Source organism: Taishania pollutisoli (genome assembly GCF_014518315.1).
Classification (GTDB): Bacteria; Bacteroidota; Bacteroidia; order Flavobacteriales_D; family Crocinitomicaceae; genus Taishania; species Taishania pollutisoli.
Window position 1 is genome coordinate 57,672 of sequence record NZ_JACVEL010000010.1, and the last position, 57,671, is coordinate 115,342.

General features: G+C 42.2%; 46 protein-coding genes (2 of these 46 cut by a window edge). 30 read left to right on the top strand and 16 right to left on the bottom strand.

Features of this window, described 5'->3' with window-relative positions:
• The 5 genes in view from H9Y05_RS13210 to H9Y05_RS13230 are tightly spaced (at most 16 nt apart) and all read left to right on the top strand, a layout consistent with a single transcriptional unit that may run on beyond the window.
• Positions 1-257: the final stretch of a beta-ketoacyl synthase N-terminal-like domain-containing protein gene (locus tag H9Y05_RS13210; RefSeq protein WP_216714554.1), read on the top strand. Its footprint begins 823 nt before the window's first position; only the last 257 of its 1,080 coding nucleotides appear in the window; its start codon lies off the left edge, out of view; the stop codon is at positions 255-257.
• A 1-nt stretch (position 258) separates the two neighbouring features.
• On the top strand, positions 259-903 hold the full coding sequence (locus H9Y05_RS13215) for a hypothetical protein (RefSeq protein ID WP_163492147.1): 645 nt from the start codon (positions 259-261) through the stop codon (positions 901-903).
• Positions 904-919: 16 nt separating this feature from the next.
• A complete protein-coding gene (locus H9Y05_RS13220; RefSeq protein ID WP_163492146.1) occupies positions 920-1,174 on the top strand; it encodes a phosphopantetheine-binding protein in 255 nt (84 codons plus the stop codon).
• On the top strand, positions 1,174-2,349 hold the full coding sequence (locus tag H9Y05_RS13225; RefSeq protein WP_163492145.1) for a beta-ketoacyl-[acyl-carrier-protein] synthase family protein: 1,176 nt from the start codon (positions 1,174-1,176) through the stop codon (positions 2,347-2,349). Before H9Y05_RS13220 ends, H9Y05_RS13225 begins: the two co-directional genes overlap by 1 nt.
• Positions 2,346-3,251, top strand: coding sequence for a beta-ketoacyl synthase chain length factor (locus H9Y05_RS13230; RefSeq protein WP_216714555.1), 906 nt, complete (start codon positions 2,346-2,348; stop codon positions 3,249-3,251). Before H9Y05_RS13225 ends, H9Y05_RS13230 begins: the two co-directional genes overlap by 4 nt.
• Positions 3,252-3,261: 10 nt before the next feature.
• Here H9Y05_RS13230 and H9Y05_RS13235 read toward each other — a convergent pair whose 3' ends face one another.
• Complete coding sequence (locus H9Y05_RS13235; protein ID WP_163492143.1) at positions 3,262-3,795, bottom strand: hypothetical protein; 534 nt, start codon at positions 3,793-3,795, stop codon at positions 3,262-3,264.
• 113 nt (positions 3,796-3,908) lie between these two features.
• On the opposite strand from H9Y05_RS13235, the gene H9Y05_RS13240 reads away from it, so the two are divergent.
• From H9Y05_RS13240 to H9Y05_RS13250, 3 genes are read left to right on the top strand one after another with little or no spacing between them, the layout of a single operon-like run.
• A complete protein-coding gene (locus H9Y05_RS13240; protein ID WP_163492142.1) occupies positions 3,909-4,670 on the top strand; it encodes a polysaccharide deacetylase family protein in 762 nt (253 codons plus the stop codon).
• On the top strand, positions 4,667-5,290 hold the full coding sequence (locus H9Y05_RS13245) for a LolA family protein (protein WP_216714556.1): 624 nt from the start codon (positions 4,667-4,669) through the stop codon (positions 5,288-5,290). The genes H9Y05_RS13240 and H9Y05_RS13245 overlap by 4 nt, the downstream gene beginning before the upstream one ends.
• Positions 5,290-5,652 (top strand): hotdog family protein, encoded by a 363-nt coding sequence (locus H9Y05_RS13250; RefSeq protein ID WP_163492140.1) that lies wholly within the window; start codon positions 5,290-5,292, stop codon positions 5,650-5,652. The genes H9Y05_RS13245 and H9Y05_RS13250 overlap by 1 nt, the downstream gene beginning before the upstream one ends.
• Positions 5,653-5,662: 10 nt before the next feature.
• Here H9Y05_RS13250 and H9Y05_RS13255 read toward each other — a convergent pair whose 3' ends face one another.
• On the bottom strand, positions 5,663-6,541 hold the full coding sequence (locus H9Y05_RS13255; protein ID WP_163492139.1) for a hypothetical protein: 879 nt from the start codon (positions 6,539-6,541) through the stop codon (positions 5,663-5,665).
• Between the two features lie 326 nt (positions 6,542-6,867).
• On the opposite strand from H9Y05_RS13255, the gene H9Y05_RS13260 reads away from it, so the two are divergent.
• The 6 genes from H9Y05_RS13260 to H9Y05_RS13285 all read left to right on the top strand — a co-directional run bounded on the left by H9Y05_RS13260 (position 6,868) and on the right by H9Y05_RS13285 (position 14,809).
• A complete protein-coding gene (locus H9Y05_RS13260; protein ID WP_216714557.1) occupies positions 6,868-9,009 on the top strand; it encodes a S46 family peptidase in 2,142 nt (713 codons plus the stop codon).
• A gap of 169 nt (positions 9,010-9,178) precedes the next feature.
• A complete protein-coding gene (locus H9Y05_RS13265; RefSeq protein ID WP_235992211.1) occupies positions 9,179-10,258 on the top strand; it encodes a sensor histidine kinase in 1,080 nt (359 codons plus the stop codon).
• Positions 10,251-10,928 carry a response regulator gene (locus H9Y05_RS13270; protein WP_163492137.1) on the top strand — a complete coding sequence of 226 codons (678 nt, stop codon included), beginning with the start codon at positions 10,251-10,253 and terminating at the stop codon, positions 10,926-10,928. The genes H9Y05_RS13265 and H9Y05_RS13270 overlap by 8 nt, the downstream gene beginning before the upstream one ends.
• Before the next feature lie 105 nt (positions 10,929-11,033).
• Positions 11,034-12,983, top strand: coding sequence for a KUP/HAK/KT family potassium transporter (locus tag H9Y05_RS13275; protein ID WP_163492136.1), 1,950 nt, complete (start codon positions 11,034-11,036; stop codon positions 12,981-12,983).
• A gap of 127 nt (positions 12,984-13,110) precedes the next feature.
• Complete coding sequence (locus tag H9Y05_RS13280; RefSeq protein ID WP_216714558.1) at positions 13,111-14,097, top strand: T9SS C-terminal target domain-containing protein; 987 nt, start codon at positions 13,111-13,113, stop codon at positions 14,095-14,097.
• Between the two features lie 85 nt (positions 14,098-14,182).
• A complete protein-coding gene (locus H9Y05_RS13285) occupies positions 14,183-14,809 on the top strand; it encodes a hypothetical protein (protein WP_216714559.1) in 627 nt (208 codons plus the stop codon).
• 53 nt (positions 14,810-14,862) lie between these two features.
• Here the strand turns inward: H9Y05_RS13285 and H9Y05_RS13290 are convergent, their stop codons facing one another.
• Positions 14,863-16,092, bottom strand: a complete 1,230-nt coding sequence (locus H9Y05_RS13290; RefSeq protein ID WP_216714560.1) for a Glu/Leu/Phe/Val dehydrogenase dimerization domain-containing protein — start codon at positions 16,090-16,092, stop codon at positions 14,863-14,865.
• Between the two features lie 163 nt (positions 16,093-16,255).
• Here H9Y05_RS13290 and H9Y05_RS13295 point away from each other — a divergent pair, with 163 nt between their 5' ends.
• On the top strand, positions 16,256-16,573 hold the full coding sequence (locus H9Y05_RS13295; protein WP_163492132.1) for a rhodanese-like domain-containing protein: 318 nt from the start codon (positions 16,256-16,258) through the stop codon (positions 16,571-16,573).
• A 4-nt stretch (positions 16,574-16,577) separates the two neighbouring features.
• Positions 16,578-17,576 (top strand): chorismate synthase, encoded by a 999-nt coding sequence (locus H9Y05_RS13300; RefSeq protein WP_163492131.1) that lies wholly within the window; start codon positions 16,578-16,580, stop codon positions 17,574-17,576.
• Between the two features lie 168 nt (positions 17,577-17,744).
• Here the strand turns inward: H9Y05_RS13300 and H9Y05_RS13305 are convergent, their stop codons facing one another.
• The gene (locus H9Y05_RS13305) at positions 17,745-21,242 is read right to left on the bottom strand and encodes a T9SS type B sorting domain-containing protein (protein ID WP_216714561.1); all 3,498 of its coding nucleotides are present in this window, start codon (positions 21,240-21,242) and stop codon (positions 17,745-17,747) included.
• 30 nt (positions 21,243-21,272) lie between these two features.
• Complete coding sequence (locus H9Y05_RS13310) at positions 21,273-21,638, bottom strand: hypothetical protein (RefSeq protein WP_163492129.1); 366 nt, start codon at positions 21,636-21,638, stop codon at positions 21,273-21,275.
• Positions 21,639-21,848: 210 nt separating this feature from the next.
• On the opposite strand from H9Y05_RS13310, the gene msrA reads away from it, so the two are divergent.
• A complete protein-coding gene (gene msrA / locus H9Y05_RS13315) occupies positions 21,849-22,382 on the top strand; it encodes a peptide-methionine (S)-S-oxide reductase MsrA (RefSeq protein ID WP_163492128.1) in 534 nt (177 codons plus the stop codon).
• A 49-nt stretch (positions 22,383-22,431) separates the two neighbouring features.
• On the opposite strand, the gene clpX is transcribed toward msrA, so the two are convergent.
• From clpX to trxB, 3 genes are all read right to left on the bottom strand, one after another.
• Positions 22,432-23,658, bottom strand: coding sequence for an ATP-dependent Clp protease ATP-binding subunit ClpX (gene clpX / locus H9Y05_RS13320; RefSeq protein WP_216714562.1), 1,227 nt, complete (start codon positions 23,656-23,658; stop codon positions 22,432-22,434).
• A 111-nt stretch (positions 23,659-23,769) separates the two neighbouring features.
• Entirely contained in the window at positions 23,770-24,438 is a 669-nt protein-coding gene (gene clpP / locus H9Y05_RS13325) for an ATP-dependent Clp endopeptidase proteolytic subunit ClpP (RefSeq protein WP_163492126.1), read from the bottom strand.
• 133 nt (positions 24,439-24,571) lie between these two features.
• On the bottom strand, positions 24,572-25,525 hold the full coding sequence (gene trxB, locus H9Y05_RS13330; RefSeq protein ID WP_216714563.1) for a thioredoxin-disulfide reductase: 954 nt from the start codon (positions 25,523-25,525) through the stop codon (positions 24,572-24,574).
• Positions 25,526-25,762: 237 nt separating this feature from the next.
• Between trxB and H9Y05_RS13335 the strand changes: the two genes are divergently transcribed.
• Together H9Y05_RS13335 and pyrF are read left to right on the top strand one after the other, a co-directional pair.
• Complete coding sequence (locus H9Y05_RS13335; RefSeq protein ID WP_216714564.1) at positions 25,763-27,973, top strand: hypothetical protein; 2,211 nt, start codon at positions 25,763-25,765, stop codon at positions 27,971-27,973.
• 120 nt (positions 27,974-28,093) lie between these two features.
• Positions 28,094-28,918, top strand: coding sequence for an orotidine-5'-phosphate decarboxylase (pyrF, locus tag H9Y05_RS13340; RefSeq protein WP_216714565.1), 825 nt, complete (start codon positions 28,094-28,096; stop codon positions 28,916-28,918).
• Between the two features lie 270 nt (positions 28,919-29,188).
• On the opposite strand, the gene H9Y05_RS13345 is transcribed toward pyrF, so the two are convergent.
• From H9Y05_RS13345 to H9Y05_RS13370, 6 genes are all read right to left on the bottom strand, one after another.
• Positions 29,189-29,710 (bottom strand): GNAT family N-acetyltransferase, encoded by a 522-nt coding sequence (locus tag H9Y05_RS13345; protein WP_163492119.1) that lies wholly within the window; start codon positions 29,708-29,710, stop codon positions 29,189-29,191.
• Positions 29,707-30,534: an alpha/beta hydrolase family protein gene (locus tag H9Y05_RS13350; protein WP_216714566.1), complete on the bottom strand. Its 828-nt coding sequence runs from the start codon at positions 30,532-30,534 to the stop codon at positions 29,707-29,709. Before H9Y05_RS13350 ends, H9Y05_RS13345 begins: the two co-directional genes overlap by 4 nt.
• 84 nt (positions 30,535-30,618) lie before the next feature.
• The gene (gene kbl, locus H9Y05_RS13355) at positions 30,619-31,809 is read right to left on the bottom strand and encodes a glycine C-acetyltransferase (protein ID WP_163492115.1); all 1,191 of its coding nucleotides are present in this window, start codon (positions 31,807-31,809) and stop codon (positions 30,619-30,621) included.
• A gap of 75 nt (positions 31,810-31,884) precedes the next feature.
• Positions 31,885-32,850 (bottom strand): ADP-glyceromanno-heptose 6-epimerase, encoded by a 966-nt coding sequence (gene rfaD / locus H9Y05_RS13360; RefSeq protein ID WP_163492113.1) that lies wholly within the window; start codon positions 32,848-32,850, stop codon positions 31,885-31,887.
• 62 nt (positions 32,851-32,912) lie between these two features.
• Positions 32,913-33,527, bottom strand: a complete 615-nt coding sequence (locus H9Y05_RS13365) for a deoxynucleoside kinase (protein WP_163492112.1) — start codon at positions 33,525-33,527, stop codon at positions 32,913-32,915.
• Between the two features lie 76 nt (positions 33,528-33,603).
• Positions 33,604-35,184, bottom strand: coding sequence for a hypothetical protein (locus H9Y05_RS13370; RefSeq protein WP_216714567.1), 1,581 nt, complete (start codon positions 35,182-35,184; stop codon positions 33,604-33,606).
• Between the two features lie 135 nt (positions 35,185-35,319).
• Here H9Y05_RS13370 and H9Y05_RS13375 point away from each other — a divergent pair, with 135 nt between their 5' ends.
• From H9Y05_RS13375 to H9Y05_RS13400, 6 genes are all read left to right on the top strand, one after another.
• Entirely contained in the window at positions 35,320-35,709 is a 390-nt protein-coding gene (locus H9Y05_RS13375) for a hypothetical protein (protein ID WP_163492108.1), read from the top strand.
• A gap of 10 nt (positions 35,710-35,719) precedes the next feature.
• Complete coding sequence (locus tag H9Y05_RS13380; protein ID WP_216714568.1) at positions 35,720-39,523, top strand: T9SS type B sorting domain-containing protein; 3,804 nt, start codon at positions 35,720-35,722, stop codon at positions 39,521-39,523.
• Positions 39,524-39,649: 126 nt separating this feature from the next.
• Positions 39,650-42,529 carry a nidogen-like domain-containing protein gene (locus H9Y05_RS13385; RefSeq protein WP_163492104.1) on the top strand — a complete coding sequence of 960 codons (2,880 nt, stop codon included), beginning with the start codon at positions 39,650-39,652 and terminating at the stop codon, positions 42,527-42,529.
• Positions 42,530-42,615: 86 nt separating this feature from the next.
• A complete protein-coding gene (gene gap, locus H9Y05_RS13390) occupies positions 42,616-43,605 on the top strand; it encodes a type I glyceraldehyde-3-phosphate dehydrogenase (protein WP_163492102.1) in 990 nt (329 codons plus the stop codon).
• Between the two features lie 8 nt (positions 43,606-43,613).
• Complete coding sequence (coaD, locus tag H9Y05_RS13395; RefSeq protein ID WP_216714569.1) at positions 43,614-44,069, top strand: pantetheine-phosphate adenylyltransferase; 456 nt, start codon at positions 43,614-43,616, stop codon at positions 44,067-44,069.
• A 41-nt stretch (positions 44,070-44,110) separates the two neighbouring features.
• The gene (locus H9Y05_RS13400; protein ID WP_216714570.1) at positions 44,111-45,544 is read left to right on the top strand and encodes a TlpA family protein disulfide reductase; all 1,434 of its coding nucleotides are present in this window, start codon (positions 44,111-44,113) and stop codon (positions 45,542-45,544) included.
• Between the two features lie 288 nt (positions 45,545-45,832).
• Here H9Y05_RS13400 and H9Y05_RS13405 read toward each other — a convergent pair whose 3' ends face one another.
• Together H9Y05_RS13405 and H9Y05_RS13410 are read right to left on the bottom strand one after the other, a co-directional pair.
• Complete coding sequence (locus H9Y05_RS13405) at positions 45,833-46,564, bottom strand: SIMPL domain-containing protein (protein ID WP_163492097.1); 732 nt, start codon at positions 46,562-46,564, stop codon at positions 45,833-45,835.
• A 102-nt stretch (positions 46,565-46,666) separates the two neighbouring features.
• Complete coding sequence (locus tag H9Y05_RS13410; RefSeq protein WP_235992212.1) at positions 46,667-48,964, bottom strand: TonB-dependent receptor; 2,298 nt, start codon at positions 48,962-48,964, stop codon at positions 46,667-46,669.
• 117 nt (positions 48,965-49,081) lie between these two features.
• On the opposite strand from H9Y05_RS13410, the gene H9Y05_RS13415 reads away from it, so the two are divergent.
• The 5 genes from H9Y05_RS13415 to H9Y05_RS13435 all read left to right on the top strand — a co-directional run.
• Positions 49,082-49,738 (top strand): metal-dependent transcriptional regulator, encoded by a 657-nt coding sequence (locus tag H9Y05_RS13415; RefSeq protein ID WP_163492093.1) that lies wholly within the window; start codon positions 49,082-49,084, stop codon positions 49,736-49,738.
• A 20-nt stretch (positions 49,739-49,758) separates the two neighbouring features.
• Positions 49,759-50,640, top strand: a complete 882-nt coding sequence (locus H9Y05_RS13420; RefSeq protein ID WP_216714572.1) for a DMT family transporter — start codon at positions 49,759-49,761, stop codon at positions 50,638-50,640.
• 193 nt (positions 50,641-50,833) lie between these two features.
• On the top strand, positions 50,834-54,277 hold the full coding sequence (locus H9Y05_RS13425) for a PKD domain-containing protein (RefSeq protein WP_216714573.1): 3,444 nt from the start codon (positions 50,834-50,836) through the stop codon (positions 54,275-54,277).
• 6 nt (positions 54,278-54,283) lie between these two features.
• The gene (locus H9Y05_RS13430) at positions 54,284-55,255 is read left to right on the top strand and encodes a PorP/SprF family type IX secretion system membrane protein (protein WP_216714574.1); all 972 of its coding nucleotides are present in this window, start codon (positions 54,284-54,286) and stop codon (positions 55,253-55,255) included.
• Positions 55,256-55,274: 19 nt separating this feature from the next.
• Positions 55,275-57,671 carry the 5' portion of a PKD domain-containing protein gene (locus H9Y05_RS13435; protein WP_216714575.1) on the top strand. It continues 1,284 nt past the right edge of the window, so only the first 2,397 of its 3,681 coding nucleotides appear in the window; the start codon lies at positions 55,275-55,277; its stop codon lies off the right edge, out of view.

Below are 57,671 nucleotides of genomic sequence, written 5' to 3' on the forward strand. Positions count from 1 at the left end.
AACTGCAAAACACACCTGTGAACAGCCTGAAAGGATTTTTCGGACATACATTAGGTGCTGCAGGAGTTATTGAAGTAATTGTCTGTATGTTGTCACTGGAGCACCAACTTCTCTTTGAGAGCAAAGGATTTGAAGAAACAGGTACAACACAGGAAATGAATATTATTCAACAAACACATGCTGCTCCCGTTCACACGGTACTGAAGACAGCATCCGGTTTCGGAGGAGGTAATGCCGCCTTGTTAATCAGAAAATGATATGAAAATTACAACGAGCAGTTACATATCAGCAGCAGGAGCATTTCTAAACGGACAACAGAAGTTTACCTTCCGGGAAACAAACTGGCAGAAAGAATGTTATCAGCAACTGGGATTGGATTACCCGAAATTTCATAAAATGGATCACCTCTCAAAAATGACGGTACTGGCAACAGAACTAATATACTCTGAGGGTCATTTGAATGCATTGATGGATGATGAACCTGAATTATTGTTTGCCAATGCCAATGCGAGTCAACATACAGACATGAAATTCATTGAGTCATATACACAACAAGGTAACCCAAGCCCCTCATTGTTTGTTTATACACTCCCGAATATCCTGACAGGAGAATTAGCAATCCGACATAAATGGTATGGAGAAAATACATTTTTTATTACTCCCCAGTTTGATAGCAGCTTATTTGCAGAACGGCTGTATCATGCGGCACGAAAGGGTGGAAACTGGTGTTTGTGCGGATGGGTTGAGTCAAAAGTTGATGAAAAAAATAAAGTAACAGAAGAATGTTTCCTATTTTTAGTGGCGCTAACTGACAATACTGCCGATCGTTCTTCATTTGCAGCTGCATTAGACGAGCTATTAACGAACTACCGGAACGGAAATTCCGGAAATTTGAACAGATAATTGATATACGAATAACATGAGTGAATTAAAAGAAAACCTAAAAGCTCAGATCATCGAGCAACTTTCATTGGAAGACCTGACTCCTGCGGACATTAAAGATGATGCTCCTTTGTTTGGTGACGAAGGATTGGGGCTTGACTCCATCGACGCGCTGGAATTTATTGTACTTCTGGAATCCAACTACGGAATTAAAATCGCAGATCCAAGCAAGGGACGTGAGATTTTTCACTCTGTGAATTCATTGGCTGCATTTATTGAAAGCAATCAGTAATGGAAATTTTTGTCACGGGAATAGGAGCCATCAGCTGCATTGGTAACAATGTACAGGAACATTTTGATACCCTGATCGCCGAACGATCGGGAATTAAAAAGGGTTCACATCCGCATTCTGAACGGTTCCTGGTTGGAGAAGTTCCGTTGACAAATGAGGAATTAATTGACCGTTTTCAATTAAAAATAAATGGTTCCAGAACGGGATTATTGGGTTGTGTCGCTGCAAAAGAAGCATTTTCCGGTCACCTGCTGCGCGAGGACATTCGCACAGGGGTTATCTCAGGAACGTCTGTGGGGGGAATGGATGTCAGTGAAATTCAGTACCGCAGCTACATGAACAACGGCACCCATGACATTTCAAAGTACAAAGAGCATTCCAGTGGAAATTCCAGTGAAGAAATTGCATTGGAACTGGGAATTGACGGGTTTGTCAACACCATTTCCACCGCCTGCTCATCAGCTGCCAATGCCATTATGATGGGTGCCCGAATGATTCGTTCCGGCGCACTGGACAGGGTGATCGTAGGAGGAACAGATGCCCTGAGTGAATTTACCATCAGCGGGTTTCGCTCATTAATGATCTTTGACGAAGAATGGTGCCGGCCGTTTGATGAGTCCAGAAAAGGGCTCAATCTCGGTGAAGGTGCCGGATTTATTGTCATCGAATCCGCTGCCAGCATTGAAAAATCAGGTAGTACATCTCTGGCCCGATTAAAAGGATGGAGCAACGCGTCAGATGCCTACCACCAGACCGCATCATCTCCTGACGGATACGGCGCTACCTTATCCATTTCAGAAGCAATGAAAGTGGCCAATCTGAAACCGGAAGACATTGATTACATCAATGCCCATGGAACAGCAACCCCCAACAATGACTTATCCGAATCCAAAGCCATCATGCAGGTGTTCGGAGAACAGATCCCCCCGTTCAGCTCTACAAAAGCTTTTACCGGTCATACGCTGGCTGCTGCAGGAGGACTCGAAGCCGTATTCAGTGTTTTAGCGATTCAACATGGTTACCTCTTTGCAAACCTCAACCACCGAAACGCAATTGAGGAAACGAAACTGGTACCGGTAACACGGACCACAAAAGTTGAGACAATACGAAATGTCCTTTCCAACTCGTTCGGATTCGGAGGAAACAATTCAACAATAATTCTTGGTGAGCTATGAGCGCAGTAATTACATCCATCGTATCAATTGGTCATCAGGATAGTTTTGGAAAAGAAAATATCTGGGAAACGTTGCAACCGCTGGGAACTCAATCGGAAGTTGTCGCACCGGATTACAAAACATACATCTCTCCCGCTTCTCTGCGTAGATTCAGTCCTGTATTGAGAATGGCACTGACTGCCGCGCAGGTATGTCAGAACGAAACAGTGCTTCCTTTTGATGCTATTTCAGTCGGAACCTCATTGGGTTGTTTAAAAGATACCGAACGTTTTCTGCAAACATTTATCACGGCAACAGGAGATACGCTCTCCCCTACTGCATTTATCCAATCAACACACAATACGATCGCAGGAGCTATATCGATGGCACTTGGAAATCATTCCTACAACATGACGCATACCCAAAACAGTCTTTCCTTTGAAACAGCATTGATCGATGGTTTATTGTGCATACAGGAAGGGAAAAAAAGTGTACTGGTAGGTGCTGCTGACGAAGCAATTGAATTCCTGGAATTACTGAAACCTCAGGTTATTCAGTCAGCGTTTCCGTTCACATCGGGAGCAACATTCTTATCGCTGCAACCGGAAGGTAACGGGACGAAAAAGGCCGTGATGGATTGTTCGGTACATTTCAATAACACCAATACAGAAGAAGCGATTGCAACGTTCCTGAAGAACAATCAGGTTGACTCAGATACAATTGAACTGGTTTTATTTGCCGGAGAAATCCCGAGAACAATCGGAGCAAAACAAGTCAATTACGAACAGTATACCGGATTGTATTATTCATCGGCTGCTTTTGCTTGCCACCTGGCAACTGATTATGCACTTTCCAAAGAAAAATACATACTGATTGTGAATCATCAGGTCAATGGAAAACTGGGGCTGACACTGATCAGGTGATTTTCGTAATTTATTCCGGAGTTTGAGGAGGAGGATTAACAGGCCTTTTAGGTAGGACATCAATTCGTTCCTGCTTTTTTATTTGTTTTTCCAGTGCTTCGGTATCAATAGACGATTTTACTTTAGTAGAAGATCCTTTTTTATAAATAATACGGGTTATAGTTTTATTGAATTGCTCATTCATAAAGGGGCTAACATAACATAGATTTTTAGACTTGTTGTTGACATCAAAACTTATAAAAAAACGAAGACCATAGTAGTCTTCATTTAGTTTTTGTTTCACGATATAAGCGTTCAATTTTTTTGAAAATAAATCATTCAATTCTTGAATTTCATTTTCTGACAATTGGTGAGAAAACATTAATGAACCATTCCCATTATGAATATTAACAACACCATTACTGTCAATAGTAGTAATATTAAAAAATTGAATCTGATCGGGAGGACAATCATACTCTACAAGCTTAAAGTTCTCAAATTTAACTTTTTGAGCAATCAGATTCGTGCCAAGTAGCAATGAAATGACAACAACCAAGTTTTTCATTATTTGAATCTCTTTTCGTTAGACAGTAATTTTTCATCAAATATAAGTAAACTTATATGAGCAATGAATCCATGAAGATCCTGTAATTTTCATTACTTTTGGATCAAATTTATATGACACGACATCATTTAAATATCATTGGCTTTATCATCAACTGTACGTGGATTTCCATCTTTTTCAGCGGAACTCCGATGATGTGGATTCTGATGGGAATTGCTTCGCTGCTGTTTCTGATTTTTTTGTCTTTGGGAATCCTACTGCCCAACAGGAATTACTTCCTGACCAATACAACCCGGTTGAATAGTGACAGCGTATTACTGACATTTGACGATGGACCACACGAACAATTGACACCTCAAGTTCTCGAAACACTCAGACGGCACAACATCGGCGCGCTCTTTTTTGTCATCGGAAAACAGGCGGAAGAACATCCGGAGATCATTCAGCAAATACTGGAAGCCGGCCACCTGATTGGAAATCACACCCAGACGCACCCGTTGATGTTTGCTGCATTGCGCCAGGACAGTGTTGAAAAGGAAATCGGTTTGTGTGACAATACCTTGATTGCACAGGGCATTCACCCCGGAACGTATTTTCGTCCGCCAATCGGATACACCAACCCGCGAATTGCACGTGCTGTAAAAAAATTCAAAAAACGGGTAATCGGCTGGAGTCTTCGCTCATTTGATTCAGTTCTGAAAGAAGAGCCAAAGCTGTTGGAACGGGTATCTTCCAGAATAAAACCGGGTGATATTGTCTTGTTTCACGATAATTTACCGCAAACAGAAGCAATTTTAGAACGCTTCATCACCCAGGCGAAAAAAAATGGTATCAAATTTGCCCAACCCAAGGATTTAAAAACAATTTTCAGATGAAACATAACATTCTGCTGCTTGTTGCAGCTTTCTTCTCACTGAACGTCATTGCTCAGGATTTTAAAAGCGTTTCAGATAAAAATGCCGTCAAAGCAGCCATTGAAAAAAAACACGAGGAGACAACCAGCATTACCGCAGATTTTTCTGAAAAAGTTTACTCGGACATGTTCAAAGAAGCACAGTCGGGAAACGGAAAATTTTACTTCAAAAAAAGCAATAAAGTACGCTGGGATCACACCAGTGACAATCAGTTGATCCTCATCAGCGGAGAAAGTGTAAAATTGTATGAAAACGGAAAGTTAGTGAACAATCCGGCGAGCCAAAAAGTGGTGAAACAAATCCAGGGCATGATGATTTCCATGCTCTCAGGAGATTTTTTGAACGAAAAGGATTTTTCAATCGGCTACCAGGAAAATACAAAGTCGTATAAACTGACATTGACACCAAAAAACCCACGCATGGCGAAATACATGAGTAAAATAGAGTTATTATTCAGTAAAAAAAGTCTCTTACTGGATGAAATGACCATGACAGAGTCTAAAAATCAAAAAATCGTCTATACATTTACCAATCTGAAAACCAATCAATCCATCGCGGATTCCAAATTTACAAGCATCTGATGATTCTAAAAGATAAATTCTATCAACTGAATAACCTGCAACAAGAAGCCGGTCAACTGGTGGCTGACATCGTTTTAAATGCTGCTGATTCAATTTTTGAAGGACATTTCCCGGGAAACCCCGTTACTCCGGGTGTCGCGCAACTGGAAATTGTGAAAGAATTACTGAGCCTTCACTACAAGCGTCCCATTCAGTTAAAAAGTATTTCCAACTGTAAATACCTGGCCATTATGAATCCGGTTGAAACGCCGGAAATAATGGTCAAACTCTCCGTCACAGAGCAGGAGGATGAATTGAAAGTAAATGTGGTCTTTACAGGAGGAGAAACTATTTTCACAAAGGTTTCGGGCGTTTATTATTGATTCCGGAACGTTAATCGAAATACTCATAATCACCAAAACGGATGACCATCAGGAAATTGGTACTGACATCCCGTATAATCACTGCCGTCATGAGCTTTGTCTGTTCATTGTAGACAATCTGGGTATCTGTTGTAAAGACACCACCTTTGTACCAATGTTTTTCCGTTATATTCCCGTATTGGTCATATTTAAACTTATTCTCCTCAACGGGTGTGGAATGTCCTTTCTGGTATACAGCAATTGATGAAAGCAGGCCTTTTTCATTATACGAATACAAGGTTTTATTGAAATTAGATGTGCGCGAAAAACGCTCTTCCTGTTCCAGCAGATACCCGTTTTCATCGTAAAACGACAACTCCGTTTTATAGGGTAATCCGTAACTGTTCATTACTGTCTTCTTGTGCTGCAGACCGAAATCTTCGTATGACATTGCCTCTGAGTTCATCAGTATCACTGCTTTTTTCCCGGTCGAATCAATGGTTTCAGTGAGGTATTCTTCTGAAATCACCCGCTTTTTATCATCCAAATGATAAACGGTACTGGATTTGCTTGTCGAATTTCCTTGTTTGTGTTCGATCAGGCTGCCATCCATATCATAGATGTATTCATTCCACGTTGTATCTGCCGTTCCATCATCTTTTCGCGTTTCAAACGAACTGATCAACTGTCCCTGCCTGTTGAAGTTATATGCATAAAAATATTCTGTCGGGTACATCGCCTGCCCTGATTTCTTATAATTAAAACGGCCTTTGATCGATTTAATGTTGTTCTTAGCAACGAATGTTTTATTAAAAAACGGTTTATTGGTAAACGCATCTCCCCTGGAATTATCCAGTACCTGCGCAAAACCAACAGATGTAAAAAATAGTATAATGAATAGATATCTCACGGTACAAAAATCGAAAAATAGCCTGTTTTATTGTGAGGTAGAAAAAGATAGTTAGTAACAAGGAATTATTAATAACCGAAAAACACAATAAAAACACTGATAATCAATCATAAATAGCGCTTCACAAATAGTGTTAAGAGAACAGCTCCTGTATTCATTCACAGGTTGATTTCATGAAATATTCGGCCATTCATCTGCTTGTTTTTTGGTATTGATCGAAAATAATCAGCTTCTCATCCCGGAACTTAAACCGTTCATCCGATTATAGCTTTGAGATATATAATGTTATGACTACATTTGCTAGCCAAAAATAAAAAAGAACTGTTATGCATAAAATTAAATTAGGTTTACTGACGTTTCTTGTCAGCTTCACAAGCCTTTACTCACGTGCTGATGAAGGTATGTGGCTTCCGTTTCTACTGGGAAGAAACTATGAAGACATGAAAAAATACGGTCTGAATCTGACCGCGGATGAGATCTATTCCATCAACAATTCTTCGCTGAAAGATGCCATCATTTCTTTCAACGGATACTGTACAGGTGAAGTAATTTCCAAAAACGGATTGATTCTGACCAACCACCACTGTGGTTATGAAGCGATTGCTGAAGCATCTTCCTCTGCACACAATTACCTGGACAATGGATTCTGGGCCAAAAACCACAGTGAAGAAATCAAAACAAATTTGTTTGCAACGTTTGTCATCCGCATTGAAGATGTAACGGAAAAGGTAGCGAAGGAACTGCGTGACGGAATGACTGAAGCAGAACGAGCGGCTAAAATTCAGGAAATCGGAAACATCCTGTCGAAAGAAGCTGTTAACGGAACGCATTACGAAGCATTTGTAAGAGACTTTTTTGACGGAAATGAATTCTATTTATTTGTTACCGAAAAGTTTTTGGACATCCGCCTGGTGGGGACACCACCTCAATCAGCAGGGAAATACGGAGGCGATACGGACAACTGGATGTGGCCACGCCATACGGCAGATTTCTCTATGTTCCGGATTTACAGTGGGAAAGACAACAAGCCGGCTCCTTATGCGGCAGATAATGTTCCGATGACACCACGTCACCACTTGCCGGTTTCATTGAAAGGTGTGAAAGAAAATGATTTTGCAATGATCATGGGATTCCCGGGAAGAACAGACCGTTACCTGACTTCTTACGGAGTAGAACAAACCGTTACGTTGGAAAAACCAAAACGGGTTGAATTACGCGCCATCAAAATGGACGTAATGAAAAAATACATGGATCAGGATGTAACTGTTCGTTTAAAATATTCGTCCAACTACGCGCAGGTTGCCAACTACTGGAAAAACTTCCAGGGAGAAATTCTACAGGTAAAAAACAATAAAGTTGTCGCAAAAAAGCAAGAACTGGAGAATCAATTCAAAACATTTGCGGCAAATAAAAGTGAATACAGTGACGTCCTTTCTTCGTTTGAGAAAAGCTTCAAAACACTGGAAAGTGTGGTATTAATCAAAGTATACCAATCCGAATTCATCATGACTGTTGATGCATCTGTTTTGGCTTACCGCTACAAGATGTACAAAGATGCGTTGAATGCAGGTCAAACGGATCGTGCAAATATGATTCTGAACTTCTGTAATAATGCGGCACAGGAGTATTTTGCAAACGCGAACATGAACATTGAGTCCGACATCGTAGGTGAGTTGTTCAAAATGTACATCAAAGACATTCCTGCAGCTCAGCAAGGAGAATTGACAAAGAGAATCGGTGCGAAAGGCGAAAAAGGAATCGCTGCATATATTGCGTCCATCAAGTCAAAATCTATTTTCTTCAACAAGGAGAAGTTTGACAAGTTTGCAAGCAACCCTTCCGTTAAAGTATTGAACAAAGATCCGTTCTTCCTGATCATTGAAGATGCGGCAAAAGCATACGAAAACGCACTGACAGCTACTGACATCCAGGAAGCGACAGACGCATTAAAAGTGGCGAACAGAAAATTCACGAAAGGAATCCGCGAAATGCAACCGAACAAGAAGTTTTATCCGAACGCCAACTCTACAATGAGGATGACATACGGACAGGTACTTCCTTATTCTCCAAAAGATGCGGTAAGTTATGATTACGTAACCAGCCTGGAAGGAATGTTCCAAAAAGAAGACCCGTCCAACCCGGAATTCCACGTTGACCCGAAAATCACGGAAACATGGAAGAAAAAAGACTGGGGGCAATACGCAGACAAAGAAAGAGGCTTCGTGGTATGTAATTTCCTCTCCAATAACGACATTACAGGTGGTAACTCCGGTTCTCCTGTTATCAACGCAGACGGACACCTGATTGGTACAGCATTTGACGGTAACTGGGAAGCCATGTCCGGAAACATCTTCTTTGAAGACAAGGTACAACGTACCATTTCATGTGACATCCGTTACATTCTGTGGTTGGTTGACCGCGTGTACGGTGCACAAAACATTATTGATGAGCTGACATTGGTGAAATAAACAAGAAAGCTAAAATAACGATTCAAACGCCCCGGGATTTTCCGGGGCGTTTTTTGTTTTTCCGGATAAGCCAGCATCAATTGGAACAGTTGATGAAAAAACCACAGTCTTTTTTACAAAATCTTTACACCTGATTGGCTATTTTTGTACAAATAATCAGCAGAACGATTTGAAGGTATTCGGCATAAAAACAACGGCCTCTCTGAGGCAATACATCATCAGCACGCTGACCGTTTTGGTGGTCGCGTTGATCTGTTTTTTCACGGATCAGTTCATCAGCTATAAGATGTCCGCTCTTTTACTCCTGATGACGGTTTCCTTTCTTGCAATGATCCTCGATATTATTCCGGTATTACTCGCTGCCGTTTTGAGTGCGGTAATCTGGAATTTCTTCTTTATCCCCCCGATTTGCAATTTTCAGATCAGCAATGCTGAAGACTGGTTGATGTTCCTGCTGTACTTTATCATTGCCCTGGTCAATGCCGTTTTAACGTTTAAAATCCGAAAAGCAGAGAAAGAAGCGCGGGACAAAAAAGAAAAGGAAAACACAATCAAACTCTATAATACTCTTCTAAACTCACTTTCACACGAATTCAGAACTCCTATTTCAACCATCCTCGGAGCGGTTGATACGCTGCAGGAAAACAAGGATAAACTCTCAGTTGAAAACCAGGATGAATTACTTTCAGAAATAGATAATGCAGCCATCCGGCTCGACAGGCAAGTAGAAAACCTGTTAAACATCAGCCGGTTGGAAAGCGGAACCCTGCAACCAAAATACGATTGGTGTGATGTCCATGATTTAGTCAATTCTGTGATTCAGAAATTACCGGAACAAAATACCCATACCATCAGTTTTAATGCTCCGGATAATTTACCCCTCTTTAAAATAGATGCAGGTTTTACGGAACAAATCCTGTACAACCTGTTGCACAACGCTGTTCAATACACACCTGAACACACACACATTGATGTGCAGGTTGAGCACCTTTCCGATAATTGTGTGATTACCATTTCCGATAACGGAACCGGTTTCCCGGAAGATAACATCGCATTTGTATTTGACAAGTTTTACAGACTTCCCAATACAAAAACAGGAGGAAACGGTTTGGGACTTTCCATTGTAAAGGGATTTGTAGAAGCACAGAAGGGGACTATTGCATTGAAGAACAATGAAAAAGGAGGCGCAACGTTCACGATCGCATTCCCGGCAAAAACAACCTATATCAATCATTTGAAAAATGAATAAACAGGAAATTTTAATCATCGACGACGAACCACAGATCCGAAAATTGCTGGAAATCACATTGGAAAGCCATGACTATAAAGTAATCCAGGCAGAAACAGGAAAGCAGGGTTTGCTGATGGCGGCGAATCATCCACCGGAACTGATTCTGCTGGATCTGGGACTTCCGGATAGCAGCGGACATGAAATACTGAAGGAACTCCGTCAGTGGTACAACAAGGCAATTATTATTCTTTCCGTACAAAACAGTGAACACGACATTGTGACAGCATTAGACAACGGCGCGACCGATTACTTATCCAAGCCCTTCCGAACGGCTGAATTATTAGCCCGTATGCGGTCTGCCATTCGTCAGAACCAATCGAGCAATACCGTCAGCTGTATTGAAATCGGCGACTTACATATTGACTGGACGGCCAGAAGCATTCGAAAAAATGACGAATTACTGAAACTCACCGCAACGGAGTACAACCTGCTGTCTTTGTTTGCAAAAAACGAAGGCCGGGTACTGACCCATCAATACATCCTGAAAGAAATCTGGGGAGTCGGGTACCAGACCGAAACACAATACCTACGGGTATTTGTTGCCCAGCTGAGAAAAAAGATCGAAGACAATCCCAATCAGCCCCGGCACATTATTACTGAAAGTGGTGTAGGATATCGCTTCCAGTAATGCAGTTTTACCATCTTAATAAAATCTTTATACCTTCCTTATTCTTCTTTATACCCCGCTTATAGATTCACCGCCATTTTTGTACCGTCATAAAATACATACAAAATGGATCACAAACACTTTAACTCAAACGTTACATTTGCATCTCTTTTAATTGCATTAGGTATTATCTACGGGGATATCGGAACAAGTCCGCTGTACACCTTCAAAGCCATCATCGGTGCAAAAGAAATCAGTGAAGTACTCGTACTGGGTGGTGTTTCCTGTGTGTTCTGGACGCTGATGCTTCAAACAACTGTTAAATATGTCTGGTTGACACTCAAAGCGGATAACGACGGGGAAGGTGGTATTTTTTCCTTATATTCATTGGTCAGACGATACGGAAAGAAGATGATTATTCCAACCATGATCGGCGCGGCGGCATTGTTGGCTGACGGGATCATTACACCTGCTGTTTCCGTTACATCCGCAATCGAAGGACTCGAAATGATCGAAGGGTTAAAAGGGCATATTTCCGTTGTACCGATCGTCATTGCGATTATTTCACTTGTCTTTTTCCTCCAACGATTCGGTACACATAGTGTTGGTAAAGCATTTGGTCCTGTTATGGCGATCTGGTTCCTGTTACTGTTGGTCATGGGAGTGGGTCAGATTGTTCACTACCCGGGTGTTTTTAAAGCACTTAATCCCTATTACGCGTATGAACTATTGACAAATTACCCGCAAGGATTCTGGATTTTAGGGGCCGTTTTTCTCTGTACAACAGGGGCGGAAGCACTTTATTCGGACCTGGGTCACTGTGGAAGAAAAAACATCCGTTTCACCTGGGGATTTGTAAAAATATGTTTGGTTATCAATTACCTGGGGCAGGCAGCATGGTTGTTAAATCAACCGGATCCATTGCTGGCCGGGAGAAACCCGTTTTTTGAAATCATCCCGGAATGGTTTCTGTTCCCTTCTATCCTGATCGCCACGCTGGCTGCAATTGTTGCGTCTCAGGCATTGATCAGCGGATCATTTACGTTGATCAACGAAGCAATCAACCTGAATTTCTGGCAGCGTGTAGCCGTAAAACAACCAACGGAAACCAAAGGACAGATTTATATTCCGAGTGTCAACAATATTCTATGGATCGGATGTGTACTGATTATTCTTTACTTTCAAACGTCATCCCGGATGGAAGCGGCATACGGTCTGGCCATTACCCTCGCCATGATGATGACCACTTTCTTGCTTTCTTATTTTCTCGTCTTCAAACTCAAATGGAATAAATTGCTGGTCCTCGGATTACTGCTCACTTTCATCATCATTGAAATTTCTTTTTTCGTTGCCAACATTATCAAATTCCGGGAAGGAGGATACATTACCGTCTTTGTGGGAGGCTTGTTCTTCGCGATGATGTATGTGAGTTATTTCGGAAGAAAAATCAACAACCGTTATACAAAGTTTGTAGACCTGGGGAAATATTCCGGGGCGATCACCAAACTGAGCGACGACGAAACCATACCTAAATTTGTGACCCATTTGATTTACCTTACAAAAGCAGATCGGAGAGACCACATTGAAGAACGGATCATTCAATCTATTTTCGCACGGAAACCAAAACGTGCGGATGTATACTGGTTTTTTCACATCAATCGCACCAACAATCCGTATACACTGAATTATCAAATGACTGAACTGGTAGATGATAAGGTCATCAAAATTGTCCTCAACATTGGGTTTCGCATCCAACCGAGAACGGAATTGTTTTTCACTCAGATCATCGATGACCTGATTGCCAATAAAGAGCTGAATCTCCACCTGAAAAATCATGGGTCTACCGAATACAACCCATCGATCGATTTTAAGTTCATTATAATGGAAAAATACCTTTCCGTAGATAATGAATTCGCGATCAAAGAGGGGGTGATTCTCAATGCTTATTTCATGCTCAAACGCATGGGGCAAAAGGAACAAGCCGCATTCGGAATCGATAAAAGTGACTTGCTGATTGAACACATCCCGTTAGTATACAGTCCGGTCAGCAACATCATCCTTCACCGGGAAAAATAATCGGTTTATAGTCCATTACAGAATGCCAATAAATATGCTATCATACTGTGTAGCATGGTCGTGCTGTGTGCCTTAACGCGCAAGGACTTTCTCTTGAAAAACACCAGAGTATCGTTGAACGCAAAATGTGAAACACGGATCGTCGTTGCCATGTTATTCAGGCTCTAATCGGATAAAAACGCAGAAAGGTCAACCGGATTTCTATAAAAAAGTGTACATTCACCCCATGCTTCGTTGTGCTATTTTATCCGGTGTGATCTTCCTGTTTTCCGGAACCGCATTTTCCCAGGAGAAAAAAACAGCGACAACCATTCCCGATTCACTGATCCGGAAGTTTCCGCTGGATGATCAACTAAAGGAAACATCCGGACTGGTATACTGGAACAAACTCCTTTGGACACACAACGACGACAGTGACAACAACATTTACGGAATTGATCCGGCCACAGGAAAAACAGAACAGATCATTCAATTCAAAGCATTAAAGGTAACCGATTGGGAAGAATTGCAGCAGGATAGCGATTATTTTTACATCGGGGATGTCGGGAACAATGCAACAGGCACACGGACAAACCTGCGTTTCTTTAAAATTCATAAAACGTCATTGCACATCGACACCATTCGTTTTTCCTATCCGGAACAAACAGATTTCACGGCAAAGAAATCCAATGCGACCGATTTTGATTGCGAAGCCTTCCTGGTAACTGATTCGATGATTTATGTGTTTACCAAAGAATGGAATTCTCAAAAAACAACATTGTATAAAATTCCAAACAAAAAGGGAATACATAAAGCGACGTTCATGCAATCATTCCAGGTAAACGGTTTGATAACAGGCGCTGCGATTTCTCCAAACAGAAAACAAATCGTTCTGACGGGTTATACCAAAACAGTGGCACCATTTCTATACCTGCTCAGTGACTTCAACACCGATGATTTTCTGGGAGGAAAGAAGAAAAAATTAAAATTCGGAGGGCATTTCCTACAGGTTGAAAGTGTTGCATTTACAGGAAATACAACAGTCGCAGTTACCAATGAACAATTCATGCATTCACTGATTAAAAGCCCTCAACAGCTATTCCTGATCGATTTGAAATTGTTTATCAGTAAGTAATCGTTTTTTATTACTTTAGTCCGGGTAGAAACAAATGATAAGGAGGACGTTACCGGTACCTCTTTCAACAACTAAACAACAAAAGATGAATACTACGAATAAGAAAAACACTAAAATAGGAATTGGCGCAGGGTTAATTGTTTCCGCTATCATTTTGGGAATCGCTGCAGTGCCCCTGTACAGAACTTTTTTCGGGACACATTCCATTTATGATGAACCAAACAAGGAAAATACAAAAATCATCCCCATGCTGGATGAACAAATCGAGCGGGCATTGAACGATCATACGCAAAGCACCATGCATCCGGGGTTTCGTTCCGAAAGTCGTGAAAACACTGCCGCATTCCTGTCAACCATCCGAAGCATTCAAAGTTATGCCAGGTATGGTGTGGAATCAACGCAGGCACGCAATAACCTGGAGCTGAAAATTACATTCACCAACGGAAAAACCGTGGACAAAGTTTACACCGGGCAAACCGTTTCCGGGTTTATGGGCCCCGCATTGCTGATGAAAGTATACCTGAAAGACGGAAAAACAGAAAAGGTGTTGACCAACGGGATGGAAAAAACCGGTTCTCCCGACTGGATTATCAATGATTTGTACCTGTTGATCGACAGCGCCATCGGATATGACATCTCTGTCAATGAACACCGGTACTTCCCTCCCCGGAAAACGCAAAAAGACTTTGAGAAAGAATGGGAAGAAAAATAAAAACGCCTTCCGGTCAGAAAGCGTTTTTACAATGTTGTGTTATGTAGAGGTGGTTAAACCAACTCTTTTAATGCAATTTCAAAGGCCTTCTTCGCTATTCCTGTTTTCCCGGAATGTACTGCGTGTACGTTCTTCAAAGCCTGTTCGATGGTCGAACTGACATCTTCAAAAATAGCAGTATCAGAAATCTGTGACAGGTCATTTGACATCAGATAGGCGAACACACGCGCCATTCCACAGTTGGAAATGAAATCCGGAACTACCGACAGTTGGTTGTCAGTATAATCGGCAATCGGTCCGAAAAAAATTTCTTTGTCAGCAAACGGAACGTTCGCACCACAGGCAATCACTTCCATTCCTGCAGCGGCCATTCGTTCTACCTGGTCTTGTTGCACAATCCGCGAAGCAGCGCACGGAATAAAAACTTCAGCAGGGACATCCCACAATTTTGCATTCACCTCTTCAAATGAAAGCATCGAAGGATGTGCCAGTTCATTGCCATTTTTATTCAGGTACAGGTGTTTAATTTCATCATAGGAAAAGCCTTCTTCGTTGATCAATCCTCCTACACGGTCAATGATTCCAACGATTTTAGCCCCCTGTTGTGCCAGGAAAAACGCAGCTGCAGAAGCCACATTCCCCCATCCCTGAACGATCACCCGTTTTCCTGAAACAGCTCCACCCCAGATAGTATAATAATGTTTTACTGACTCAGCCACACCATAACCGGTGATCATATCAGAAACATTGTATTTCTTACTCAGATCAGGTGTATACGCTTCGTTTTCGATCACCTTCGTTACACCATCTGTCAATTGCCCGATGCGCTGTTGCTTTTGTTGATCATTCGGGGAAAAGTGTCCGGTGAAGACTCCTTCCTGTGGATGCAATACCCCTACTTCCCGGCAGATCGGAATGACTTCGTGCACTTCATCTACATTCATGTCTCCGCCTGTTCCGTAATAATTTTTCAACAAGGGAGCAACCGCTTTATACCAACGGCGCAACACTTCTTTCTTGCGCGGATCTTTCGGATCGAAATCAATTCCGGATTTAGCACCTCCGATGGCAGGGCCAGCTACTGTAAATTTCACTTCCATTGTTTTTGCAAGTGATTCTACTTCCCGTTTGTCCACTCCTGCACGCATGCGTGTTCCTCCTCCGGCAGCTCCTCCTCTCAACGAATTGATGACCACCCATCCTTTCGCTTCTGTTTCAGAATCATGCCATTCAAATACAATTTCCGGTTGTTTATTCTCAAACTTCTCCAATAAATCCTTCATCTCTGTCTTATTTACGCTTCGTTTTTATGAGCCACGCAAATGTAGTGAAAGAATCCAACAAACACCTCTCAACCCAATCACAAAACACCTCTATTTTGTTATTTTTTTAACAGTTGTTTTTTTCAATGAAAGCACCTACTTTTACGAAACATTAGTAGAAATTATGAAATCAATAACGGTACAAGAGCTAAAGTCAATGATTGACAATCATGTAGAACACATTTTAATTGATGTGCGCGAGCAGAGTGAATATGACATGGCAAACATCAACGGTATTTTAATTCCGACCAGTGAATTTGCCAACCGCTATTCAGAAGTTCCGAAAGAAGGTAAAGTAATCGTTCAGTGTCGTTCGGGGCAGAGAAGTGCCAATGTGATCGCATGGCTGGAACAAAATCACGGGTATGAAAACCTGTATAACCTTCAGGGAGGAATCATTGCATGGGCGCATGAAATTGACCCTGATTTAACTGTAGGATAGCTATATGAATACATTCGGACGCTTATTCAGAGTGCATATTTTTGGAGAATCACACGGGGAATCCGTTGGAGTTGTAATCGACGGATGTCCTGCGGGATTGACAGTGGATGAAACACTGCTGTTACCGGATTTGGAGCGTCGTAAAGGAGGAATTCAAAAAGGAACAACCCCGAGAAAAGAAGCCGACTTTCCTTTGTTTAAAAGTGGGATTTTTAACGGAAAAACGACCGGCGCACCCATTGCCATTTTCTTTGAAAATCAGAATACCCGTTCGGAAGATTATACATCACAACGAAGTATTCCAAGACCCGGACATGCCGATTTTGTGGCGAACAAAAAATTTGGCGGGTACGAAGACTATCGCGGGGGCGGACATTTTAGTGCCCGTCTGACAACGGGATTGGTTGCCGCAGGCAGCATCGCAAAAAAGGTAATCGGCCCATCTTCAATTGAAGCACAGGTCATTGAAATAGGTGGTGAATCGGATCCGGAAAAAGGGTTGCAAAAAGCAATTAATGCAAAAGATTCTGTCGGCGGAATCATTGAATGCCGTGTAAAACAGGTCCCAATCGGGCTTGGCGAACCGTTTTTCGATTCCGTTGAATCCTTGTTAGCCCACGCATTGTTTTCCATTCCTGCCGTAAAAGGAGTCGAATTTGGTTCCGGATTTGATGCTGCACGCATGTTCGGATCAGAAAACAACGATTCGATCATTGATCCAAACGGAACAACGAAAAGCAATCATGCAGGCGGAATCAATGGCGGAATCACCAACGGAAATGACCTGGTATTCAGAATCGCTATCAAACCGGCTTCTTCTACACCAAAAGAGCAGGAAAGTCTGAACTGGGATACAAATACGATCGAATCATTTTCCATAAAGGGAAGACATGATTTGTGTGTAGCGCTGAGAGCACCTGTCATTGTAGAGGCATTAACGGCAATTGTACTTGCTGATTTATTCTTATTGGATCAACAGGCACAACGCAGACACACTGACTGACGATTAGAAAACCCGAACCTTATCCAAGAAAAAAGCAGGATCCTGCATAGAAAAGAAATTCATTGACAAGAAAGTAAAATAGGATTGGTTATCCTATATGCTCAGAAAAAACAAACGGGGAATCGCTATAGTACGATTCCCCGTTTTCTGTTAGCATTTTCAGATTCTTTAATGTACAACATGTATAAATCCTTGTTTGGTGACTTCTTCCCCACCTTCATAAGTTGCCTGAATTGTGTAAAAATACACTCCCTCAGACACCACTGTTCCTCCCATATCTCTTCCATCCCAGTGTCCGTTTACATCATTAAATTCGTAAATCAGGTTCCCCCATCTGTTGACAATCACACACCGGAAATCAGCTACCCCCTTCTTATCTACAAACCAGGTGTTGTTTCCTGAACTGGATGATAACGAAATAACATTTGGTGCTTCAATTTCACACTTCTCATAAGCAACAACTGCAGTATCACTGTATGCATAACAGTCATTTGTTATGGTTACAATATATGCTCCCGGCTGCGTAACGGTAATGGATGTCCCTGTAGAGCCTGTATTCCAGGAATAATCAACATTGTAAGGGCTTTCATACGCATTTAATTCATATTGCACTCCTTCGCAAAGCGTTGTATCATTTATTTCGGTCCAGATATACGGCAGGAAATTTAAGGTAATAGTTGTATCCGGACAGATATCGTTCGAATGGAAGTACATGTAATATACGCCATGTTCCGGTACTGTTACCCCTGTGATCTGCGGTCCACCCGTAAGCGTATCTCCATAGAGGAAAGACACGGTTGTATCCTGCACGTACGGTTGAGTTGTATTTTCAATGGCATACCAGACTCCTCCGTTGTGAGATACCGTTGAAATGTCTAATTCTGTCAGAACACATGAATAAGGCGGAACTGAGACAACCGGTCTTCTGATCATACTCACCCGACCTGTTGCTGTATATCCACATTCATCTGTAAAGACCAAATTATAATTTGTTACGCCATTCACTCCTGTAAAAACAGGATCTGTTAAAGTCGGATTGTTGAAGGATCCATATCCGTATTGTTCTGTCCATGTTACGTTTCCGTTTGCTACAATACTGTCCAGGGGAACCCGGAATGTGCTGCCGCAAATGACTGTATCTGAAAACGTAGAAGGTGTAACAGAAGGTATTTCACTTACCTGAACCTGCGCTGTACTTGTACAGTTATTGGAAGGGTCTGTTACAGTAAGTACATATGTTCCCGGATCATTTACAACAGCTGTCAATGTTGTTCCTCCCGAAACAACTCCCGGACCTGTCCAGGAAGCAGTGGCTCCAGAAACGGATGTTCCTTGTAATTGAATAGTTGGGTGCAAACAATCCAATTGGGAGGGATTTGCAATAGAAACAGCAGGAGGGTTTGTATTCCCGGTAACCGTATATGTTGCTGAATTCACACAACTATTCACCGGATTTGTAACTGTTACAGCATACGTTCCCGCTGTATTAGCCGTAATTGTTCCTGAATTTTGCCCGGAGGCAATCCCCGGTCCCGTCCATACATAACTGACACCTGCAACAGATGATGTTCCATTGATTGAGACAGTAGGATTGTTACAGGAAATAACATAAGAAGACGGAGTTGTATTGACATCCGGCAAGTTTGTATTACCCGACACCACAGCACTTGCGGCATTCGTACACCCATTCGAACCTGTTGCCACAATCTGGTACGTACCTGCCTGGTTTACCGTAGGAGTCAATGTGGTTCCCCCGGAGATAATCCCCGGATTAGATGTCCATGCAAATGTAGCGCCAGGTGTGGGTGAATTGGCAGACAATGTCACTGTCGGGTTACTACATGTAATCGTTGCAGGGTTCGCAATTGAAACATCCGGTTCATTTCCGTCTCCGATAACGGAGGTACTTGCAGAATTGGAACATCCGGTTGCAGGATTTGTCACCGTCAATGTATAAACTCCGGTAGCATTTACAGTCGCCGTCGCAGTTGTTGCTCCCGAAACAATACCATTTCCTGTCCAGGAATATGTCACTCCCGGAGTACTGGAATTACCGTTTAACTGAACAGTCGGTGAGACCAGACACTCATACAGCACTCCTGCTCCCGGCACGCTGACATTCGGCAAATCATTGATTGTTACGCTCATTGTTGCAGGAACGGCACATCCTCCGGGGTTTGGCGTAAATGTATAGTTTGTTACCCCTACCGTATTTGTATTAATGACTGCAGGCGACCATGTTCCCGAAATTCCATTATTGGAAGTCGCCGGCAAAGGTGGCGGACTGCTTCCCAAACATGCACTGATTGGTGTGAAGGTCGGCACAACAACTGTTGGTGCTGTAATTGTTTCCAGTATATCGCATGTATTATCAGCAGAGAAAACCGCTTTTACAATACATGAACTTCCATCAGCCGTCAATCCGAAAATTGAATAATTAGTCGGAGATGTGAATGGCGCGTTAAATAATTGGCTTCCTCCGCATGACGTGGTAATCTCCAGGGTTCCTGTTGTAGGAGGGTTCGAAAAAGATACCGACCCGCTCACTGAATATGTTCCGTTCGGTTGACACGCCCCAACTGTTGTTGTAAGATCAAGCATAGTACATCCCTGGCAGACAGGAGCAGTATAATTTAAGATGTGAGAACAACTGGAGTTTGTAAAATAAGCATGGATATCACACGCCGCTCCGTTCGGGTTTAATCCCGATAAGTTGAAAGGATAACTCCCTACACTAAACGGGGCTGAAGCGACAACCACCTGCTGTCCGTCGCAGTTTTCGACAATTAATTGTCCGGAAGAAGGCGGATTAGAAACTCCTACCATACCGGAAACACTATAAACGCCACCCGATTGGCAGTTGGATACATTCATCCCTGAAATGGCAACAGATCCTACTGTCACCTGCGTTGATGCTGTTGAATTACATGGTGAAAATCCAATTGCATAATTAATTGTATGCGTTCCCACACCAGCTACTGCCGGGTTGAACATTCCTGCCGGTGAAACCCCCGGTCCTGACCAGGTTCCTCCCATACTTGCTGCAACCAGCTGTGTTGGTCCGTCCGTTGTACAATAGGGGCCTGAAGAAGTAATTGTTGCATCCGGAGGCCCTGTCTGTGCACTTCCCGGAGTTGTTCCCAGTTCAAGTGTAAATGAAGTACTCGTACCAGCGGTATAACTTTGCGCCACAATCATGATTTCATCACCTGCATTCACATACGGTGCAGGCACGGATGAAGAACACGGAAACGACGTTCCGAATTGTACACATCCACCGGCTGTAGATGCATAATTACACCCGATCGCATTCGAACCGCTTTGAATGGCTGTACACGGAGCGACTCCGTTGGGAACGTTAAAAATAGCAACGTCAATAAACCCGGAGGAAGCATTTCCGTTAATCAATACATTCAGGTATCCTGACTGTGTAATGTATAAGGTAATGAATCCGTAATGGTGCTGTCCTGCCGCACCGGTGGAACATCCTGCATTGGCAAACGCACCTCCGGCGTAAGAGCCGCTTGTTGCAACAAAATTAAACGGGCCGGCAACTCCCGGCTGGCAAATACTTGCCTGTATATTACATTGGGAGGCTCCCTGAAAAGGAGACATAAAACTGCACAAAATCCCCAATAGTAGAACGTAGTAATTTAATTTCATCATGTTTGTTTTTGATGGAGTTAGTAGTCTTTTTTAATTGAGTTGGTACCCTGAATAACCGTGGAGTACAACAAATCCTCTGATTAAATTATCGAGGTCATTGCCCTTTACTTTTTCAGGATTCACAGTGAATTTTATACGTCCCGCACTGTATTCGTATTTAATCGTGCTGCCGGTAATTTGTTCTAACCGGCTAACATGCTGACGAACATTCCCTTCATTGTAATCTGTCAACGGTGTAAATGAATAATCGGATAGTCCGTTTTTTTTCACCGACAGCGTAACACTTGCTCCGGGATGTTGATCTGCGGCACCAGCCTCCTGAGAGAATGTACAGAAAGTACCCAGTAGAAAAAACGTTATTCCAATCCACAGAGAGTTTAATTTAATAGTTTTCATATCGTATAATCTTCATTAAGTATGTAGTTGTAGTATCCGGCGAAAATAACTTTCCGTAGAAAGTATCATTATTCATCACGCGACAGATAAATTCAAAACTACTAAAAAACAAAAACAACCGCTTCTTCTCCCTTCTTTTTTTAGCATACAGGGTCTCTCATCTCAAATTTTGTGTATTTCAATGAACAAAAAGTGTAATTTTGCAAGAATATGAGCTTAGAACATGCAACATTCGGAGCCGGATGCTTTTGGTGCATCGAGGCTTGTTTTTTAGACATCAAAGGGATTGAGTCTGTAAAACCGGGATATGCCGGGGGGCATCTGAAAAATCCTACATACAAACAGGTTTGTGAAGGTACAACGGGACATGCCGAGGTAGCACGCATTGTATTTGATCCTGCCATTATCTCGTATGATGAATTGCTGGAAATGTTCTGGTTTGTACACGACCCCACGCAACTGAACCGGCAAGGAAACGACATCGGAACACAGTACCGCTCCGTGATTTTTTATCACACCCAGGAACAAAAAGAAACAGCGGAAGGTTATAAAAAACGGCTGGAGGAAGCAAACGTATGGGATCGTCCGATTGTAACGGAAATTATTGAAATCAACAATTATTACGAAGCGGAAGCATACCATCACAATTATTTTGAGTTAAATCCTCAGAATCAATACTGCCAATCGGTTGTTCGCCCGAAGGTTGAAAAATTCAAAAAAGTATTTGCCGAAAAGAAGAAATAAAAAAAGGTGCGTTTTCCCGCACCTTTCGATTTTTCTTTCACTTATTTTTTTAAGCCACTTTCAGTTTGGCCATTTTTGATTTTTCAAATTTCGCCTTCGCATATTCCAGCGTTACCTTGAATTCTTTTTCAGTACTTGTCGGTAATTCAAACATCGCTTCATTTAAAATTGCTTCACAAATGGAGCGCAATCCACGTGCTCCCAATTTAAATTCAATGGCCTTATCAACAATAAAATCAAGTGTTTTAGCATCAAAACTCAATTTAATTCCATCCAACGCAAACAATTTGATGTATTGTTTCACCAATGCATTTTTAGGTTCCACCAGGATTCGTTTCAATGCTTCCGCATCCAATGGCTCCAGGTATGTCAGTACCGGGAAGCGACCAATTAATTCAGGAATCAATCCGAACGTCTTGATGTCTGTCGGATTCACATACCGCAGCAAATGTTCTCCGTCTACCCGATCTTCCTCCAATGAAGAAAATCCGATTGTCTGACGATTCACCCGGTTGGCAATCATTTTTTCAATCCCGTCGAATGCACCTCCGCAAACGAACAAAATGTTTTTGGTATCTACCTGGATCATTTTCTGTTCCGGGTGTTTTCTTCCTCCCTGTGGCGGAACATTTACAATAGATCCTTCGAGCAATTTCAACAATGCCTGTTGTACTCCTTCTCCGGAAACATCTCTTGTAATGGACGGGTTGTCACTTTTTCGGGCAATTTTATCAATCTCGTCGATAAAAACAATCCCTCTTTCTGCCGCCTGCACATCATAATCCGCAGCCTGAAGCAATCTGGAAAGAATTGATTCCACGTCCTCCCCCACATAACCTGCTTCCGTCAGAATGGTTGCATCAGCGATACAAAACGGAACATTCAGCATTTTCGCAATTGTCTTTGCCAGTAATGTTTTTCCCGTTCCTGTTCTTCCCACCAGGATAACGTTGGATTTCTCAATTTCCACTTCATCCTTCATATCGGGCTGGTTCAAGCGTTTGTAGTGATTATATACGGCTACCGACAATACTTTTTTCGCATCGTCCTGACCGATTACATATTCATCCAGCCGTTCTTTTATTTCTATCGGCTTCAGAACGTTTAACTCTGTATGAGAAGTGTTTTTCGACTGGGTTCCAAATTCATTCACAACAATCTGGTGTGCCTGTTCAACACAACTCGGACAGATGTGACCGGAAAAACCGGACAGCAATTCCCCCGCCTCTTTTCTTGAACGTCCGCAAAACGAACAAGTTATTTCATTTTTTGCCATTGAATCGATTTTATATGTTCAAGGTAGTAACAGATCTACGAGGTACGAGTTATTCCTCTTCGCCACGCTTCTTCTTCCTCTTTTTCGTACCTCGTATTTCCAGTCTTATTCTTATTTCGGATTGCGGATCAATACCTCATCCACCATTCCGTAAGCTTTTGCTTCTTCTGCTGTCATCCAGTAATCTCTGTCTGAATCTTCCCACACTTTTTCATACGATTGTTTGGAGTGTGTAGCGATGATATCGTACAATTCTTTCTTCAACTTCTGAATTTCACGTGCTGTGATTTCGATATCAGACGCTTGTCCCTGTGCACCTCCTAACGGTTGGTGAATCATTACACGGGCATGTTTCAGTGCAGATCGTTTTCCTTCCGCACCGGCACACATCAATACAGCTCCCATCGAAGCCGCCATCCCTGTACAAATCGTTGCCACATCAGGGCGAATGTACTGCATCGTGTCATAGATCCCAAGACCTGCATATACAGATCCTCCCGGAGAGTTCAGATAAATCTGGATGTCTTTTTTAGGATCTACCGACTCCAGGAATAATAACTGGGCATTGATGATATTCGCCACCTGGTCATTGATTCCCGTTCCCAAAAAGATGATTCTGTCCATCATTAAACGGGAAAACACGTCCATTTGTGTCATATTCAAAGGGCGCTCTTCAATGATGTATGGAGTCAGTGAAGACTCAATGTAATTTGCAACATGCATGGAATTCAATCCCATGTGTTTCGTTGCATACTTTTTAAATTCATTTCCGTCAAACATACTTGTTTCTTTTTACGCGTTTACTTGTTGTTATTATTTTCTGATTGTATTGTCCGTAATATTCCGAAGAACATTGTAAACAAAATTAATAAAAATATGAAGGAAGTTTCATCGTTTGAATCTGCCGTTCATATTAGTGTTCCAGTCCTGACAAATAACGTTCTGCATCCAGTGCAGCCATACAGCCTGTCCCTGCTGCTGTAATTGCCTGCCGGTAATTTTTGTCGGCCGCATCACCTGCTACAAATACTCCCGGCACATTTGTCAGTGAAGTTCCCGGTTTTTCATACATAACGTATCCTGTTTCATCAAGGTTGATGAAATCTTTAAAAATCTCCGTGTTCGGTTGGTGACCAATCGCAACAAAAAAGCCGGTACATGGAATTTCGACTTTCTCTCCCGTTACATTATTAACAGCACGAACACCGGACACAACATTTCCGTCGCCCAATACTTCTTCTGTTTCGGTATTAAATAAGATTTCAATATTCGGTGTATTCTTTACACGATCCGCCATGATCTTCGACGCACGGAATTCATCTCTTCGAACCAACATCGTTACTTTTTTGCACAATTTAGATAAGTAATGTGCTTCTTCACAGGCAGAATCTCCTGCTCCGACAATTACGGTATCCTGTCCGCGGTAAAAGAATCCGTCGCACACTGCACAGGCAGAAACACCTCCACCTAATTGCAAATACTTTTGTTCGCTTTCCAATCCCAGGTATTTGGCAGATGCGCCTGTTGAAATGATCACTGTTTTGGCATGCAACTCGTGCCCGGTTTCTGTCCACGCTTTGTGAACCGGTCCTGAGAAATCAACTTTGGTAATAAAGCCGAAACGGATGTCCGCGTCAAAACGCTTTGCCTGCGCTTCTAACTGCACCATCATTTCAGGTCCTGTTACGCCTCCCGGATATCCTGGGAAATTTTCTACTTCGTTGGTGGTTGTCAACTGTCCCCCCGGTTGCATTCCCTGGTACAACACAGGTTTCATATCTGCTCTTGCCGCATAAATAGCCGCTGTATATCCTGCTGGTCCTGACCCTATTATCAGACAATCTAATTGTTCTATTTCCTGACTCATTTTGTAACTAATCTTTGATGTGATAAAAGCTACAAATTTAATCATTAATCACCAGATTTAAGAAGCATATACAGTACTTATTTCTCCTTTTCTTAAATTTTCATTGATTTTATGTATTTGATAACTCAATCACACAATTTGATAATCTTAATATAATTTCCCTATCAAAAATTTGTTAATTGTAATGCACTAAGCAATTAGAAGCCAACTATTTCACTGCCACTAAATGTTCACAACATGAAAAAGAATTACCACCCATTCACGCTTTGCATTTATTTGTTATTTACACTGCATTCATTCTCCTCAATAAGCCAGGCTGCGGGAGAACAGAAAATGCAACCTAAGGTGTATAATTATACAACCTTTACTTCCAAAGCATCGCCCAGCATCACAGATGAGCTCATCAAACTGACACCAAAAGCATTTCAATCTCATCCGGAATTTGGAATCCTGCCATACGATGCCCCTTGTGAAAATTGTTTCGAATTAATACACGAACGAAAAGACTCTTCCCGTATGTTCGTCGAAAAAGGGTCCAATGGAACACATTTTTATTCGCAGTCCATCTATGGTATCTTTCATTACAATGAAAACGGATACAAAATTTCTTACGATCCCCGTTTACGCCCTGTATCCACGAATCTGTACAGAAGTGACCGACAAGAAACACCTGCTGTACTGAACGTCAATGACCGCTACTCCGCTTTTGAAAAGAACGGAGAGTTGTTTAAGTTCAATAACCGGATTGATCTGGTCCTGGTCAAAAACAACGGGACAACGGAAAATTTAGGAGAGGCCAACTGGTCCGATCATACGATTGGTGATGAAGGTATTTATATTACCAACGCATGGCCGGGAATCGACATCTCTATTTCCTATCAACTGGATCGTATCAAATTAAATTATGTGATTCCGCAACAGTTGAATTATTTACAAGGTGTAAAAAACCTGGTTTTTACAGATCATCTGCAGCTTCCCAACGGGTACGCATTAACCCAACAAAACACCAGTGATCTTACTGCTGAAGGCTACCAGGGAAAATACAGCATCAACAATGCTTATAATGAAGAAATATTTACCATTGGAAATGCATTTGGTTTCGACCAAAGTGCAATCAAAGAGAATCACGTATCATTCAATTACCTCTATAACGGAAATGATTTAAGTATCGTCGTTCCGGTATCTTCATGGCTCGCATTACCTTCAATGGTTTACCCGGTTGTCGTTGACCCGTTGGTTAGTTCCAGCGCCACTTATACCTCCGGAGCCAAATCATTTTTATACAACGGAGCCTGGTGCGGTTTATCCGGTTCCTGTAACTACAACCTGAATGTATCACGGCCATTAAATTCCACCATTACAGATGTCCGGTTTAACGCTCAATACATTTCGTCCACTTCACCTTGTTCGTGCTGGAGAAATGAAGCTGCATTTAAAATCTCCGGTCCGTGCGGTGTATCTCCCGCTGCTGCGACTACTTTCTGGAATTGCAACAGTACATCAGCCGGAACCTGCGGAGCAAGCGGCATCAGTATTTTCAGTGAAACAAGCGCATGCCTTACCCCTGTGTGCAGTGCATTACTGACCTATCAGATCCAAAACTCTTACTGTTATTGTTCCACATCCGGATGTGTAGCAAGCTGCCAGTCTATGCCCAATAACACCTGGTCGATTACAGTGGAGGGACACACGGTAGAGACACCTGCACCTGCTTCTCTGAATCCGAACCCGTGTTCGGGAAATGTCACGCTTACAGCAGCTCCGAGTTATGGAGTACCCGGATACACCTATGTCTGGACAACCGGAGAATCCACACCATCCATCAGTGTATCAAGCGCGGGAACCTATTCCGTGGTTGTTACAGACGCATGTGGCGGCACGGCAAATCAACAGTTCACAATTGCCTGTCCGCTAAGCATCAACTTAAAAGATTTCGGCATACTTAAAGTCGGGGAACGTGTCCTGGTCAAGTGGGAAACACTGGACGAAGTCAACAATGATTATTTCACCATTGAACGCATGACCGAACTGCCGGACAAATGGGAAGAAATCGGCACCGTTAAAGGAAGCGGAAATTCTACAGAAACAATTGCTTATACATTCTATGACAACGCACCTTACAAAAGAGGAACATCGTATTATCGCCTCAAGCAAACAGATTTTGATGGTCAGTTCTTTTATTTTGAACCAAAAATGATGAATTTCGGCACTGATACCGACATCCTTATTTTTCCACAACCGGCAACCCATGAAATGGTAATCGAATGGAACGGATATGATGGTGAAATTCAGTTGTATTCAGTACTGGGAGAAAAAATGGAGGTACCTTATCACAAAAAAGGAAGTTCCTATGTATTCAATACTTCTCAACTGTCGTCAGGAATGTACTCTGTTTTGTTTCTGGTCAACGGAGAGATGATCGCTACACAAAAAATAACCATTAAATAATTACCCGATATGGTTAAAGAATGAGCCGTCATCAGGTAATCTGAAGGCGGCTATATTCATCCCTGCTGATTATTATCACAGAAGTCTTTGTATATTTGCAGTTCGTTTTTAGTAAAGCAAATGACACGAACAGCATTAATCGAACAAATCAGAAGTAAGAAATCCTTCCTTTGCGTAGGATTGGACACCGATCTGTCAAAAATTCCCGCTCACCTGCTGGAGACAGAAGATCCGATTTTTGAATTCAACAAAGCGATTATTGATGCAACAAAAGATTTTTGTGTTGCTTACAAGCCCAACAATGCTTTTTATGAATGTTATGGTGTAAAAGGATGGGAGTCCCTTCAAAAAACAGTTGATTACATCCCTGAAAACTGCTTCGTGATTGCTGATGCGAAACGGGGAGACATTGGAAATACTTCCAAATACTATGCGCAGACATTCTTTGAAACCCTTGGTTGTGACGCAGTGACAGTTGCTCCATACATGGGTGAAGACAGCGTAACTCCCTTCTTAGAATACCCGGATAAATGGGTCATTGTACTGGCACTTACCTCCAATGCGGGCGCACTGGATTTTCAATTTACAACCGACGCGAAAGGAGAAGAATTGTACAAAAAAGTGTTGAAGAAAACAGCACAGTGGGGGACTCCTGAAAATACCATGTTCGTGGTCGGCGCGACACGTGCCGAAGGGATTGGTGAAGTACGCAAACTCGTTCCGGATCATTTCTTTTTGGTTCCGGGTGTCGGTGCACAGGGAGGTTCTCTGGAAGATGTTGCAAACTACGGCTGGAACGACGATTGCGGACTGTTGGTCAACTCGTCAAGAGGAATTATTTATGCCTCCAACGGAATTGATTTTGCACAAAAGGCAAGGACAGAAGCGCAAAAAATCCAATTGCAGATGGAACACATTCTGAAAGAAAAGGGCTTTATCGGCTAACCTGACTCAATTTATTTTCCGGACGTGCCCCTTCGTTGTCGGGTCGTGCTGTCCGCTATATCTTTCACCGCCAATACCGGAATCTTTCCGTATCGGCAGAGAAAGGATGCCGCTTCCATCACTCACGCAAACGCACGCGACAGTAAAAATATCAATAAGAAGTAGTTTTTACATATCGTAATATTGCGATATGACAATATCCTCATAACTTCATCAATCTGATTTTTTCATAAGGTACTGTTCTAAAAAACGATTCCGAATTAGTAGCAATCATTTTCGGCGTATTTCAAACCAGTTCGTTACATCACCCTCATAATCAAATGTTTCAATGAATTGAAAACCCAACTTATTCAACACGTGAATGGATTTTTCATTCTCCGGATGCGTAATCGCATAAAGCGACGTTACATTCAACCGGTCAAACCCATAATCAATAATCGCCCGGGACGTTTCGGTAGCATATCCCTTTCCCCAGTGTTTGGTTTTAAAACGGTACCCCAATTCATAAAAATCGACATGTCCGTTTAACGGTGTTCGGAACAATTTCAACCCGGACCAACCGACACATTCCCCGGTTTGTTTGTCAACAACCGCCCAACGTGCAATTCCGTTTTCAGCATATTGACGTTGCAGCATCTGTATTACCTCAACAATCTGTTCTTTTGTCTGTACCGGGTTATTTTCAATGTATAGATGCACTTGAGGATCCGCGTCCATTTCAAACAGATCGTCCACATCCTGAACATCTATTTCACGTAAGTACAACCGTTCAGTTTCAATGATCCAATTCATAGTATTTCTGTCAAATTTGTAATTATCAACTGTACCACTTCGTTCATTTTCTCCGGCATTTCCGGTTCATTCCAAGGTTCAGAAGCTCCAAAAGTATGTCCGGTATTTTCGATGCAATATAAAACTCCTTTAGACCATTCCGCTACTCGTTTTCCTTCTTCCGGCAAAACAGACGTATCTTCTGCCCCGTGGTACACAAAGACAGGTTTCTTTACCGTTCTGCACGCTTGTTCAATATCCAGCAAATCCGTATTCCTTGCAAACTCTTCATATTGGCTATAATAATGCGGCAACTCCTGTCCTGTTCGTCCATTTTTACGGTAATACACCCTCGTTGTTTTCCAGTTTTCCAATTCCTCTCCCTGCGGAAAACGAGACGCAATGGAACAAATCGGAGACAGACAATGTATTTGTTTCACCCGCTTGTCCTTCCCTGCCAGCAAGACAATTCCACCACCCCGTGAATGTCCGACAAGAATAAATTCCCGAAATTGATACTCCTGCTCCAGGTGATTTAAAAACAAAGTAATATCTTCCAGTTCTTTCAGATACCCTCCATTTCCAAACGCCTCCAAATCAGCAAAAACGGTTGGTTCATCCACTGTTGTTCCATTGTGCGTCAGATTCAACTTAGCAATGGAAAAACCAGCCGTTTGAATAGCTTCTGCCATCAGGTTCCATACCCCCCAATCCTTGTAGCCCATGTAGCCGTGGACAAAAACGACTAATGGACATTCACTGCCATTCTCAGCAATAAACAAATCGTATGCGCCTTCACGACCTTCTGAACCATGATACGTGGATGTTGTTTTAACAGTTTTCATTTTTCTACGCGTTTGATTTTTACTTACAAACAAAAAGAGGCCTGATACATCAAGCCTCTATAAATCCATATGGAGATAACTTCTTTACTTGATTACATTCAGTTTCTTTCCGACCTTCACAAACGCATTGATTGCCTTGTCCAAATCTGCTTTTGTATGTGCTGCGGAAATTTGTGTTCTGATGCGCGCCTGGCCTTTTGCTACAACCGGGTAAAAGAATCCGATGGCGTAAACTCCTTCTTTTAGTAATTCGTCTGCAAACTGTTGTGAAAGTGCCGCGTCATACAACATGATGGGAACAATCGGTGAGTCTCCGGGTTTGATATCAAATCCCGCCTCAATGATTGCTTTCTTAAAATACGTCGTGTTGTCTTCCAGACGATCGCGCAATTCTGTTGTTGAACTCAGCAGGTCAAATACTTTATTTGCCGCTCCTACAATCGATGGTGCCAATGAGTTGGAGAACAAGTACGGGCGTGAACGCTGACGCAGCATCTCAATGACTTCTTTTTTACCGGTCGTATAACCGCCCATTGCTCCGCCCAAGGCTTTCCCGAGTGTACCTGTGATGATATCTACACGCCCCATTACATTGTGGTATTCCGGAACACCACGGCCTGTTTTCCCGATAAATCCGGCAGAGTGACATTCGTCTGTCATCACCAATGCATCGTACTTATCTGCCAAGTCACAAATTTCATTCATTTTAGCAATATCTCCGTCCATTGAAAACACTCCGTCTGTAACAATAATCCGGTGGCGCTGTCCCTGCGCTTTTTTCAATTGCTCTTCCAGGTCTGCCATGTCCGAATGTTTGTACCGGTAACGCTGTGCTTTACACAAACGAATTCCGTCAATGATGGACGCATGATTTAATTCATCCGAAATAATCGCATCCTCTTCTCCGAATAACGGTTCAAAAACACCTCCATTTGCATCAAACGCTGCTGCATACAAGATTGTATCTTCCGTTCCGTAGAATTTAGCAATTTTTGCTTCCAATTCTTTGTGAATATCCTGCGTTCCGCAAATAAAACGAACTGACGACATCCCGAATCCGTGAGTATCCAATGCATCTTTCGCCGCCTGGATTACCTCCGGATGAGAAGACAACCCCAGGTAATTGTTCGCACACATGATCACAACCTCTTCTCCTGTATTGATCGTAACATTTGCTCCTTGCGGGCTTGTGATAATGCGTTCTCTTTTGAAAATCCCTCCTTCATTGATTGCTTGTAATTCTGCAGAAAGGTGTTCTTTAATTTTTCCGTACATATTTTAGATATTAGATTTTAGACATTCAGACCGCTTCGCTCCAGTTTAGCATCGTGCTGCGCTCCTTGTCCGACCTTAATAATAGTTATTCTCAACTAAATAATTTTTTACATAGTCTTCTACTCCTTCTTCCAGTGTATGAAACGGAGTAGTATATCCCTGCCCGATCAGTTTAGACATATCAGCCTCCGTAAAATATTGGTATTTGTCCCGAATATCCGCAGGTGTATCGATAAACGAAATGGCTTCTTCTTTTCCCATTGCTTTGAACGTATTTTTTGCCAAATCCAGGAAGGTACGTGCTTTACCGGAACCAAGGTTATAAATACCACTTTGCGGCTTGTGTTCCATCAGGAACAGGCATACATTCACCACATCCTTCACGTACACAAAATCACGTAGCTGTCCGCCGTCAGTATAATCCGGATTATGCGAACGGAACAGTTTCATTTCGCCGGAATTCCCGATTTGGTTGAATGCGTGAAAAATCACACTGGCCATACGTCCTTTGTGGTATTCATTTGGTCCGTATACATTGAAAAACTTCAACCCCGCCCAGAAAGGAGGTTGATTTTCCTGCTTAAGTACCCATTTATCAAAATTATTCTTGGAATCGCCGTAAGGGTTCAGAGGCTTTAACTGCTCTACCACCGCGTGATCATCCTTGTACCCGTATTCACCCAATCCGTACGTTGCCGCAGAACTGGCATACACCAAAGGAATCTGAAATTCCGTACATGTATTCCACACCTCCTGAGAAAAATGTTCGTTCAGTTCATCAAAAATTGCTTTATTGAACTCTGTTGTGTCGGTTCTTGCCCCGATGTGAAATACGAATTCCACTTCTTTTGCGAAATCCCGGAACCATGCATTAAACCCACTTCTTCCGACTTTGGAAATGATTGTTTTTCCTTCCAGGTTGTGTTCTTTCTCTGTTTTTGAAAAATCATCAACCACAACAATATCCGTATAACCGGCCCGGTTTAAATGCCCGACCAGACAACTACCGATAAATCCTGCCGCTCCTGTAACTACTATCATTTGATTCAAATTGAAAAAAGGAAAATTTTCTATCTCCTTTCTTTGTGTCTTATTTCTATTCTTTAAAACAATCCGTGAATTTCCGCATCAATCGCATTGATGATTTTTCCCAAATCCTCCTGATTTTCCGGGAAATTGTTGTTATCAATATCAATGATCAACAGCTTTCCGTTATCGTATGTAGAAATCCATGCTTCGTAACGTTCGTTCAACCGCTTCAGATAATCCAGACGGATGCTTTCTTCGTAATCACGTCCCCGACGTTGAATGTGATTCACCAGTGTCGGAACACTTGCCCGGAGGTAAATCAACAAATCAGGTGCTGAAACAAAAGAATCCATCAGGTTGAACAAGGAGAAATAATTTTCAAAATCACGCGTTGTCATCAACCCCATTGAGTGCAGGTTGGGAGCAAAAATAAATGCATCTTCGTAGATTGTCCGATCCTGGACAACACTCGCTTTTGTATTTTTGATCTCTTGTATTTGGGTAAATCTGGAATTCAGGTAATAAATCTGCAGGTTAAACGACCAACGCTGCATGTCTTCATAAAAATCATTCAGGTACGGGTTTTGTTCCACATCTTCAAAATGTGTTTCCCATCCGTAATGTTTTGCCAACAACTGAGTTAACGTTGTTTTTCCCGATCCAATATTCCCAGCAATAGCAATGTGCATAACTTATATTTTTTGAGAGGATAAATTTACAATATTTGAGAAAACAAACAAGAAGAGTTTCTCTGAATATCTTTTTTTAATTGTTGTTTTGTTTCTTTCTCCGGTTCCGGAACAGTAGAACAGGAAACAGGATCAATGCCGCAAGGTAACTGTATCCGCTGATATATGTATATAAACAGTTCCCATCTTTTACAGAAACAATTCCCTGTATCAGTCCTGTATCACCAAATGCTTTTTTCTCCAACACCTCTCCCTGTCCATTCATAATCACGGAGATCCCGTTATTTGAACTTTTCAGGATGGCACAATTATTCTGGATGGCAATTGCGGTTAAAATGCTGAAATAAATTTCAGACCCTTTTTCACTTGTATTCCAATGTTCATTCCCCATCATTGCAATAAAACCAACATCTCCGGTAGCTTTCGCTGTGTATAAAGGATAACAGATTTCATAACAAAGCAGCGGCAGATAACTTGCTCCTTTCCCCGTATAATGAACGTCTGTATCGTTTTCCAATTGTGTATAGTAATTCGGATTCCCTACAACTGTAATCATTTTTTTGAGAAACGGAAAGGTCCGTACATATGGAATTTCCTCCTGGAAAGGGACAAATATCTCTTTGCTTCGGTACTGAATACCGATCGTATCAAGAGAAAATGCCAGGTTGTGAACGTAATAGTAAAAATTGTGTTCGCTGCTGTAATTCAACTTTTCATCCGTCTTATCCGTTGGCAAGGTATTGGTATTTGCCCCAAAAACAAGTTTAAGATTCGGATAACCTGCTATTTTCTTTTGTAAAGAATCCAGCCCTGCATGTTGATGTAACTCCTGCATCCATCCCAGGTTAGTGATCACCGTTTCGGGCCATACAAGCAATTCCGTTTGACGATCTACTCCCTCTGATAATTTCCACAACGAGTCAATAATCACATCCGGATGCTCCGCATAATAAGGATTCACAGGATTGAAATCGGTATGTAATGCCGCTACACGCACCTTTTCAACCCCTTCATTTTTAAAAACAGACAGCACAACGGATAGCAATAATGGCACAACAACCGTTATCCCCAGGTTGATCACATTCTTTTTTAATTGCACCTTATCTTTCCAAGAGGAAATTGTTTTATAAACAAAAAAGTTCACCAGCAGGATCCACACACTCCCCCCTTCTATCCCAATCCATCTGTAACCTCTGATTATCGACGGGTATTCTCCTAAAGAAGTTCCGAGTATATAAAACGGACTCAGCAAGGCAATACTTTGTTTGAGGTATTCAAACAGAATCCATCCGATCAGCAGAAAATAAATCGCCAGGTTCGTCTTTTTGTTCGCAATAAAATAGACGGAAGGCGTTAGAATTAACACAAACAAAAGGGAATGCGTTAAAACAATTGCAAAAAAAGTATCAAAGGTTACGTCTTTCAGCCAATAAACCTGTCCGGCAACCCACACTACTTTAAACACCAACAGGTACAAAACGGCAATCAATCCGTTCTTTTTGTGACAATCACTAATAGACGAAAGCCCAAGAAAAAACGGGACAAGGGCGATAAATAAAAGGAGAGAAGCCCCACTTATATTCCACGCACACCATCCAATCGACAAGGAGAGCAGCAACAAGCTCAGCGGCTTCATCAGTGTTTGATTTTTTCCCATTGAACAAAGATATGGTTTAGAAATGAATGTAGATTAATTTTATACTTTTGGCTCCGTATTTATCCGATGCAACTATTTAATTGGATCTGTCGTCTGGGATAAGTATATCAACTATTTAGTTATTAACATGCTATTATGAAACAGGTAAAATCAACCACTTTACTCTTGCTGTTCACGTGTTTATTTACAAGCAGCAGTTTATTCTCCCAGGTCCGTCTTCCGATCTCTTCCGGTGATTACAAAGTTGCCACGGACACTTATTATGATCAGGTTAAAATCGAAGGAAATAAGGTCTCAACCTACCAACAAGGAAAGTTAGTAGGAACGTTCATTGTTGTGGAAGAGCGTTTGGGACAATACATCATGGAAATTGTACAACCCGGTGTGGAGTCCGTTGACAACAACCCGAAACGGGACCGAAAATTAATCATTGCCCGAATTGACTTCTTAACTGAAAAAGAATGTAAACTTTCACTCACACAACCAAACGGAAGTGTCGAAAGAATCCTTATTCAAAAATTATAAATGTAACCCTATGAAAGCTATTACTCACCTGTTACTACTTATTTGTAGTATTGCCATTTCATTTATTTCGTTTTCAGGAGGGGGAAGCAGTGGTGTTGTCCCTCCGCCTCCGGGCATGCCTCCGTGTGCAGTGAATCCGCCTCCCGGAGAATCATGCGCCACGGCAACACCGATTTGTAATGTCCATGGATTTTGTGGAACAACATCCGCTTCTTATACTGTAGATACATGGCCTCAGTTAGGTAGTACCAGCGGGGGTGGTGCATTTTGTGGCTCGATTGAAAACAATGCATTTCTATCGTTTACGGCAGAATCAACGACTATTTCGTTTGATGCATATGTTTACAATTGTCCGAGCAGTGAAGGTATTCAGGTATTTATCTTCGATGCCGCTACATGCGGAAGTGGACCTGTAACGGGTTTAGTATGCGTGAATCAGATGTATGCGCAAAACACTCCTTATGATGTCACCGCGACCGGGTTGACTCCTGGTAATCAATATTACATTATGATTGACGGATACGCCGGAAACGTCTGTGATTATACATTTGTCGCCACGGAAGGAGTTGCACTCCCGTTGAGTTTATCAACCGGGGATGAAGTAACAATATGCATGGGTGAAAGTGTGACCACAACGGCCATCGGAGGAGATGGCGTTTATACATGGGATCCTTCTCCTCATCTGAGCGCAATAAACGGAGCTACGGTAACTGTTACCCCTCCACCAACTGTAGGAACCTATACGTATACCGTACATTCATCGGGAGGAGGTGTCCCGGGGTGTCCGACAACCAATGACTATACATTAACCGTTCACGTAGAAGCCTGTTGTTACGTAGAAACAGAAGTTGCGAGTGTTAACTGCAATGTCGGCAACGGAACATATACCGCCAATCTGGAGGTTAACTTTTCCAATCCTCCTACTACCGGAAACCTGGTAATTACGCCATGCAGCGGTTCTACGCAAACAATCCCCGTGTCGTCATTGGGAAGCAGCCCCTACGTCATTTCACTCCCCGGATTGAGTTTAAATACACCAACGTGTACTATCCAGACCTATTTCACCGGATCCAACGATTGTTCGCACATATTGAATTACAATGCACCGGCAACAACAACTCCGACATTTGACCCGATTACGATCTGCCAGGGGGACCAGGCACCTACCTTACCTTCGGCGTCGCTGAACGGTATTCCCGGAACATGGTCACCTGCTACGATAAATAACAGTTCTTCCGGAACATATGTCTTCACTCCGGACCCGACCTATTGTTCTCCGGTAGTTAATTTTAACGTAACTGTGAACCCGAGTCCGGATATTACGGTAACGTCTCCCGTTGTTTTAGACTGTACCAATCCTTCCGGAATTCAGCTCCAGAGCTCCTCAACCACCCCCGGAGCCAACTTTTTATGGACCGATTCCGGTGGAGGAAGCGGGGGAATCGTGGCAGGAGGCACAACTCCTGCTCCAACGGTCAATTCTATTGGAAATTATATTGTCACGGTAACAAATCCGACAACATCCTGTACAAGTACGGCAACAGTAGTCGTGAACGGAAACGGAAGTGAGCCGACTGTAAGTATTGATCCTCCCGGTGATTTAGATTGTATCAATTCCAGTGAAACGTTACAAGGAAATGCAACCAATTCATCCGGAAATCAAAACAACCTGACTTATGACTGGACAACTCCTGACGGAAGCATTGTATCAGGTAACAGCACGACTACTCCGTTGATTGACGGCATCGGTATTTATACATTTACTGTAACAGATCAGTCAAACGGGTGTATTACATCGGTGTCGGTATCGGTAGACGGTGATCTTGACGGTCCTGTTATCGACCCGATTACAGCACCTGTGATTTCCTGTAACGATTCAACCGTTATTTTATCCGGAAATACATCTGTTGCAAATGCCGTCGTTTCATGGAGTACTGCTGACGGAAATATTTTAGGGACTCAGGATCAGCATAGCTTAGTTGATTTAGCCGGAACCTATACATTTACAGCGACAGATCCGGGGAACGGATGTTCTTCGTCTGTTGATGTTATTGTTACAGGAAACACTACTCTTCCAACTGCAAATGCAGGCCCTGATCTGGTCATATGTCCTAATTCCACTGCATATCTGCAGGGACAGGGATCATCCAATACAGGATCATCAGTCACTTACTCATGGGATGCAACAGATGGAAATATTTACTTGTCTGATTTTAGCAATATTCCCAATCCTGAAGTACCGACGACTGCGACATTTATTCTACATGTAACAGATCCTTCTAATAACTGTACTGTTTCAGATACTGCGATTGTTGTTGCACATGTTCCACCTGTATTATTCAATGACACAACGGTCTGCGGCACTTCATTCCAGGTTCCTCAGGGAAGTGTTTCTGTCCAGGGAACATTTACATGGTCAGAAGAAAACGGGAATGGCTCTTTCAATAATAACACTGTTTTAAATCCATTGTTTACAGCATCTTCCGGAATTGTTAATTATTCATTCATTTTAACAGATGCTTGTACTTCAGACACAGTCGACGTGACAATCATGCCACTTCCTACCGTTTCTTCTCCGTCTGACAATTGTGAGACAATTAAAGAACTTGTTGTCAACTCATATGAAGGAGGTGTCTGGAGTGGTACCGGAGTTACGTTCACACCATCACCAACAGTGGCGGGAGGAATCGTAACGACAAATGCGAATGCGAATCCCGGAACATACACGGTAACATTTACCTATGCAAATAATGTCTCAACATCTTGTTTCTTTCAACAAGACCTCACACTGGTCTTCCCTGTTAATGTTACGATATTTAATGACACAGCATTTTGTGGCACTTCCTTCCAGGTACCTGCCGGAAGTGTTACGTCAACCGGAAGCGGACACTGGGAAGTTCTTCCTGCCGGAAGCGGAACATTCAGTCCGTCTGCCAACACATTACATCCGACGTTTACTCCTAACTCAGGAACAATCACTACTGATTTTACCCTGATCTATGTCGATGTGTGTGATGCAGATTCAGCAACAGTTGTTATTGCACCATACCCTACGGTCGTACAGCCTCCTACACATTCATGTAATGACATGTCTGAGATATTGGTAACCAGCTCTCATACCGGAGGAGTATGGACGGTTATCGATAATCCTTCTACTTCATGGCATGAAGACACCGCATTGGTCATTGTTTCAGGAAATCCGACATCCGGAGGAAACATTCCTTCTCAAACATTTGTTTCTTCCCACCCTACGGCAGGAACATACACAATGAGTTTTACAGACAACTTCTGTAATATGACACAAGAGGTAATCCTGAACTTCCTTCCTTATCCATGGACGAATATCAACGATACAACATTGTGTCTGGGGGTTCAATATCCGCTATCTGCCTGGGATGGTCCGGATGGACAGACCTACAGTTGGAATACAGGAGCAACGGGACAATCCATCACTGTCAATCAGCCCGGATTGTATATCGTTACAGCATCCAATGAATGTTATGCGTATTCTGATTCTGCAACCATCCATTTCGAAGCTTGCGATATTTCAGCTCCAAATGTCATTTCATTATCTTCTCAATCAGGAAACAATCTCTGGTTTGTGAACAGCCATGGTGTTGCAGACTTTCACTGCATCATTGTGAATCGCTGGGGGAATTTAATTTACGAATACGACGGTGTTAACGGACACTGGGATGGTCGTGATATGGGAGGAAATATTGTAAGTGAAGGTGTTTATTTTTATAAAATCGATGCGACACTGGAAGGAGGGGAGAAAATTGATAAACATGGATTTATTCAGGTAGTCCATTAACGATCTAAGTCCCGAAGGATCACTAAAAACGAAGGGGGTGTTTTTTAACACTCCCTTTTTATTTTGTTAAAGAAGCAACTATTTTTATAGATTTGTAGTCTACATTTTAAAAGAAAATAAAATCCTATGAAAAGTATTCGTTTTTTAGTGATTGTACTTTTGAGTCAACTTTTTACAATTAATCTATTTTCTCAACAGGAAATAAGAGTAGATTCTCCCGAGTACATCCAAGCCAAAATGGATGGTACACTTGATCAGTACACAATTGTACAAGATTTAAGTTACCAGATTACGGAAGGGACAGCTAAACCTGTTATCGGCCCTTCGATTCAAACAAAATCCAGAGCAACAGATTGCGACTGTTTTGTCCAACCGGACGGAACCTATTCCCTTGCACTGGCACCAAATGATGATGGGTCCAGTTCCTTGATCAATCTTCCGTTCTCATTTAATTTTTATGGGACAACATACAACTCCTTGTATATTAACAATAACGGAAATGTGACATTCGGAACTCCTTTAGCCACGTTTTCATCAACAGCATTTCCTTCTGCAAACAATCGCATTATTGCTCCTTTCTGGGCAGACGTTGATACACGCGGAGGATTCGGGCAGGTATTGTATAAAATTACACCAACTGCGATTTATATCAACTGGCAAAGCGTTGGTTATTACAACACGCAAGGGGATAAACGAAATACATTTCAGTTAATTCTGACAAATGGTGCCGATCCTGCTGTTCCGGATGGAAACAATGTAGCATTCTGTTACCAGGACATGCAATGGACGACGGGTGCTGCATCTTGTAACCCAAGCGGACCTTGCTCTTATAACGGAAGTACCTTTACATGTGGCGGCTCAGGCGGATTCTGTGGAGTACCTGCAACTGCAGGAGCAAACAAAGGAGACAACGTAGGATATTTCTTAATTGGTCGTTTTGATCATCCGGGAAATGACTTTGACGGACCTCTTGGTAATAACGATGGAATTTCGTACCTGGACTATAAAAGCTTTTTCTTTGACATTACAGGGTCTCAAAATATTCCACCAATTGCACAAGGTGTTTCTTCATGCGATACATTTAAAATCTGTTCATACGGAGATACAGCTGACATCATGTTAACCTTTTTATCTCCTGAGTTGAATCAAACAACATCCATTACATACAACAACGGTGGTTTGGCTTCAGTACAGGAAATTGCAAACATCTCGGGCAATACGGCTAACCTGGTTTTACGGGTAGTCGGAACGCCGGCAGATGCAGGAACATATAACATGTCTGTAACTGCAACGGATAACTTCTCTCCTACTCCGGGAGTGACAACCATTTCATTTGTCGTTATAATCGACAATAGCGGCACCAGTTTAAATCCGCAGCTTTCTTACACCACCGCCTGCGACAGTTTCCAGGTAAGTGTATTGAACGGTCCGTATGATGGCTATTTGTGGGACGATCAAAGTACTTATCCCCAAACATACATTGACGAAACGGGTGTATTTGGCGTAACGGTCAATTTGGGGAACTGTTACAAACGCGTTGAAGAATATATCTATGTTCCTGAACCAGCTAACTTTAATTTACAAGGTAATTTATACCTGTGCCCGGGAGAAGACTCTACTCTTCTGACAATCGGAGATTCACTGGCAATTGATTTTATGGACTGGAATACAGGAAGTCCGAACGATGGTGATTTCTCAATGTGGTTAACACCCGGAACATATACCATTTACAACCAGGACAGTACGGGATTGTGTCAAAATGATACAACCTTTACAATCGGTCAGGGAGTACCTTCTATTATCTTCCCGGATGCGATCTCTTGTAACAACCTGAATTACCAGGTGACGGGATCGTTTGCAGGAACAGGAGCTGTTTGGTCCTCTCCTCATCCGGAGATTTCCTTCTCAAGTACAACTGCTTCCAACCCGATTATTACGGCCACAACGTATGGTATCTATACTGTTTACTTAAGTACACCGTGCGCAGGCAACCTGGAAGCCCAAATTATTTATTCGTTCCGTCCGACCATCTTTGAAAATGATACGATTTGTGGCGACACGTATGAAGTTGATCTGGCTTCGGTTACCTCTTTCAACGGTGGAACATGGTCGACATTGGATCCATCTGTGATCACCTTCTCGAATGATACGATTCACAATCCGGTTATCACAACATCTGTATTACCGTACAGCGCCCAGGTAACATTCACGGATAAGTATTGTCCGTCTTTATCTGACAATGCGACAATTTTGTTCGTACCTGCCGGTATACCAAACATTCCGACTCAGGCGTGTAACTTAGGAAGTTTTGACTTATCTGTTGTCAGCTTCCAGGGAGGAACATGGTCTGTATTGGATAATCCGTCAACAACATGGCAAGAAGATACAGCTGCTGTATTTATTTACGGAAACACGGTAGCACAACCAGGAATTACCGTATCTACACCAGGTGTTTATACTGTTCAGTACCATGACGCATTCTGTGATATTTATTATGAAGGAAACATTAACTTCCCTCCGTACATCTATACGGAAGTTAAAGATACCAGTTTGTGTAACGGTGTCGAATATCAATTACATGCATGGGAACCTCCTTATCAAGTAACGTACTCATGGAATACAGGAGCAACAACACCTTCCATTCCTGTTACGGAAGCCGGAAACTATGTTATCACGATCAGTAACCCATGTTATACGTATTCTGACACTGCAACAATTACATACCATGCATGTGACATTGAAGCACCAAACATTATTTCCCTTTCATCTCAGTCAGGAAATAATCAATGGTTCGTTAATTCAGACGGAATTGCTGAGTTCAATTGTATCATTGTCAACCGCTGGGGGAATATTATCTATGAATTCAGTGACGTAAACGGATCATGGGACGGAAGAGACCGTGGTGGAAATATCGTTCCTGAAGGAGTATATTTCTATACGATCAAAGCGAAGATTTTTGGTGGCGACGAACTGACGAAACACGGTTTCATCCAGGTAGTTCACTAAAAAATCTGATATGAATATAAAGAAGAGGTCATCAAATGTGGTGACCTCTTTTCGTTTTTACGTATTTTTGTTAAAAAAGTAGGCATATGAAAATTGTAGGTGTTAATGGTTTTGGAAGAATCGGGCGCTATTTTGTAAGAATGGCACTCATGCAAGATGATCTTCAGGTTGCATTGGTCAATGATTTAGCTGACATAAAGACATTGGCTCATTTATTTAAATATGACAGTATTCATGGACGTAATCCATTGAAATTTGAAATAGATGGCAACGCATTGGTTTTTGAAAACGGGAAGAAAGTTTATTTTCACCAGGAATCCAATCCTGAATTAATTCCCTGGGGGAAATATGGCGTTGAAATCGTCGTTGAATCAACCGGATTATTTACAAAAAAATCACAGGCTGAAAAACACCTGGCAGGAGGTGCCCGGAAGGTAATTATTTCTGCTCCCCCTGCGGACTCAGAGATCAAAACAGTGGTCATGGGAGTCAATACACACATTCTGGACGGGACAGAGCAAGTGATTTCAAACGCTTCCTGTACGACCAATAACATTGCTCCCCTCTTTTATGTGATGAAATCAATCTGTGAAATTGAAAATGCGTTTATTACAACCGTTCACAGCTACACATCCGACCAACGCTTGCATGATGCTCCCCACAAAGACTTGCGAAGAGCCAGAGCGGCAGCAGAATCAATCGTGCCGACATCCACAGGTGCAGCAAAAGCAATCACTAAAATCTTCCCAGAATACGAAGGGAAAATCGGTGGCGGAGCAGTACGCGTACCTGTTCCGAACGGTTCTCTTTCAGATATTACAATGGTGGTCAAAAACCCGATTACGATTGAACAAATCAACCAGGCGATGAAAGCAGCATCTGAAGGTGAGTTAAAAGGAATCCTCGAATATACGGAAGACCCGATTGTTTCAGTCGATATCATCGGCAACCCGACCAGTTGCTTGTACGATGCAGAGTTGACAAGTATCGTAGGAAAAATGGTTAAAATTGTAGGTTGGTATGACAACGAGGCTGGTTACTCGAATCGGTTGATTGACCTTGTTAAATTCATTTAAGAGCCATCATGAAAAGAGGATTATTTCCCGGTTCCTTTGACCCGTTTACAAAAGGACACGAAGTGGTGATAAAGAAAGCATTACACCTGTTCGATGAAATTGTAATCGGAGTTGGGGTCAACAGCACGAAAAATTATTTATTTGATACGGATAAGCGTCTGTTTCATATCCGGTCATTATTCGAAAATAAACCCAAAGTAAAAGTCGAAGTATACAATAAACTGACGGTTGATTTTTGTAAAGATATTGATGCGCAATTTATCATCCGGGGATTACGCGATTCAAAAGATTATGAATACGAACGTTCCATCGCACATATGAATCTATCGATTTCCTCCATTGAAACCGTTATTTTTCTCACGGATCCGGAATATTCTGCAATCAGTTCTACAATCATACGGGAAATACACCGAAACGGAGCTGCGATTGATAAATTTGTAACAAATCCGCATTTACTCGTTTAATAAGTGGTATGATTTCTGATCTGAAGTCAAAAAACAATGAAATGAAACATGTTTTCTTCTCCTTATTTCTTCTTGCTCTGAGTGTAACAGGGTTTGCTCAATCCGGTAAAATCGTAAAAATAGAAGGGTTTGCTCCCGGATATATCGGACAGACGGTACAACTGAATGAAATTGAAGATTATTTCAGTATGAAGGAGTCGACCATGGCTTCTGCAACTGTTAAAAATGATTCTATTTTTTCATTGATTTTCACGGTAGAGGAAGTCCAAAAAGTCATTGTAAGAATCGGTAATAATCGTTCTTTTTTATATGTACAACCAGGAGGAAACTATTCCGTTTATTTTCCTGTAAAAGACAAATATGAACCCTATCGACCGGCAGGAAACCAGGTAGAAGTGACCTTTTATGATCTTGATTCTACAGACATCAATTACCAGATTCTTGGATTCAATCGCTGGCTGGATAATTATTTAGCAATCAACTATTCTGACCACCTGAAAAATCCGGTTGCGTTCAGTAAAAGTATGGATGAATTCAAAGAAGCAGCTCAGAAATATTACGCAAAAGACACCGGTAATTACATCTATGACTACGTTCGGTTTACCATTGCCAATACCATAGACAATATCCAGCAAACGGCTAACAGAAACCGCTACGAGAAGCACGATTTCTACATCAAATATCAACCTGTACGGTATCGAAATGATGCTTATATGGACTATTTTAAAAACTTTTATAAAGGAATGATGCCCACCATTCCCCTGGAGGTAAATAACAGAGTATACCTCGGATTGCTCAAAAGCAGCCCTTCACTGATCATGAATGCACTGGGAATGGAATACACCATGATCAATATGCGGGTACGCGAACTGGCGATGATCGAGCTGCTTTCTGAATTATACTATGCGCCCGATTATCCGCAGACCAACATTATTACAGTACTTGACAGTGTTAAGAATCATGCGTTATTTGAAGCGAACAAAACAATCGCTGCCAATATGATTTCACGACTCACAGAAGCAGCCAGCGGCGGAAGAGCACCTGAATTTGTTGTAAAAACCATCGGTGATCAATCCAAAGGACTTTCTGATTATAAAGGGAAATACCTGTACATTCATTGTTTTGATCCATCTTCAGAGAAGAATAAAATTGAATTGCCATTGTTGACAGCATTGCAGAAAAAATATCAGAAAGAGATTACCTTTCTCACTATTTGTAAAGCATCGGCCGTGAATACGGAAAACAAACAGGTTCTTTCAGGGCTATCATGGGATGTTGCCGTTATTCCGGACAATGCAACGTTCTGGTCGAACTACAAAATAGCAACGTTTCCGTCTTACGTTCTGATTGATCCATATACCTATATTGTTCAGGCACCGGCTTTAGGTCCGCAACCCAACAACCTGTACGAAACAATTGACAAGGTGTTCTTCAATATTCAGAAAGCGTTGAAAGAAGAGCGGGAAAACAGATGATTCTCCATTTTCAAAAAATAAATTGCGTCACTATTCTTACTAATACTTTTTTGAAATTTACAATGTGACGGGGCATATTGTCATATCGCTATATAACGATATCGCAATATGACGATATAGCGATATGGGAATCATGAGAATCGCAAACAAACAATCACACAAACAAACTGATTATCAGCACCAAAATGGTTTGATTTAACTTCAGAACGTTGTGCAACCGTTTGAAAAACAAGATAAGTCCCCTCACCCCACTTGCAACAAAAATTCGTTATTTCTCTTCCGGGCAGATCAATCGATTGCGTACTCCAGGCGAATGGTAATGGAAGCTGTTTTTAATTTAGAAGAAGTATTAAACGATCCACCCCAGCTATAATCTTCCGCAGAATTTTTTGCCGTGATCTGAATCACTCCCATGGATGCATTTCTCAGATTTCCCAACGAACTTCCGGAATTAGATGCGATTTTCTCTGCACGTTCTTTTGCATCTTTGGTTGCGTTTTCAATCATTTTCAACTTCAATTCGGCCAACTTCGTATAATAATAATCCGGTTCCAATGATGTTAATTCGATGTTTTGGTCGATCAACTCAGTAACCTCGCGGGAAACGGTTTCAATTTTATCAACTTCCTTAGATTCGATGCGCAGGTTCTGTGTCAACAGGTACCCGGTAAAATAGGACGACATAAAATTTCCATGTTCATCATAAGAGTTAGAAAACTCTTTGGTAATACTCACAGAGGAAAATACAATATCTTTCTCACTGATTCCTTTCGATGTCAGGTATTTTTTAATTTTTGAACGGTCATTATTCAATTCCGCAGAAATAGCCTTCAAATCCGTACCTCTTTTTGAAAAATTAGCCTGCCAGACAATGAGGTCGGAAGCAAAATTCTCTTCCCCCAATCCGGTTACGCTGATTGTTTGATTTTGCTTGTATTTAGAAGAATATGAACTTCCCAGAATAGCTGCAACAATAATAATGGACAATCCAATGATGAATGTATTCAAATGCTGTTTCATATAGGTTTTAATTGGTTTCTGTAAATTTAGTTTTTTTCGGCACATGCCCACACGAATTTTGTTAAATCTTTTTCCTCGTAACAAACCGACTATATATCTCAATTAATGAAACGTCCACCGAATCCCCAAAAATCCCCTGATTCCCTGATTCGGTCCGTATACATACGACGGATCAAATGTAAGCCCATACGGATTATCCGGTGTCACAACAACCTGTCCGGATCCGTCAAACTGGACTTGTTTATCAAACGGATCTGCAGAGCGGGCAATTAAAAACGGTACTCCTTTTGCAGGTGTCCAGTTCAACAGATTTTTCACACCGCCATACACCTCTATCCCATGTCTGAATGTTTTTGTCAGCTGCATATTCTGAATGCTCCACCACGGAGAATATGTATCTCTCGGGTCTGCAGGCCCCAGTAAAGGTAATCGCATCGGGCTGTATACATTTCCGGTGTAATCAATCGTTAATCCGATTTTCCGAATTGTGTAACCAATGTTCCAGACACCTGTAAACCGTTCTGAAAACAGTTGACGCTCCTTTATTCCTTCTTCCACACTATATACATCCATGAGCGTACCTCCTACCCTGGCTTTTAATCCGTTCTTCAGGGACAGATCCAGGTTAAGTGTCAACCCCTGTGAAACAGCATGCCCATCCAGGTTATCATAAATGATCTGATTTGCATTGGTTTCGTAATCAGGAATAATTTTATTGTTAAAATAGGTATAGAAAATCGTTGCATCCACTCCTAAAAAAGTACCGTTTCCGGTTATGATGTGCTTCACAAAATTCACATTCCCGTTCCAGGATGTTTCCGGTTTCAATTCTGACACAAAAATGACTTCTCTTGCTCCTGTCAAAGCGGCATGATCCTCTGTAAAAACATTTGCCACCCGGTATCCGTTTCCGACACTTACCCGAACAACATTTTTACGATTGTCGGAATTCCATTTGTAGTTTAATCGCGGCGTGAGAATTGTTCCGTGCAACGAATTATAGTCAAAGCGAAGCCCCAATAATAATTTATGATTGGGATGCAATGTCAGTTCATCCTGAACAAAGAACCCGGGTAACTGCATGTGTGAAGGTCGGTTCTTCCCTCCCGTTAATGTATCGAAAGTACTTGTTGCCGGTGTATTATCGTCATAGTAAGTATACCTGTATGTCGCTCCGACCAGCAGATCGTGTCTTCCAATCGTTTTATACCAGGTTAACTGGCCGAAACCGATGTATTGCTGTGCCAGGTAGGGTACATCCCCGTACACACTATTCTGATCGTGTCCGTTTCCACTAAATTGAAACAGAATTTTTTCCTCCAAGGGCAATGCATAGGCTCCGAATAATTCCCATCGGTTGGTGTAAATACTTTCTCCATAAATGCTGTCACCACCCCGGAAAGAACGGTTCCAGCCCATTTCTCCTCCCCAACGATCTTCGTAAATATACCGGGCAGCAATAGAAAACAATCGATTTTCCCTGCGATCAAAGTTCCATTTGTTGAATACCGAAATCCGGTGCTGCAAGGTCACATCTGTAAACCCGTCTTTGTTTTTATCGACAGGAAGCTGGTAATTGAAATAATTGATCCCTACTAAAGACTGTGTTTTCTTGCCTGCTTTAAATTTTCCTGAAATATCTGCATTCAATTCTCCCCAGGAAGTTCCGAAAACATCCGCAGAAAGCAACGGTGCATTGGTTGTCTTTTTGGTAATGATATTGATCAGTCCTCCGACAGCCTCACTCCCGTACAAAGTAGACGCGGGGCCTTTCACCACCTCTACCCGATCGATCAACGCCTGCGGAATACCGCTTAATCCGTAAACAGACGAAAGACCACTGACAATGGGCATTCCGTCAATCAGAATCATGGTATACGGGCCTTCCAATCCATTGATGTGAATGTCACCTGTATTACACACATTGCAATTAACTTGCGGACGGACACCATTAATCTGCTGCAATGCCTCAAAAATAGACGGATTGGGATTGGCTTTAAAAAATTTGTCTGTATACACCTCTACAGGAACCGGGCTATCCAGTTTTGATACTTCTTTCATTGTGCCGGATACCACCACTTCATCGATGCTTTTTTCAGGTTGCTTTAATTCAATATCCAGGTGATATAACTGTTCTTGTTCAATCCGGATCATCCGCGTTGTCTTCTCATAGCCGTAAGCTGACACCATCAACTCATACGCTCCTGAAGGTACCGAAGTAACCTGATAATTCCCGCCTGCATCCGCCTGCACATTGAATGATGTTCCTTTTACAAAAATCAATGCAAAGGGAACGGGTTCTCCTTCACTGGTAATCCTGCCGTGAATAGTAGTACTCTGAGAAAATGAAAATCCCGCCAGAAACAGAAAGAAAAGGATGCCCCAATATGATTTATTCAAAAAAAACATGTCGCCAACTCTATTATTTCATTTGCAAAATTATAAAGTTAGACATATCTAACAAATATTTTTGATAAAAATTTCAAATTTCTGTTCTCATTGACTACTTTTAGGGGTGTGAATTCACTAGCAGAAGAAAATTATTTAAAAGCCTTGTTCAACTTAGCAGGAGAGAGCGGAGTAGTGAACGTCAATGAGTTATCCCGTCACCTGAACATTAAGATGCCAACAGTGACGAGTATGATGAAAAAGCTTTCGGCCAAAAATCTGGTTCACTACGAAAGTTATAAGCCATTAAAATTAACGGAAGAAGGTGAGAAAAGAGCAGCCGCTATTATTCGCAAACATCGGTTAACAGAAATGTTTCTTGTAGAAAAAATGGGATTTGGCTGGGAACAGGTGCATGATATTGCAGAACAGATTGAGCACATTCAGTCGCCTTTATTTTTTGAAAAAATGGATGCGTTGCTCGGTTATCCTAAATTTGATCCGCATGGCTCTCCCATACCGGATAAAGACGGAAAAATGAAGTGGAAAGAATTCCATAAGCTCAGTGATTGTCTGCCGGGGGAAGAAGTTATCCTGGGAGCAGTCATCAACAATTCGAGTGAATTTTTACAATTTCTCAATAGCAGGGATTTACGGTTGGGGCTTTCTATTTCTATTCTTTCCGTTGAATCATTCGATAAAACAATGGTGGTTCATTATGAAAATCATCCTGCCGAAACACTGAGTCATACGGTATGTGAACGACTACTGGTGGACAAACAATAATCTTATTTTACATCATTTTTATGCAATTAAACCAACAACTAAAAGGTGCTGTGCTTGTTTTTCTGGGAGCAATGAGCTATGGTATCTTAGCCACTATTGTCAAATTCGCCAACAACCAGGGGATCCACACCAGTGTACTCACTTTTATGCAATTCGCTGTGGGTGTTTGTTTCCTGATCGTACTGGCGCGATTTCAGCAAAAGCAAAGCAAGGCGAGATTAAAACGCGCTTCCAAAATAAAATTAGTACTGTTCGGAACGACCTTCGGTATGACTAGTATTTTTTATTACATGTCTATTCAGTACATCCCGGTATCTATGGGAATCATTCTCCTGATGCAATCCATCTGGATGAGTGTCGTACTGGAAGCACTGTTAAGTCGTACATTTCCCAATCCGTTAAAAATCATCGGAACGATTACCATCCTCGTTGGTACCGCACTGGCAACAAATGTATTGGTCGAAGTAGCTTCCATTGACTGGAGAGGAATCGGGCTCGGAATGATGGCGGCAAGTTCCTACACTATCTCCCTGTATGCATCCAGCAACATTGAAACCGGACATAAGAATGCCGTGAGAAGTCAATACCTGATTTCAGGTGGACTCCTGTTCGTGCTCGTTTACTGGAATTATGATATCATTACCTATTTCACATCAACAAGCGGATTGTTGTGGGGAGCTTTACTCGCTTTGTTCGGAACCATTATTCCTCCTTTGCTCTTTACAAAAGGAATTCCGTTAGTGGGTATCGGAATCGGTGCCATTATTGCTGCTGTTGAAATTCCGGTATCCATTTTATCCGCGCATATTATTCTGGATGAACGAATTGCCATGCTGCAATGTATCGGAGTATTGGTTATTCTTGTCTCTGTAATCCTGGTTAATAAAAGTTCTGTCAAATAACGATCGGGCAGTATTTACCGGAAACCCGAAACTGAATTTTTTCATAAAAAACTGTTAGATTCTGCTTTTATTTTTATTTTTTTTCTTCTTTTTTAACAATCAGAGGATTAAATACCTATATTTGCACCTCAATTACTATACCCACTTTAACTGGTAATTGATAAAAGCTTTTTAACAACAGACAAAAGATTTTATGAACACTATCACTGAAAAAAGGAAGCACTTACACGTGTTTATTTTATTTTTTTCCATTTTTTTTTCGCTTTCTAACTATTCGTCCGCACAAAAAGACACATTGTTTTGGTTTGCTCCTCCGAATGCATCCAGCGGTTTAGGTGACAGCCCTGTTCACATTCACCTGACAGCATACGCCAATCCAGCGACTGTAACAATGAGTATTCCTGCAAATCCCGGTTTTACTCCGATAACGGTATTGGTTCCTGCCAATACGAACCAGCAGATCGATTTAAGCAGTTTTATTGCAAGTATTGAGTCCTCTGCGGGGAATGTTGTTTCCAATAACGGAATTAAAATCACATCATCGGCACGCATATCAGCCAGCTATTCGATCAACAGCACAAACAATAAAGAATTGTTCAGTCTCAAAGGAGTCAACGCGTTGGGAACAAATTTCTATACACCTTTTCAAAAATACTGGGCCAATTCAACCACAACCCCCGCTTCCTTTTCATCCATTGAGATTGTTGCCACAGAAGATAATACAACTGTTCTGATCACTCCCCGGACAGCAATTACAGGACATATAGCAAATACTTCTTTTTCTGTCGTGTTAAATGCCGGGCAAACATACAGTGCACGAGATATGAACACATCAGCAGCAACTTCTCTTGCAGGATCCATTGTCTCCTCCAACAAACCGGTCGCCGTTACGATTTTTGAAGATGGTCTGGCCAATGCATCTTGTTCCGATGCCATCGGAGAACAGCTGACAAATATCAATCAACTGGGAACAAAACACATTGTCAGAAAAGGACCGGGAAGTACAGACCGGGTTTACGTCCTGGCAACACAAAACGGTACCAATTTAACCATCCATACTTCCACAACTACGACCACTACCATCAGTTGGAGTGAAACGCACGAGATTACTTTAACAGATGACATCGCTTATATTGAATCCAATAAACCCGTGTACGTCTATCATGTCAGTTCAATGGGATGTGAATTGGGGGCATCACAAGTACCCAATGTATTTTGCGCCGGAGACTATGTTACATCGGCCTACAGAAATTCAGCAGATGACTTTGGTGTTGTAGTATACACCCGTACCGGATATGAAGGGCTATTCACTGTTAACGGAACTGCGGGCATCATCAATGCCGGAGATTTTACGAATGTTCCGGGAACAGGTGGTGCGTTTAAAGTTGCCCAAAAGTTCTTTTCCACTTCCGAAATACCTTCCGGATCACTGGCAGTAATTGAAAACTCAGGAGACATTTTCGGACTTGCTGTATTAGAAGGAAACCCTTCGAACGGATACAGTTATGCCTTTTTATCAGATTATATCAGCAAACCATACGTCAACGCAGGTACGGATGATACCGTATGTGCAAATGTCAGTTTTCCTTTGAATGGTGTTGTCGGCGGAGGTACCCTGACGGGAACATGGAGTAGTACCGGATATGGTTCATTTGCTTACGGTCTCAATAATCTGACAAATGAATACATCCCCAGTCATCTGGACGTATTGATCAATCCTGTCAAAATTATCCTGACATCTGATGCATCTTGTCCTTCCAAAAAAGACACACTGTATTTAACGGTCAACCAACAGCCGTTAGTGAACGCGTCTGCAGATCAAACGGTGTGTGCAAATAATGCGCTTACATCGCTCAACGGAACGATTCAGGGAGGAGCATCAACAGGAATCTGGTCGTCCGCAGGAGGAGGAATTTTCTCTCCCGGAGCAACGTCATTGAATGCGACTTACGCACCCTCTCCATCCGAAATCGCGGCGGGAAATGCTACGCTTGTACTGACTTCCACCAATAACGGAAACTGTCTGGCGGAAACAGATACCATGCACATCAATATCACACCCCCACCGGTTGTATCAATTTCAATGGATACCATCATTGTATGTGCCAACAACAACCTTGTATCACTGAACGGATCCGTTTCAGGAGCTTCAACAACAGGTGTATGGAACAGCACGGGAGATGGGGTGTTTTCACCGAATAATATTTCTTTATCAACAACTTATTACCCCGGATTAAATGATATTGCCTTTGAGAACAACTGGATTTATCTCCGTTCCACATCCAACGGAAATTGCCTTCAGGAAAGAGATAGTGTGTATATCATTTATACAGATGCACCCACGATTAATGCAGGAAATAATGACCTGGTTTGTTCAAACGACGCACTGATTACTCTGAACGGAAATATTTCCGGCGGGGCGACAACAGGAATCTGGTCCGGTGGAGCTGGTACATTCTCTCCTTCCAATACCCATCTGAATGCAACCTATACTCCGACAGCTTCTGAAGTTTCATCCGGACAGATTGTACTGACACTCACCTCTACCAACAATGGAAACTGTGTCGCAGTGAATGATGTCGTACAATATGTATTCGTTGCTCCACCTTATGCCAATTTCAGTAGTCAGGATAACTGCCTTGGAGTTGTTGCTCAATTCACTAATTTCTCTCTGGCAGGATACGGAACCATTACCAATACAGATTGGAATTTCGGAGACGGAGGAACTTCAACAGGTACAAATCCTGCTCACCTGTACACACAACCCGGTCAATATGGTATCACCCTCATTGTCACCAATAGTGTCGGTTGTACAGATACAACCAATCAAACGATTGATATTTTTGAACTTCCTGTGGCTGGCTTTTTGTTCAGTGCCAACTGTACCAATAATCAACGGGTGGTTTCCTTTACCGACAATTCAACCTCAACGGATCAGGTCAACTATTGGTATTATGATTTCGGAGGACAGGGAACGGTTCAAACCCGTGATGCAACGTTCACCTTTCCGAATCCCGGAAGTTACGATGTCTCGCACATTATTTCCACTGTCAACGGATGTTCGGACACCATTAATCAACAAGTAGTGATCACCCCTCTGCCTGAAGCCGGTTTTTCATACAACTTCACAAGTGGTGTCAACGTGGGAACAACATTTAACTTTATTGACACATCCCTTTATTCCAGTGCTTATCAGTGGGATTTCGGAAACGGACAAACATCGACGGCACAGCACCCATCAACGATTTACTTTCAGAACGGATTATTTCCGGTTGTTCAGTATGTATATGACAACCTCGGATGTTTTGACAGCACCATTGTCTGGGTGGAAATTGACAATGTAACATCAGAAATCAGCACATTGATTCCCAACGTTATTTCACCGAACGGAGATGGTCTGAATGACGTCTGGAAACTTTCATTTATCGAATTACTCTATCCGAACGCAATTGTAGAAATCTACAATGAGTGGGGACAACAATTATTCCGGTCTGAAGGATACACCGAACCGTGGGATGGTCGTTTCCAGGGAGAAGAAGTTCCTGACGGGAACTATTTCTATATCATCAACCTGAATGAGGACATTGCAAAACCTGTGTACAAAGGGGCACTATTAGTACTGAGAAAAAAGAAATAATAAACCATGAATAAACTGTTCTATTTTATCGCATTGGTGGTTTTAACAACACTACCGGCACGCGCACAGCAGATGGGTATTTACTCCAACTACATGATGAACCGGTTCTATTACAACGCAGCCGTTGCCGGAAGCCAGGAAGTACATGTATTCAATGCCGGATATCGCAATCAGTGGGTTGGTTTTGAGAACGCACCTTCCAACTTCAACTTCAATGTTCACGGTTCTGTCCGCAGTGAGGGAAAAATCGGTTACGGACTCGGTTTGTACAATGAAAATTCCGGTTTGATGAACACAACAGGTGTGCATTTAAATTATGCCCATCATTTTAAGTTATCGGAAACACTAAAACTGGGATTAGGAATTCAACCCGGATTCATTCAATACCGGATTCGTTTGTATGATGCCATCATGGCGGACGAGGGTGATCAGGTACTCACCGGAAGTGTTTATTCTACCAACGCGGTTGATGTAAACATGGGGTTCAACCTCTATTCTTCTAAATTTTTCGTCATGGGATCCGCGCAACGTATGCTGGGAAGAGCAATTCAATTCACAGGATACAATTCTCAGTTACAATTTCATTTCAATCTGATTGCCGGGTACAATTTTGTCTTTGAGAAGAAAAAGATAGAACTCCAGCCAAGTGTATTGATTCGGTATACCAAACCTGTACCTGTGCAAGTGTCCGGTATGTTGAGAGCCATGTATGACAAAAAATACTGGTTGGGGCTGATCTACCGCCACGACGACGCAATTGGAATCAATGCCGGATTTGTATGGAAAGAACGTTTCACGATTGCCTACGGATATGATTTTTCTGTCAACGGCTTGAGAAAGTACAACTCCGGTTCCCACGAAGTAATGCTTTCCATTATCCTGAATAAGAAAAAACCGGTTTCACTGGAAGAAGAGGACGATCAATTGAACAAGAGTATTCTGGAAAACACGAGTACGAAGAGTAACACAAAGAACTAACTGAAAAAACACCTGTATTATGAAAAACAGACTGATATTCATCATCATAACGGCGTTTTTGTCATTTTCAAATGCTGTAAGCGCCCAAATAGATACAACATTTTGGTTTGCTGCTCCCTGGGTCACTCCAAGCCACGCGAATAATGTTCCTGTAGTGTTCCGGCTTTCCTCATTCGAGAACCCGACAACTGTAAGGTTATATCAACCGGCAGGTACATTTGATACAACTGTTGTGGTTCCTCCCAATTCACTGAATTCAGTATTTGTATCGCACATCATTAATACACTCGAAGCCAAACCTGCTAATACAGCGCTTGACTACGGGATAAAAATTGAAGCTGACACGCTGATTACGGTAGTGTATGAAGTTGTCACCAATGTGAACAATCCGGAAACTTATTCATTAAAAGGAAGCAATGGTGTGGGGCTGGAATTTGTAACGCCGTTTCAGACCAGCTGGAACAACGGCTCTTACTCTCCGATTGCACCTAAACAAATGTTCTGTATCGTGGCAACGGAGGATAATACAACCATCTGGATTACACCACGTGCTGCTATTGTCGGACATCCTACCGGTATAACTTACTCCATCACATTGGATAAAGGACAGGTGTATACGGCTGAAAACGTAACACAAGCAACAAGTGTTTCCGGCAATAATCTCAGTGGATCCATCATTGTTGCGGACAAACCCATCGCGGTAACCATTTCCGACGACTCTGTTACCAACAGTGGCGGAGGATGCCGTGACTTAATGGGGGACCAGATCGTACCGGTCGAAGTCGTCGGAACGGAATATATTGTCAATAAAGGAAGCATGTATGTGGCTTCCAATGAAGGAATTTATGTGGTTGCTACTGAAAACTTCACGGAGGTTACCATTACAACCATCAACGGGACAAGTACGCACCTGTTGAATCAGGGAGATACGTGGAATTATGTCATTACGGAAGAATTAAATCACGTCCAGGCGGACAAGCCGGTGTATGTACTACAGGCAAGCGGATTCGGATGTGAATTGGGAGCGGCCTTACTTCCTCCGATTAACTGTGCGGGCTCATCCCAGGTCAGTTTTACCAGAACAAATAACCAATCCTTTTTCCTCAACATTTTATGTCCGACATCAGCTGTAAACAACTTCCTGTTGAACGGAAGCAGTACACTGGTACCGGGATCTGCATTTAATGTCGTACCCGGAACCGGGGGACAATGGAGCGGAACACAAATTTCGTTCAACACAACCGATCTTCCCTCAGGGGCAACCAACCTGATTGAAAACACATCCGACTTTTTCGCGTTGGGAGTTATCAACGGGGGAGCCGGTTCCGGGTGTTACTATCACTACATGTCCTCGTTTATCCGCAGAATCTATACGGATGCAGGTACTGATACGACCCTCTGTAACGGAGCAAGTTCAATTGCATTAAACGGCGACATAAAAGGAGCAACTACAACAGGTATCTGGTCGGTGGTCAACGGAACGGGAACGTTTCAAAACGCAACGAATCTCACCACACTGTACTATCCGACTAACAGCGATTATGCACAAGGTGAATTGACCTTTGTACTAACTTCTACCGGTAATTGTAATGCTGTTACAGATACCATGCGGGTTGATTTTATCCAGGCACCGATCGTTACAGTAGATACTGATCAAACGTTTTGTAAAAACAATATTCCGACGATTACCATTTCGGGAGGAGTGCAATTCGCTACTACCGCAATCTGGTCCGGAGGAAACGGAGGTGCGTTCGGAAATCCGAATGACCTGACAACGACTTATACTCCTTCTCCCCTTGAATTAGCAGCAGACAGTGTTGCGCTGTTTTTAACCTCTGCAGGAAGTTTCTTTGCCTGTGAGAGCGATGTTGATACGATAGTGCTGCATTTCACCCCGGCTCCGGATGTTTTTGCAGGTCCCGACCTGTTTATCTGTTCCGATGAAACCATTTTGAGCCTTTCCGGGACAATCGGCGGTGCCACAACGACAGGAGAATGGACAACAAACGGGAACGGTGCTTTCTCACCGAGTCAGTCGAATCTGACAACCGATTACCTAATTGACCCTGCTGACATTGCTTCCGGGTCATTTGTACTTGTATTGACATCAACCAACAACCAGGATTGTCTTGCTGAAGTGGATACGGTGTACGTAAATGTGACGGCACAACCGACATTGGACATTACTTCTCAGGATTCCATTTGCTCTACCAGTGCACTTATTCCATTATCCGGTGTTATTTCCGGCGGGTTCGGAGCTCAGTGGTCGACGAATGGATTCGGAAACATTTCGGATGTCAACGCGTTAAATACGTACTACAATGTCAGTTCTGTTGATACAACACTCGGATATGTTGATTTTTACCTGACAACAGTCGGTGTTTGTTCCGGTCAAATGGATTCCATCCGCGTTTAT

Bases quoted from the DNA above. Each gene is read 5' to 3' on its own strand.
- clpX (WP_216714562.1), bottom strand. From the start codon at position 23,658: ATGGCAAAAAATGAAATAACTTGTTCGTTTTGCGGACGTTCAAGAAAA.
- H9Y05_RS13240 (WP_163492142.1), top strand. From the start codon at position 3,909: ATGACACGACATCATTTAAATATCATTGGCTTTATCATCAACTGTACG.
- gap (WP_163492102.1), top strand. From the start codon at position 42,616: ATGAAAATTGTAGGTGTTAATGGTTTTGGAAGAATCGGGCGCTATTTT.
- H9Y05_RS13245 (WP_216714556.1), top strand. From the start codon at position 4,667: ATGAAACATAACATTCTGCTGCTTGTTGCAGCTTTCTTCTCACTGAAC.
- H9Y05_RS13310 (WP_163492129.1), bottom strand. From the start codon at position 21,638: ATGAAAACTATTAAATTAAACTCTCTGTGGATTGGAATAACGTTTTTT.
- H9Y05_RS13400 (WP_216714570.1), top strand. From the start codon at position 44,111: ATGAAACATGTTTTCTTCTCCTTATTTCTTCTTGCTCTGAGTGTAACA.
- H9Y05_RS13225 (WP_163492145.1), top strand. From the start codon at position 1,174: ATGGAAATTTTTGTCACGGGAATAGGAGCCATCAGCTGCATTGGTAAC.
- kbl (WP_163492115.1), bottom strand. From the start codon at position 31,809: ATGTACGGAAAAATTAAAGAACACCTTTCTGCAGAATTACAAGCAATC.
- msrA (WP_163492128.1), top strand. From the start codon at position 21,849: ATGAGCTTAGAACATGCAACATTCGGAGCCGGATGCTTTTGGTGCATC.
- H9Y05_RS13430 (WP_216714574.1), top strand. From the start codon at position 54,284: ATGAATAAACTGTTCTATTTTATCGCATTGGTGGTTTTAACAACACTA.
- coaD (WP_216714569.1), top strand. From the start codon at position 43,614: ATGAAAAGAGGATTATTTCCCGGTTCCTTTGACCCGTTTACAAAAGGA.
- H9Y05_RS13380 (WP_216714568.1), top strand. From the start codon at position 35,720: ATGAAAGCTATTACTCACCTGTTACTACTTATTTGTAGTATTGCCATT.
- H9Y05_RS13250 (WP_163492140.1), top strand. From the start codon at position 5,290: ATGATTCTAAAAGATAAATTCTATCAACTGAATAACCTGCAACAAGAA.
- H9Y05_RS13365 (WP_163492112.1), bottom strand. From the start codon at position 33,527: ATGCACATTGCTATTGCTGGGAATATTGGATCGGGAAAAACAACGTTA.
- H9Y05_RS13295 (WP_163492132.1), top strand. From the start codon at position 16,256: ATGAAATCAATAACGGTACAAGAGCTAAAGTCAATGATTGACAATCAT.
- H9Y05_RS13220 (WP_163492146.1), top strand. From the start codon at position 920: ATGAGTGAATTAAAAGAAAACCTAAAAGCTCAGATCATCGAGCAACTT.
- H9Y05_RS13300 (WP_163492131.1), top strand. From the start codon at position 16,578: ATGAATACATTCGGACGCTTATTCAGAGTGCATATTTTTGGAGAATCA.
- H9Y05_RS13405 (WP_163492097.1), bottom strand. From the start codon at position 46,564: ATGAAACAGCATTTGAATACATTCATCATTGGATTGTCCATTATTATT.
- pyrF (WP_216714565.1), top strand. From the start codon at position 28,094: ATGACACGAACAGCATTAATCGAACAAATCAGAAGTAAGAAATCCTTC.
- trxB (WP_216714563.1), bottom strand. From the start codon at position 25,525: ATGAGTCAGGAAATAGAACAATTAGATTGTCTGATAATAGGGTCAGGA.
- H9Y05_RS13260 (WP_216714557.1), top strand. From the start codon at position 6,868: ATGCATAAAATTAAATTAGGTTTACTGACGTTTCTTGTCAGCTTCACA.
- H9Y05_RS13375 (WP_163492108.1), top strand. From the start codon at position 35,320: ATGAAACAGGTAAAATCAACCACTTTACTCTTGCTGTTCACGTGTTTA.
- H9Y05_RS13270 (WP_163492137.1), top strand. From the start codon at position 10,251: ATGAATAAACAGGAAATTTTAATCATCGACGACGAACCACAGATCCGA.
- H9Y05_RS13305 (WP_216714561.1), bottom strand. From the start codon at position 21,242: ATGATGAAATTAAATTACTACGTTCTACTATTGGGGATTTTGTGCAGT.
- H9Y05_RS13290 (WP_216714560.1), bottom strand. From the start codon at position 16,092: ATGAAGGATTTATTGGAGAAGTTTGAGAATAAACAACCGGAAATTGTA.
- H9Y05_RS13370 (WP_216714567.1), bottom strand. From the start codon at position 35,184: ATGGGAAAAAATCAAACACTGATGAAGCCGCTGAGCTTGTTGCTGCTC.
- H9Y05_RS13335 (WP_216714564.1), top strand. From the start codon at position 25,763: ATGAAAAAGAATTACCACCCATTCACGCTTTGCATTTATTTGTTATTT.
- H9Y05_RS13275 (WP_163492136.1), top strand. From the start codon at position 11,034: ATGGATCACAAACACTTTAACTCAAACGTTACATTTGCATCTCTTTTA.
- H9Y05_RS13385 (WP_163492104.1), top strand. From the start codon at position 39,650: ATGAAAAGTATTCGTTTTTTAGTGATTGTACTTTTGAGTCAACTTTTT.
- H9Y05_RS13425 (WP_216714573.1), top strand. From the start codon at position 50,834: ATGAACACTATCACTGAAAAAAGGAAGCACTTACACGTGTTTATTTTA.
- H9Y05_RS13345 (WP_163492119.1), bottom strand. From the start codon at position 29,710: ATGAATTGGATCATTGAAACTGAACGGTTGTACTTACGTGAAATAGAT.
- H9Y05_RS13350 (WP_216714566.1), bottom strand. From the start codon at position 30,534: ATGAAAACTGTTAAAACAACATCCACGTATCATGGTTCAGAAGGTCGT.
- H9Y05_RS13235 (WP_163492143.1), bottom strand. From the start codon at position 3,795: ATGAAAAACTTGGTTGTTGTCATTTCATTGCTACTTGGCACGAATCTG.
- clpP (WP_163492126.1), bottom strand. From the start codon at position 24,438: ATGTTTGACGGAAATGAATTTAAAAAGTATGCAACGAAACACATGGGA.
- rfaD (WP_163492113.1), bottom strand. From the start codon at position 32,850: ATGATAGTAGTTACAGGAGCGGCAGGATTTATCGGTAGTTGTCTGGTC.
- H9Y05_RS13215 (WP_163492147.1), top strand. From the start codon at position 259: ATGAAAATTACAACGAGCAGTTACATATCAGCAGCAGGAGCATTTCTA.
- H9Y05_RS13285 (WP_216714559.1), top strand. From the start codon at position 14,183: ATGAATACTACGAATAAGAAAAACACTAAAATAGGAATTGGCGCAGGG.
- H9Y05_RS13230 (WP_216714555.1), top strand. From the start codon at position 2,346: ATGAGCGCAGTAATTACATCCATCGTATCAATTGGTCATCAGGATAGT.
- H9Y05_RS13420 (WP_216714572.1), top strand. From the start codon at position 49,759: ATGCAATTAAACCAACAACTAAAAGGTGCTGTGCTTGTTTTTCTGGGA.